At 63.0% G+C, this 41,622-nt stretch carries 40 protein-coding genes (1 of these 40 cut by a window edge); 23 read left to right on the top strand and 17 right to left on the bottom strand.

What is annotated here, in order from left to right; translation table 11 throughout:
* Positions 1–134: 134 nt before the first annotated feature.
* Positions 135–620: an OsmC family protein gene (locus P3T16_RS29915; protein WP_429344996.1), complete on the bottom strand. Its 486-nt coding sequence runs from the start codon at positions 618–620 to the stop codon at positions 135–137.
* A 42-nt stretch (positions 621–662) separates the two neighbouring features.
* Positions 663–1,595, bottom strand: a complete 933-nt coding sequence (locus P3T16_RS29910) for a 2-hydroxyacid dehydrogenase (protein WP_429344995.1) — start codon at positions 1,593–1,595, stop codon at positions 663–665.
* A gap of 217 nt (positions 1,596–1,812) precedes the next feature.
* Between P3T16_RS29910 and P3T16_RS29905 the strand changes: the two genes are divergently transcribed.
* From P3T16_RS29905 to P3T16_RS29885, 5 genes are all read left to right on the top strand, one after another.
* A complete protein-coding gene (locus P3T16_RS29905) occupies positions 1,813–2,136 on the top strand; it encodes an ArsR/SmtB family transcription factor (protein WP_429344994.1) in 324 nt (107 codons plus the stop codon).
* Between the two features lie 37 nt (positions 2,137–2,173).
* Complete coding sequence (locus P3T16_RS29900) at positions 2,174–2,581, top strand: hypothetical protein (RefSeq protein ID WP_429344993.1); 408 nt, start codon at positions 2,174–2,176, stop codon at positions 2,579–2,581.
* Between the two features lie 22 nt (positions 2,582–2,603).
* Positions 2,604–3,041 carry an SRPBCC family protein gene (locus P3T16_RS29895; RefSeq protein ID WP_429344992.1) on the top strand — a complete coding sequence of 146 codons (438 nt, stop codon included), beginning with the start codon at positions 2,604–2,606 and terminating at the stop codon, positions 3,039–3,041.
* A gap of 240 nt (positions 3,042–3,281) precedes the next feature.
* Positions 3,282–4,772, top strand: coding sequence for a diguanylate cyclase domain-containing protein (locus P3T16_RS29890; RefSeq protein ID WP_429344991.1), 1,491 nt, complete (start codon positions 3,282–3,284; stop codon positions 4,770–4,772).
* 86 nt (positions 4,773–4,858) lie between these two features.
* Positions 4,859–5,260: a VOC family protein gene (locus P3T16_RS29885; protein WP_429257307.1), complete on the top strand. Its 402-nt coding sequence runs from the start codon at positions 4,859–4,861 to the stop codon at positions 5,258–5,260.
* A gap of 79 nt (positions 5,261–5,339) precedes the next feature.
* On the opposite strand, the gene P3T16_RS29880 is transcribed toward P3T16_RS29885, so the two are convergent.
* Positions 5,340–6,320: an AraC family transcriptional regulator gene (locus P3T16_RS29880; protein ID WP_429344990.1), complete on the bottom strand. Its 981-nt coding sequence runs from the start codon at positions 6,318–6,320 to the stop codon at positions 5,340–5,342.
* 242 nt (positions 6,321–6,562) lie between these two features.
* On the opposite strand from P3T16_RS29880, the gene P3T16_RS29875 reads away from it, so the two are divergent.
* Positions 6,563–7,615: an NAD(P)-dependent alcohol dehydrogenase gene (locus P3T16_RS29875; protein WP_429257305.1), complete on the top strand. Its 1,053-nt coding sequence runs from the start codon at positions 6,563–6,565 to the stop codon at positions 7,613–7,615.
* A 330-nt stretch (positions 7,616–7,945) separates the two neighbouring features.
* The gene (locus P3T16_RS29870; protein WP_429344989.1) at positions 7,946–8,911 is read left to right on the top strand and encodes a LysR substrate-binding domain-containing protein; all 966 of its coding nucleotides are present in this window, start codon (positions 7,946–7,948) and stop codon (positions 8,909–8,911) included.
* A gap of 124 nt (positions 8,912–9,035) precedes the next feature.
* Here P3T16_RS29870 and zwf read toward each other — a convergent pair whose 3' ends face one another.
* The 5 genes from zwf to P3T16_RS29845 form a co-directional block, all read right to left on the bottom strand.
* The gene (gene zwf, locus P3T16_RS29865; RefSeq protein WP_429257303.1) at positions 9,036–10,511 is read right to left on the bottom strand and encodes a glucose-6-phosphate dehydrogenase; all 1,476 of its coding nucleotides are present in this window, start codon (positions 10,509–10,511) and stop codon (positions 9,036–9,038) included.
* Positions 10,512–10,677: 166 nt separating this feature from the next.
* Entirely contained in the window at positions 10,678–11,601 is a 924-nt protein-coding gene (gene lhpI / locus P3T16_RS29860) for a bifunctional Delta(1)-pyrroline-2-carboxylate/Delta(1)-piperideine-2-carboxylate reductase (protein WP_429344988.1), read from the bottom strand.
* Between the two features lie 37 nt (positions 11,602–11,638).
* Positions 11,639–12,646 (bottom strand): trans-3-hydroxy-L-proline dehydratase, encoded by a 1,008-nt coding sequence (lhpH, locus tag P3T16_RS29855; protein WP_429257301.1) that lies wholly within the window; start codon positions 12,644–12,646, stop codon positions 11,639–11,641.
* 96 nt (positions 12,647–12,742) lie between these two features.
* The gene (locus P3T16_RS29850; RefSeq protein ID WP_429344987.1) at positions 12,743–13,846 is read right to left on the bottom strand and encodes a potassium channel family protein; all 1,104 of its coding nucleotides are present in this window, start codon (positions 13,844–13,846) and stop codon (positions 12,743–12,745) included.
* 144 nt (positions 13,847–13,990) lie between these two features.
* Complete coding sequence (locus tag P3T16_RS29845; RefSeq protein WP_429344986.1) at positions 13,991–14,635, bottom strand: C39 family peptidase; 645 nt, start codon at positions 14,633–14,635, stop codon at positions 13,991–13,993.
* A gap of 165 nt (positions 14,636–14,800) precedes the next feature.
* Here P3T16_RS29845 and P3T16_RS29840 point away from each other — a divergent pair, with 165 nt between their 5' ends.
* Positions 14,801–15,931 carry a porin gene (locus tag P3T16_RS29840; RefSeq protein WP_429344985.1) on the top strand — a complete coding sequence of 377 codons (1,131 nt, stop codon included), beginning with the start codon at positions 14,801–14,803 and terminating at the stop codon, positions 15,929–15,931.
* 100 nt (positions 15,932–16,031) lie between these two features.
* Here P3T16_RS29840 and P3T16_RS29835 read toward each other — a convergent pair whose 3' ends face one another.
* Positions 16,032–17,372 carry an NAD(P)/FAD-dependent oxidoreductase gene (locus tag P3T16_RS29835; RefSeq protein ID WP_429344984.1) on the bottom strand — a complete coding sequence of 447 codons (1,341 nt, stop codon included), beginning with the start codon at positions 17,370–17,372 and terminating at the stop codon, positions 16,032–16,034.
* Positions 17,373–17,838: 466 nt separating this feature from the next.
* Here P3T16_RS29835 and P3T16_RS29830 point away from each other — a divergent pair, with 466 nt between their 5' ends.
* Positions 17,839–18,693 (top strand): helix-turn-helix domain-containing protein, encoded by an 855-nt coding sequence (locus P3T16_RS29830; RefSeq protein WP_429257296.1) that lies wholly within the window; start codon positions 17,839–17,841, stop codon positions 18,691–18,693.
* Between the two features lie 21 nt (positions 18,694–18,714).
* On the opposite strand, the gene P3T16_RS29825 is transcribed toward P3T16_RS29830, so the two are convergent.
* Both P3T16_RS29825 and P3T16_RS29820 read right to left on the bottom strand, forming a co-directional pair.
* Positions 18,715–20,583, bottom strand: coding sequence for an ATP-binding response regulator (locus P3T16_RS29825; protein WP_429344983.1), 1,869 nt, complete (start codon positions 20,581–20,583; stop codon positions 18,715–18,717).
* A complete protein-coding gene (locus tag P3T16_RS29820) occupies positions 20,553–21,026 on the bottom strand; it encodes a molybdopterin-dependent oxidoreductase (protein WP_429345000.1) in 474 nt (157 codons plus the stop codon). Before P3T16_RS29820 ends, P3T16_RS29825 begins: the two co-directional genes overlap by 31 nt.
* A gap of 179 nt (positions 21,027–21,205) precedes the next feature.
* On the opposite strand from P3T16_RS29820, the gene P3T16_RS29815 reads away from it, so the two are divergent.
* Positions 21,206–22,153 (top strand): phosphoribosyltransferase family protein, encoded by a 948-nt coding sequence (locus tag P3T16_RS29815; RefSeq protein ID WP_429344982.1) that lies wholly within the window; start codon positions 21,206–21,208, stop codon positions 22,151–22,153.
* 63 nt (positions 22,154–22,216) lie between these two features.
* Here the strand turns inward: P3T16_RS29815 and P3T16_RS29810 are convergent, their stop codons facing one another.
* Positions 22,217–23,878: an ATP-binding domain-containing protein gene (locus tag P3T16_RS29810; RefSeq protein ID WP_429344981.1), complete on the bottom strand. Its 1,662-nt coding sequence runs from the start codon at positions 23,876–23,878 to the stop codon at positions 22,217–22,219.
* Between the two features lie 141 nt (positions 23,879–24,019).
* Here P3T16_RS29810 and P3T16_RS29805 point away from each other — a divergent pair, with 141 nt between their 5' ends.
* Complete coding sequence (locus P3T16_RS29805) at positions 24,020–24,649, top strand: glutathione S-transferase family protein (RefSeq protein ID WP_429344980.1); 630 nt, start codon at positions 24,020–24,022, stop codon at positions 24,647–24,649.
* Between the two features lie 85 nt (positions 24,650–24,734).
* A complete protein-coding gene (locus tag P3T16_RS29800) occupies positions 24,735–25,292 on the top strand; it encodes a Fur family transcriptional regulator (RefSeq protein ID WP_429257291.1) in 558 nt (185 codons plus the stop codon).
* A 69-nt stretch (positions 25,293–25,361) separates the two neighbouring features.
* Here P3T16_RS29800 and P3T16_RS29795 read toward each other — a convergent pair whose 3' ends face one another.
* Together P3T16_RS29795 and P3T16_RS29790 are read right to left on the bottom strand one after the other, a co-directional pair.
* On the bottom strand, positions 25,362–25,772 hold the full coding sequence (locus P3T16_RS29795) for a response regulator (protein ID WP_429344979.1): 411 nt from the start codon (positions 25,770–25,772) through the stop codon (positions 25,362–25,364).
* A 503-nt stretch (positions 25,773–26,275) separates the two neighbouring features.
* A complete protein-coding gene (locus tag P3T16_RS29790) occupies positions 26,276–27,025 on the bottom strand; it encodes a TetR/AcrR family transcriptional regulator (protein ID WP_429344978.1) in 750 nt (249 codons plus the stop codon).
* A 75-nt stretch (positions 27,026–27,100) separates the two neighbouring features.
* Between P3T16_RS29790 and P3T16_RS29785 the strand changes: the two genes are divergently transcribed.
* The 3 genes from P3T16_RS29785 to P3T16_RS29775 all read left to right on the top strand — a co-directional run bounded on the left by P3T16_RS29785 (position 27,101) and on the right by P3T16_RS29775 (position 31,587).
* Entirely contained in the window at positions 27,101–28,636 is a 1,536-nt protein-coding gene (locus tag P3T16_RS29785) for an MDR family MFS transporter (protein WP_429344977.1), read from the top strand.
* A gap of 365 nt (positions 28,637–29,001) precedes the next feature.
* Entirely contained in the window at positions 29,002–30,357 is a 1,356-nt protein-coding gene (locus tag P3T16_RS29780; protein ID WP_429344976.1) for a hypothetical protein, read from the top strand.
* A 147-nt stretch (positions 30,358–30,504) separates the two neighbouring features.
* Positions 30,505–31,587 carry a TAXI family TRAP transporter solute-binding subunit gene (locus tag P3T16_RS29775; RefSeq protein WP_429257286.1) on the top strand — a complete coding sequence of 361 codons (1,083 nt, stop codon included), beginning with the start codon at positions 30,505–30,507 and terminating at the stop codon, positions 31,585–31,587.
* Positions 31,588–31,667: 80 nt separating this feature from the next.
* On the opposite strand, the gene P3T16_RS29770 is transcribed toward P3T16_RS29775, so the two are convergent.
* Positions 31,668–33,089 carry a PLP-dependent aminotransferase family protein gene (locus P3T16_RS29770; protein WP_429257285.1) on the bottom strand — a complete coding sequence of 474 codons (1,422 nt, stop codon included), beginning with the start codon at positions 33,087–33,089 and terminating at the stop codon, positions 31,668–31,670.
* A 112-nt stretch (positions 33,090–33,201) separates the two neighbouring features.
* Here P3T16_RS29770 and P3T16_RS29765 point away from each other — a divergent pair, with 112 nt between their 5' ends.
* The 3 genes from P3T16_RS29765 (at position 33,202) to P3T16_RS29755 (ending at position 35,424) form a co-directional block, all read left to right on the top strand.
* The gene (locus P3T16_RS29765; RefSeq protein WP_429344975.1) at positions 33,202–34,092 is read left to right on the top strand and encodes a DMT family transporter; all 891 of its coding nucleotides are present in this window, start codon (positions 33,202–33,204) and stop codon (positions 34,090–34,092) included.
* A gap of 133 nt (positions 34,093–34,225) precedes the next feature.
* Positions 34,226–34,552, top strand: a complete 327-nt coding sequence (locus tag P3T16_RS29760; RefSeq protein ID WP_429344974.1) for a hypothetical protein — start codon at positions 34,226–34,228, stop codon at positions 34,550–34,552.
* Between the two features lie 284 nt (positions 34,553–34,836).
* Positions 34,837–35,424 (top strand): N-acetyltransferase family protein, encoded by a 588-nt coding sequence (locus tag P3T16_RS29755; RefSeq protein WP_429344973.1) that lies wholly within the window; start codon positions 34,837–34,839, stop codon positions 35,422–35,424.
* A 122-nt stretch (positions 35,425–35,546) separates the two neighbouring features.
* Here the strand turns inward: P3T16_RS29755 and P3T16_RS29750 are convergent, their stop codons facing one another.
* Positions 35,547–36,104: a putative glycolipid-binding domain-containing protein gene (locus tag P3T16_RS29750; RefSeq protein ID WP_429344972.1), complete on the bottom strand. Its 558-nt coding sequence runs from the start codon at positions 36,102–36,104 to the stop codon at positions 35,547–35,549.
* 253 nt (positions 36,105–36,357) lie between these two features.
* On the opposite strand from P3T16_RS29750, the gene P3T16_RS29745 reads away from it, so the two are divergent.
* The 5 genes from P3T16_RS29745 (at position 36,358) to P3T16_RS29725 (ending at position 41,222) form a co-directional block, all read left to right on the top strand.
* Positions 36,358–37,251: an urea transporter gene (locus P3T16_RS29745; RefSeq protein ID WP_429344999.1), complete on the top strand. Its 894-nt coding sequence runs from the start codon at positions 36,358–36,360 to the stop codon at positions 37,249–37,251.
* A 266-nt stretch (positions 37,252–37,517) separates the two neighbouring features.
* Positions 37,518–38,930 carry a cytochrome ubiquinol oxidase subunit I gene (locus P3T16_RS29740; protein WP_429344971.1) on the top strand — a complete coding sequence of 471 codons (1,413 nt, stop codon included), beginning with the start codon at positions 37,518–37,520 and terminating at the stop codon, positions 38,928–38,930.
* Positions 38,931–38,958: 28 nt separating this feature from the next.
* Entirely contained in the window at positions 38,959–39,960 is a 1,002-nt protein-coding gene (gene cydB, locus P3T16_RS29735) for a cytochrome d ubiquinol oxidase subunit II (protein ID WP_429257279.1), read from the top strand.
* Between the two features lie 46 nt (positions 39,961–40,006).
* Entirely contained in the window at positions 40,007–40,183 is a 177-nt protein-coding gene (locus tag P3T16_RS29730) for a hypothetical protein (protein ID WP_429344970.1), read from the top strand.
* A 301-nt stretch (positions 40,184–40,484) separates the two neighbouring features.
* Positions 40,485–41,222: a response regulator gene (locus tag P3T16_RS29725; protein WP_429344969.1), complete on the top strand. Its 738-nt coding sequence runs from the start codon at positions 40,485–40,487 to the stop codon at positions 41,220–41,222.
* A gap of 34 nt (positions 41,223–41,256) precedes the next feature.
* Here P3T16_RS29725 and P3T16_RS29720 read toward each other — a convergent pair whose 3' ends face one another.
* Positions 41,257–41,622: the 3' portion of an ATP-binding response regulator gene (locus P3T16_RS29720; protein ID WP_429344968.1), read on the bottom strand. It continues 1,479 nt past the right edge of the window; only the last 366 of its 1,845 coding nucleotides appear in the window; its start codon lies off the right edge, out of view — the gene reads right to left on this strand; its stop codon occupies positions 41,257–41,259.

Here is a 41,622-nt window from a genome sequence, read left to right as displayed (position 1 = left end):
CAGTTCGCTCTCGTCGGCGCGTGGTCATTCGACCGGCGATTCAGCTTTGGTAAGAGACATTGAGACGGCCGAGCGTCGAGCGGCAGAGAAGGGTCCGAAAGTGAGCGTTCGATATCCACCGAAGCGAGCGCTAGTCAATTCACGCCCGCGCGATACGTCCAGCTCCCCTCCACCTCAATCATCGTCTTTACCGAATTCGCCAGAAAGCAGGCGTCATGTGCGGCGTGGTGCAGATGATGCAACGCGTCGTCGGTGGGCATCTTCTCGCCCGTGAACGTAACGAGCGGCTTTAGCACCACACGCGTGACAACTTCCTTGCCTTCGTCATTCTTCGCCATCGTGCCTTCCGCTTCATCGCGATACGCGGCAACCGCATAACCTTCCTGCGCCGCGATCGACAGAAACCACAGCATGTGACAGCTCGACAGCGCAGCGACGTAAGCCTCTTCCGGATCGACCGCTGCCGGATCAGAAAACGGCACACGCACAACATGCGGCGAACTCGACGCAGGCACGACGGCACCGCCATCGAACGTCCAGCGATGCGCGCGACTATAGCGATTGTCGGTAAATTTGCTGCCGTTACCGTTCCATTCGACGACTGCGGTATGTGACGCCATGAGCGTAATTCCCAAGGTCAGAAAATCGTAGTGCCAGCACTATCAGATCGGCGTCAGCACAGCCTCACCCGCGAAATGACACGTGGCGTTTTCGATGAAATTTTTAACCGCCGCCGCCACCGCTTCCGGTGAAGTCCCGCCGACATGGGGTGTCAACACGACGTTGGTCAACGCTAGCAACGCCTGCGGCGGATGCGGCTCGCCCTCGTAAACATCGAGCCCGGCGCCTGCAATAGCGCCGTCCTTCAACGCAGCGGCCAGCGCCGCCGTATCGACCACGCTACCGCGCGAGACATTCACCAGAAAGCCCGACGACCCCAGCGCATCGAGCACGGTTTTATCGACCAGATGATGCGTCGACGCGCCACCCGGCGTCGCAACGACAAGATAGTCGCTCCATTGCGCGAGCGACCGTACGTTATCGAAGTAACGGCTCGTCGTGCCGTCACGCGGCTTGCGGTTGTGATAGCCGACCTCAAGATCGAAGCCGGCCGCGCGCCGCGCTACCTTCTGTCCGATGTTGCCAAGGCCGATGATGCCAAGCCGCTTGCCGGAGACCGTCGGGCGCATCGGCAATGCGTCGCGCCATACGCCGCTGCGTGTCGCGAGATCGCGCTGCGGCACGTCGCGCACCGTCGCAAGCAGCAACGCAAACGCGTGATCAGCGACGCAATCGTCATTGGTGCCCGCGCCGTTCACAAGCGCGATACCGCGTGCCCGCGCATGATCGATGGCGATGTTTTCGTAACCCGCGCCCAACGCGCTAACGAACTCGAGTTGCGGCAAGGCGTCGATTTCATCAGCGGTCAAACCCGTCGTCCCGTTAGTCAGCACGGCATGGATCGTGTGGCCGTGACTAGCCATAGCCTCGGCGCGTTTCGTGGAAGTGGGCGCGTAGATGAGATCGAACGATGCGGAGATATCCGCGTGACTGTCCTCGTTGAGAGGAATCAGGACCAGCAAGGAAGGCTTCATGACCCGGCGGAGATTCTGGTTGAACGACGCTGGTTGAGAAGGCTGCGGCAGGCGAAGTATACCTGCCTGCCCTCCGTTTCGCCCGCACTTCCGCGAGCGTGCCCGACGAAGGTTGAGGTCACAAACATACGCCGCGCGGGCGCATCAACACGCATTGACAACCCATAACCCACCAGCTATGATTCGAATCAATAGCTCTCAGGTTATGGATTTAGTCATGCAAACCGGCTTCGACAACCTGTTCACCGCGCTCTCTGATCCAACCCGGCGTGGCATCTTCGAAGGCCTGGCGCGCGATGGCGAGCAGACGGTGCGCGCGCTCACCGAACGCGCCGGCATCTCGCAACCGGCGGTCTCGAAGCATCTGGTCGTGCTGAAACAGGCCGGCCTCGTTTGCTACCGGCGCAGCGGCCGCGAGACGCACTACAGCGCGGAACTCAAAGGCCTTGCGCCGCTCATCGACTGGATGGCGCTTTACGGTTCCCTCTGGAACCAGCACTTCGACAAGCTCGAATCCCTGTTGAACCGGATGGACCAGTAGACATCCTCGACACTCTGACAAGAAGGAGCTTCGCCCCATGCTGAGCGTGAATAGCTACGACAAAAAATACGTCGACGACTGCCGTGCGAAGGTGAACCAGCTTCTGTCGACCTTCCACGACGTGCTGTCGGCAAAGCCGCCGGCCTCCATCAAGGCGTTCGAGCCGCATCTCTTCAACCACATGGTGCTGGCGCTGAACGACTACTTCTGTCACCGCGCACGCGCCATGGAAGGCAAGGATGGCAATCCGCTCAACGAGGTCCGCATTCTGGCGAACTCGGTTGCGAGCGCCGACGGCACGTTCCAGCTCGACAGGACAATCCGCTATGACCCGGCGAAATCCGTACTGGGTTACGCGGTCGGCGATGCGGTCGGTCTGAGCGCAGACGATTTCTCCCGCCTTTCCAGCGCGTTCTTCGATGAAATCGAACGCAAATTTCCTTGAGTGATCTCACATCGAACCAGCCATGAACACCTCCACTACTGCCACGCGCTCGCTGGTCGTCGAGCGCCAGATACCCCACCCGCCGGAAAAGGTCTGGCGCGCCCTGACGCAAAGCCACCTCATCGAAGACTGGTTGATGCAGAACGATTTTCAACCGGTTGTCGGCCATACCTTCACGCTTCGCGCCACGGCCATGGCGCACTGGAACGGCGTCACCGATTGCGAAGTGCTGGCTGTCGAACCTGAAAGGCTTCTTTCCTATAGCTGGAATTCGTCCGGCGAAGAGGCCGGACGATTGACCACCGTCGTCACCTTCACGCTGAGCGCAACGAACGACGGCACGCATCTGCGGATGGAGCAGTCCGGCTTCTCGCCAGACCATGAGCAAAACTATCAGGGCGCCCGTTACGGCTGGCAAAAATTCCTCGGCGAACTGGAGCGGGTGGTTACCGGGCTCTGAAACGTTGAATGACTGCCGTGGCGCGTGGTCGCCCGGCAGTACCTGCCCGTCGCGCATATCTGGCGCCTCGCACTGCGTGGACCGATCACGCAATGACCTCAGCCAAACCCCGTCAAGCATGGCCTGCACGGACTTTCGCCGGGCCTGCGGCCGCGCCGCAAACTGAAACCCCACTCCCCCTGCTTTCTGGCGACTCCGAACTCGTCTTAAAATAGTCGCACTATCGACTACGGATGCGTCATGCCGGATAACCTCAGTATGCAAGGTGGATTGCGCGACCGTCCGCTCGTCAGCGACGACACCGAAATGTTCGAACTGGCGCCGGTCTCGCTGTGGCTCGAGGATTTCAGCGGCGTGCAGGCGCTGCTCGAAGAATGGAAGGCAGGAGGCGTCACTAACCTGCGCGCGTTTTTCGCGGAAGATATCTCGCGCGTGGCGCAGTGCTCGTCGCGCATCCGGGTCATCAAGGTGAACCGGCGGACATTGACGCAATTCGAGGCTGCGGACCTGAGCGTGCTGACCGACAACCTCGGCAGCGTGTTTCGCGACGACATGCTGAAAACGCACATCGAAGAATTGTGCCAGCTGTGGGACGGCCAGACGCACTTCGTCAGCAAGACGGTCAATTACACGCTCGGCGGCCGGCGGCTCGATGTGCTCGTGAAAGGCAACGTCTTGCCGGGTCATGAGGCGCGCCTCGACCGCGTGCTCGTTGCCGTCGAAGACATTACCGAACTCGAAGGCGCGCGGCACCGTATCGTTGAAGGCGAACTGTATGCGCGCGGGCTGTTCGAACATTCGCCGGTGTCGCTGTGGGTCGAGGATTTCAGCGCGGTCAAACGTCTGCTCGATGGGGCACGCGCAGCGGGTATTGTCGATTTCCGCGTGTTCACCGATGTGCATCCTGAGTTCGTCGAGCGCTGCATGCAGGAAATTCACGTGATCGACGTGAACCAGCACACGCTCGACATGTTTTCGGCGCCCGACAAGAAAACGCTGCTCGCGCGCCTGCAGGATGTGTTCCGCGACGACATGCGCCCGCATTTTCGCGAGCAGCTGATCGACCTGTGGGACAACAAGCTGTTCCAGCAGCGCGAAGTGCTCAACTATTCGCTGGAAGGCAACGAACTGCACGTGCATCTGCAGTTCTCCGTGCTGCCTGGCCACGAACGCAACTGGGACCTCGTGCTCGTCGCGCTGACGGATATCACCGCGCGCAAGAAGGCGGAGGCGTACCTCGAATTCCTCGGCAAGCACGACGTGCTGACGAAGCTGCGCAACCGGTCGTTCTATGTAGATGAACTGAACCGTCTCGAACGCAAGGGTCCGTTCCCCGTGACGGTCATCATGGCAGACCTTAACGGCCTGAAGCGCGTCAACGACCAGCTCGGCCACGCAGCCGGCGATGCGTTGCTGCGCCGCGCGGGCGAAGTACTCGCGAAAGCGCTCGAAACGCCGTTTCACGCAGCACGTATCGGCGGCGACGAATTCGCGATCCTGTTACCGGGCACCGATGAACGCGGCGGCACGGCGATGATCGAAACGATCCGGCAACTCGTCGAGCTGAATAACCAGTTCTATCCGGGCTCGACGCTGAGTTTCTCGATGGGCGCGGCGACGTGCCAGCAGAGCGAGCGACTCGAAGCCGCAGTGCAGCGCGCCGATCTGTTGATGTACGAAGAGAAACGCGCGCACTATGCAATCCAGGTGAGCAATATGGGTAATGCCTGAGCGGTGAGCCAGTTGTCGAATCATGCTGGTACCGGTGTTACCTGCTTGCAATTGACCCGCGCCGCGACCACAGGAAGTCAATCCATATGCTGTCCCACGTGTTTATCGGCATCACTCAATTTGACCGCGCGTTCAGCTTCTATTCCGCGCTCATGGGTGAACTCGACCTGCACCTGAAGTTTCGCGACGATGCAAGGCCTTGGGCCGGCTGGGTGTCCGCCGACGCACCACGTCCGCTCTTTCTGATCGGCGCGCCGTACGATGGTCAGCCTGCGACGTGCGGCAACGGCGCGATGATCGCCCTGCTTGCGAAAGATCGCGCGACGGTTGATCGCGCGCACGCCGTCGCGCTTGCGCATGGCGGTGTCTGCGAAGGACCGCCCGGTTTGCGGCCTGAGTATCACGCACACTACTACGGCGCCTACTTTCGCGATTCCGAAGGCAACAAGCTGTGCGTCTGCTGTCATGATGCGCCCGCGCTGACGTAGGCGTTTATCCGGGCAAAACGGGGTAAAACGCGCGCTCAAGGCGTCGCGTTACAGGTGCAGCTGCGTAACGTGATGCGCCCTACGCCGCCGTCACATGGCGCATAGCCGGCGGCGGCACACGCGGCGGTGGAACATCGAAGGTCGTGCGCACGCGTCGCACTTCTTCAATCGGACTGCAGCCAAACAGCCGCTTGAACTCACGGCTGAACTGCGACGCGCTTTCATACCCGACGCGTGCCGCCGCCGCGCCCGCGTTCAGATTGTCCTGCACCATCAGCAGACGCGCGTGATGCAGGCGTGTCGCCTTCACGTACTGCATCGGCGACGTCGACGTAACCTGCTTGAACTGAGCATGAAACACCGCGAGGCTCATGCCGGCTTCGCGCGCGAGCATGTCGACGTCGAGATCGCCCTGGTAATCCGCGTGGATCAGCCGGAGCGCTTTCGCGATGCGGCCAAAATGATGCTGATGTGTCAACGCTGCGCGCAGCGCGTCGCCCTGCTCGCTTTTCAGCACGCGATAGAAAATCTCCCGCACGATCGACGGCCCGAGAATGCGCGCGTCGAGCGGCGACACAAGCGCTTCCAGCAGACGCAGCACCGCGTCGCTCAACGGCTGGTCAAGCGCAGTCGAATAAATCCCTTTCGGTTCGATCTGCCGCGTGCCGCGCGTATCGTTCAACGCCATCAGCAGCTCGGCGATCGTCGTCAGATCCACGCGAATCTTGATCGCCAGCAACGGCTCTTCTTCGCTGGCCTCTGTCTCGCTCTCGAACGGCAGCGGCACCGACAGCACGAGGAACTGCTGCGCGTCGTAGACGAATACATCGTCGCCGAGGTAGCCGCGCTTACGCCCCTGGCACACGATAACGACGCACGGTTCGTACATCACCGGCATACGCGGAATCGGCCGGTTCGAACGCATGAAGCTCACGCCTTCGAGGCATGAGTGCGTGTAGCCCTCCGCGGGCGCGAGCGTGCCGAGCAGCCCGACCATGTGCTTCTGCGCGGGGCTGATAAATCCGCCGCAGGTGGCGGTTGCCGGTTGGGTCATGTCCATGACGGTGCCTGTTGGGGTCAGTCTGGCGGGTTCGATGCCCGTCAGGAGGATAAGGCTTGAAATCTAGCACCATTCCACGGGCAATGCGCGCGTCCAGGAGAATCGGGCAAACCTTCAAGATAATCAGGTCTATCCCCGAGTGACGGCGAGTCCTACGATGGGAACCCTGCCGGCACGTCCGGCACCGCATCCGCGTTCCCCACGACACTCGCTGTCGCACACTCATTTTTGCTGGAGGTCCCGTGAACAAGACTCATGCCTACGCCGCACTCGACGCCACATCGAAGCTCGCCCCGTTCGAACTTCAGCGGCGCGCCCTGCGCGACCATGACGTCCAGATGGACGTGCTGTTTTGCGGGGTGTGCCACTCCGACCTGCATACGGCGCGCAATGAATGGAAGAACACCGTCTACCCAGCCGTTCCCGGCCACGAGATCGTCGGCCGCGTGACGGCGGTGGGTCCGCAGGTGTCGAACTACAAGGTCGGCGATCTGGTTGGCGTCGGCTGCCTCGTCGATTCGTGTCGCACGTGCCCGAGTTGCAAGGAAGGCCTCGAACAGTATTGCGAAGTCGGCTTTGTCGGCACGTATAACGGTCAGGATCGTGAGACCGGCGAGTACACCTACGGCGGCTATTCGACGGCGATCGTCGTCGATGAAGCCTTCGTGCTGAGCGTACCGAAGAACCTTGATCCTGCCGGCGTCGCGCCGTTGCTTTGTGCAGGCATTACCACGTATTCACCGCTGCGCCAGTGGGGCGCGGGCCCCGGCAAGAAGGTCGGCATCGTGGGCCTGGGCGGCCTCGGCCACATGGGCGTGAAGATCGCGCATGCGATGGGCGCACACGTCGTGCTGTTCACGACATCGACGTCGAAAGTGGAAGACGCGAAGCGTCTCGGCGCAGATGAAGTGGTGATCTCGAAGAACCCGGAAGAAATGGCAGCGCATGCGAACAGCTTCGATTTCATCCTCAACACGGTGGCCGCGCAGCACGACCTGAACCCGTTCATCAACCTGCTTAAACGCGACGGCACGATGACGCTGGTCGGCGCACCGGAGCACGATCATCCGTCGCCGCAGGTGTTCAACCTGATCTTCAAGCGCCGGCGTCTTGCGGGCTCGCTGATCGGCGGCATCGCGGAAACGCAGGAGATGCTCGACTTCTGCGGTGAGCACGGCATCACGTCCGACATCGAGATGATTCCGATGCAGAAGATCAACGACGCGTATGAACGTATGCTGAAGAGCGATGTGAAATATCGCTTTGTGATCGATATGGATTCGCTGCGGCAGTAACGCGCGACAGCTTTGTTGTTCAGAGGCCGCGCGGGGATGTTCCGCGCGGCCTGCTTCCTTTGCCGATCGTTTTTTGCCGTGCTGTCGTTCGTTATTGCTCGCTGCTTCGCTCTTCTGATCGACGCGATGAATGTATATCGCGGCGACGTCTTGAACACCTCAACACTGTTTCTCCTGAATCCAGGAGAAACAGGCAAATCGTTCAGAGCCTCAGCCATTCCCTGAATGGATGCTGGACCTTACGATATAAACACTGCCCGACCATCCGCATTGCGTCACACGGCTGGCCTTTGGCACGTCTCTAGTCCGTCCTTGACCAGGAGATTGTCCGTGATCGATCGTATTCAGGCGATGCGTACTTTTATCCGCATCGTAGATACCAACAGCTTTACCCGCGCGGCCCAGTCGCTTGACATCCCGCGCGCCACTGTCACCACGATTGTCCAGAACCTTGAAGCGCTGCTCGGCGTACAACTGCTCGTGCGCACGACGCGGCGTCTCAGCCTCACCGTCGAAGGCGCGGCCTATTACGAACGTTGTGCGCAGATCCTTGCCGACATCGACGAAATGGAAGCGAGCCTGCATCAGGCAACCGACAGACTCAGCGGCCGTCTGCGCGTCGAGATGCCAGGCGCGGTAGCAACCGCGCTCGTGCTGCCCGCGCTCGATGATTTTCATACGCGCTATCCGAATGTCGATCTTACGATCGGTGTGAGCAATCGCGCGGTGGATCTCGTCGGCGAGGCCGTGGATTGCAGCATCCAGCTCGGCGAATTGCCGGATTCGGGTCTGGCCGCGCGTCGGCTCGGCACGATCGAACACGTCACGTGCGCGAGCCCTGCGTATCTCGAACGCTACGGCATGCCGGTGAGCCTCGACGAATTCGACAACCACGTCGCGGTCAATTGCATGTCGGCGCATAGCGGCCGCGCGGTGGATTTCGATTTCGAGGTCGGCGGCAAGGCACTCAACGTGAAGGTCAACGGCTTCGTGAAGGTGACCGACGAGCAGGCGTATCTGACCTGCGGCCTGCGTGGACTCGGCATGATCCAGCCCGCACGGATCGCCGCGCAGCCGTATCTCGACTCCGGCCAGTTGCGCGAAGTCCTGCCGCAATGGAAGCCGACGCCGATGTCCGTTTCAGTGGCGTATGTGAAGAACCGTCAGGTGTCGCCGCGCGTGCGTGCGTTCGTCGACTGGCTCGCGGAGCTTTTCGAGCGCACGGAGCACGTGAGCCAGGATATGTCGCGCGTCCGGCAGCTGTTGCGCGGTCTGCACCCGGACGAGGTTAGATGAAGGACGCGAGGTGGCCGCGAACGGCGGCTCACCTGGGGCGCCAATAATGTTGCATGAGCGGGGGGAGACAAAGAACCAGCCACTGGACCGTCGCACACGCAAACAGTCCAGCGTTTGCCTCACGTTACGACTCTTCCGACCACGCGTTATTTTCACGCGCCATCAACGCCGACGATGAAGCCGGCCCGAACGTCCCTGCCGTGTAGTTACGCGGCTTGTCGCCCGAGCGTTTCCAGCCTTCGATAATCGGCTCGACCCATGCCCACGCGGCTTCGAGTTCATCGCGTCGCATGAAGTGCGTGAGGCGTCCGCGGATCACGTCGATCAGGAGACGCTCATACGCTTCCGCGCGACGTTCGGTGAAGGCCTGCTCCAGATCGAGATTCAGGTTCACCGGCAGCATTTTCAGACCGCTACCCGGTTCTTTCGCAAGCATCTGCAACTGGATCGACTCGGCCGGCTGCAGCTGGATCACGAGCCGGTTGCCGTAATTGCGCGGCCCGGCCGGAATGATCGAGAACGGCAGATCGGCGAACTCGATGACGATCTCCGACACCTTCTTCTGCATCCGCTTGCCGGTGCGCAGGTAAAACGGCACATTCGCCCAGCGCCAGTTGTTGATATGCGCACGCAATGCGACGAAGGTTTCCGCGCGGCTGTCGGCCGGCACGTTGTCTTCCTGCAGATAGCCCTTCACCGGTTCCCCACCCACAGCGCCCGCGGTGTACTGGCCACGCACCGTATCGCGTGCGATGTCTTCGTCGGTCATGCGACGCAGCGAGCGCAGCACCTTCAACTTTTCGTCACGCACCGCATCCGGGTCGAGCGATACCGGCGGCTCCATGGCCACAATGCACAGTAGCTGCAGCAAGTGGTTCTGCACCATGTCGCGCAGTGCGCCGGTTTCGTCGTAGAAGCCCGCGCGGCTGCCCACGCCGACGTTCTCGGCCACGGTGATCTGCACGCTCTTGATGTAGGGCGCCTGCCACAGCGGCCCGAAAATCGCGTTGCCGAAGCGCAGCACCATCAGGTTCTGGACGGTTTCCTTGCCGAGATAATGGTCGATACGATAGATCTGCGTTTCCGCGAAATGCTGCCCGACCGAGTTGTTGATCGCCTGCGCCGAAGCCAGATCGTGACCCAGCGGCTTTTCGAGCACGACGCGCGAATGTTCGTCGACAAGGCCGACGGCTGCGAGGTTGTCGCAGATCGTCGTGAACAGATTCGGTGCGGTCGCGAGATAGAACACGCGACGCACGCCCGGACGCGAGGCTTCCGCGAGACGCGCGTAGTCGGCGGCCGAATCGACGTCGATGCGCACGTATTCGAACAGCGCCAGGAATTTGTCCCACGACGCCGCGTCGAGCGCCTTATGTTCGACGAACGGCTTCGAATGTTCTTCCATGAACGCGAGGTATTCGTCACGCGTCCAGTTCTTGCGGCCGATCGCCAGGATGCGCGTACCGGCAGGCAGGTTGCAGTGCTGATGCGCCATGTACAGCGCTGGCAACAGCTTGCGGGCCGACAGATCGCCGCCGCCCCCGAAGATGATCATGTCGAGCGGCAAGTCGGGCAAGGCCTGGGTAGTCTGGGTCGTCATAGCGCAGTTGCACCAGTAAGAATGTCTGTCAGAGCCGGAAAAAGCGCAGCGTACCGGGCGTTTTTTCGCGAACGCCTATGGTGCAACGTTTTGAGATTGTTTGCACGCGCGGCGCGCGGCCCGTGGTTGGGGATCCACGGTTCGCACGGGCGTGCTGAATATTTTGTCAGCCGGCGCTTAACGCGGCGTGCGCCACGCGGCAGGCAGCCAGATCCCACGCCGCGCAGCCCACTGTCTTGAACACGATGGGCGTTCTGCTCGCCATCGGTGAAACCGTCGCGCGCAGTACGGAAGCGATGGCCGTCACCGCGCCCCACTCCACGCCAGCCTGGATGAAATCGCCGGCTTCGTGTTTCGCGCCCGCGAGATCGTCGACGAACAGCGTGCTGCCGAGCACCGTGCGCGCGCCGATTTCGACCGCATCCGGCGTAAAGGCGCCGACGCCGATGACGAGCCGATCCGCGCGCGGCGCCTCGTCGTAGACGGCCTGCCTGCTGGTGGTCAGCGTGATCACGACATCGACGGAATCCGGCACCTCGCCGTCCGCCAGTGGCTGCACCCGCGGCGCCGCGGCGCGATGCGCGTCGCAGAAGGCCTGCGTACGCGCGGGCGAGCTGCCGCGCACGCGGATGAGCGCGTCCGGGAACAGTTCGGTGATCGCTTCCAGATGATTCGCCGACTGCGTGCCCGCGCCGATCAGCAGAATGTCGCGCGGCGCTGCCGGCAAAAACGTCTGGATGCCGAGCATCGTCATCGCGGCCGTACGGCGGCCGGTGACCGTCGGGCCGTCGAGGATAAAGCGCGTCTCGCCCGTGTCCGCGTCGCTCGCCATGACCTGCCCGTGGATGGTCGGCAGCCCGCGGTCGCGGTTGGCCGGACACACGCTCACGAGTTTGTGAATCGCGAGGTCGGGTGCGGTGGCGGGCATCGACAGCATCACGCCGCCCGCGTTCAGCGGCACAACAAGCCGCTCAGGGCTGACGATACGGCCCTGCGCGTAATCGGATGCAGCCGTCTTCAGCGCATCGACGAGCGATGCGTAAGGCGTAAGCCGCGCGGTTTCAGCGGCGTCGAGAATGCGGGTCGTCATGCGGGATTGTTCCTTTGCATCGATGCGTGCGGCGCGCTCAGCGCACCAGGAAACCGTAGGTCAGCGGGTCGCGTTCGTCGATGATCCAGTTCGCGAAGCCGCAGATGTACGCCTCGCCAGCAATCTCCGGAATCACGGCATCAAAGCGGTCGAGTTTCGTTTCTGCGAGCACACGTCCGCGAAAAATCGTGCCGATCACCGATTCGTTGACGAGCGTCTCATCCTTGCCCAGCTGGCCGCGCAGATAGAGTTGCGCGACGCGTCCGCCCGTGCCGGAGCCGGTCGGCGAGCGATCCACTTCGCGATCTGCGAATACGCAGCAGTTCGCCTGCGTCGAACTCGCGTGACGCGGTTCGTTATCGATGATCGTGCCGTAGATGTGGTTGATTTCGGGGATATGCGGATGCTCGACCTTGAATGCATCGTTCGCCGCGCGCTTCACTTCCGCGCCGAACTGGATCAGTCGCTCGACTTCCGCTTCACGCACGGCCAGCCCGAACGGCTTGCCCGACGTGTAGAAATAAAACGCACCGCCGAACGCGATATCGCCGGTGACTTCGCCGAATGACGGCGTGGTGACGGTCACGTCGCGCTGCCAGATGAACGACGGCACGTTGACAAAGCGCACGCCGCCCGCGTGATCGCCGTCCCATTCGACGAATGCCTCGATGAAGCCGCATGGCGCGTCGATGCCGACGCGCGTTTCCGGCTCCGTGCGTTCGATCCAGCCGAGCGAGACGGCTGCTGTCGCGAGTGCGATCACGCCGTGACCGCAGTGATCGCTGTAGCCCTCGTTGTGAACGAAGATGATGCCGAAGTCAGCGCCTTCGCTGACCGGCTCGGTCAGATAGCCGCCGTACATGTCCGCGTGGCCGCGCGGCTCGAACATCAGCGCGCGACGTAGCGGTTCGCCATGTTCCTTGAGCCACGTACGGCGCTCGACGATGGTCTTGCCGGGAATTTTGGGCAGTCCGCTTGTGACGATCCGGAACGGTTCGCCGCCGGTATGGACTTCAACGGTGCTGATCACGCGATTCAACTTCATGATGCGACGGCACTCCTCTTTGCGATCAACGCCTGTCCAGCTGTCATCCTGTTCGCCTCCATGCTGTTATATCGATGCGCTATAGAACCTGTTGCTTCAACCCTTCGAATCGCCCGGCGGGCGGTTCGACTGGATCACGAACAGCAGATCGCCGGCCTCGATCGGACACGGCGGATCTTCGTAAAAAGAGCGCACACGCCCATCGCGCGCGAGACCGATCACCAGCGCGCCGGGTACGGCGTTGCTCGGGCAGCCGACCTCGTGCGGTGCTGCGACCCGCTCCACCAGATTCACCCGGCCCCGCGACGACAGCAGATCGTTGACGAACGGCACGATGTAAGTGCTCTCCACCGCGTCGGCCATCAGCAGACCGCCGATCTTCGTCGACGAAATGATGACGTCAGCGCCGGCCTGACGCAATTGCCGCTGGAAAGTCTGCTCCTGGATGCGCACGACGATCTTCGTTTCCGGCGCCACGCTGCGCACGGTTAGCGTCAGCAGGATCGCGGTCGCGTCTTCCTGCACCGCGATGATGACGGCTTTCGCGAGACGCGTCTGCACCTGCTGCAGCAGATCTTCGCGCGACGGATCGCCGAGCAGCCCGGCCACACCGAGCGCGGTCGCAGCTTCGAGCGCGGATTGCTGTGGATCGATCACGACGATCGAATCCGGATCGACGCCGCTTTCGAGCAGTTCGCGCACCGCCACCGATCCGCTCAACCCGAAGCCGCACACGACGATGTGATCGCGCAACTGTCTTTGCAGGCGTTTCATGCGGTATTCCTCGATGACGCGTTGAATGACGAACTGGTACGCGGTGCCCAGAAAGACAAACCAGATGATGATACGGATCGGCACGACGAAGAAGGCATCGATGAGCCGCGCGCGGGCAGTGACGGGCACGATGTCGCCGTAGCCGACCGTCGCGACGGTGACCATCGTGAAGTACATCAGATCGACGATGCTGAGCGCTTCCTTCGTGGCTTCCCTGGTGGCATCGCGCAGCCCGTCGCGATCGAGATACAGCGCGGCGAACGCAAGCAGGCACAGGCCGGTGACGAGGTAGAGCCGCTGCAGGAGCATCCGTTGTGGCGATGCGGCCGGACGCGTGAACAGCGTGCGGGCACGCGGCGCCTGCCACGGGAGGCGGGCGCGGCGCGACAAACGGAAACGGGACGGCTTGCGTCGCTCTTCAGACACCCGGCGCTCCAGAACAGGGGACACCGGATTCTACGACGACTGCTGGCTCAAACGGCGAACCCGGGGCCGGATCGGCATCGCGCGCCGCAGGACATCGCCCACAACGGCCGCCGCACCAGCCTGCGCTAACCAGCGCGTGCGTCCTCAGGCCTGACCGGGGCGTGTGAGCGTCAACCCGCGCCCGGCATAGAACCGCTTCATGGTATCGAACGGCAGATACGCATCCGCCTGATAGGGCGCCACGCCCGACGGGTTGTGGAACCACACGCCACGGTCATCGCGCCCGTGCAGCAAAATCAGATGACCGCCGCGCGTTTCGTTCGGTCGATCCGGATAGCGGATTTCCGGACTCACCGACACAATCGCCAGCGTATCGGCATCGAGCCGCGACGCGATCTCTTCGATCCCGGCTTCCGGCAGCACCTCTGCCCGCAGCCCGAACGCCTCTGCCATCCACTGCGCAAACGCCCGGTAAATCAATCCGTCAACGCCGCCATCGTTGCGCATTCGATACACCCCGCGGCGCAATGCCTCGTCCAGCAACGCCGCGCGCGACGCGTGTTCAATTCCCCAGAAGTCCAGCGCGGATTCGAGGCACGTGAGCCCGCAGAGCCGCTTCGCCCAGAAGCGGTAACGCGCCGGTTCGGTAAAGCCAGTGCGGCTCCACGCGGGGTCGTCGCAGGGATCGGCGTTGTCCTCGACAATCGCGCGCACCCATTCCGGACTGCCCCATTGCGTGTAATACGGCACATCGAAATGGCGTAGTACCGGCATTGATTCCTGCTTCATTCGTCTGATTCCCGTTATTCAATAGCGGATTACCCGATATTAATCCGCTGCCGTTATTGCTCTAAGATCCCGGCCCGGATCACGGGCACGGGCGCGCGGCCACAAGCGGCGCTGCCCACCCGCCATCCACAGGCTAAAAGTAAATAAATAACCGCAGGGAACCGCATGAAAATCATTAAAACCGCTGGCGCGCTGGGTGGCGCAGTCATTGCTCTCGCTTCACAACAGGCTTTCGCACAAAGCTCCGTCACGCTGTATGGCGTCGCGGACGTGAGCGTCCGGTATCTGACGAACACCAATGCGAATAACGATAACCGCCTGTACATGACGAACGGCGCTGTCACGAACAGCCGCTGGGGCGTGAAAGGCACCGAAGACCTCGGTGGCGGCCTGAAGGCGATCTTCCGCCTCGAAAGTGGTATCAACCTGCAGGACGGCTCGTTCGCGGACAGCGGTCGTATGTTCAATCGCGCGGCGTATGTCGGCCTCGACAGCAAATACGGCACGGTCACGCTGGGTCGCCAGAAGACGCCGCTCTTCGACATCCTCGCCGATGTCTACGATCCGCTGACGGTCGGTAACTATTTCGAAAACGCGTGGCTGCCTGTAGCGCTCGGCGCGGGCCTCTACGCAGACAACGCGATCAAGTACGCGGGCACGTTCGGGGGTCTGAGCGTCGAAGCCATGTATTCGTTCGGCACGAACTACGAGTCGACGGGCCCTGGCGGCTTCTCCGGTCAGATTCCGGGCCATCTCGGCGCGGGCAACATGTACGGCCTGACGGTTTCGTATGTGATGGGGCCGCTCAGCGTGGCCGCCGGCGCCCAGCAGAACAGCGATAACTCGAACCACAAGCAGACCGTCTTCAACGCGAACATGGTCTACGCGTTCAGCACGACGAAGGTGTATGTCGGCTACCTGCATTCGAAGGACGACACGGGCTTCGTCGACAGCGTCCTCGCACAGCAGCCGCTGGTGCCTGGCGTCGATATCGTGAAGGGCTCCGGCCGCAAGGATGACGGCCCGTTCGCCGGCGTGACATGGCAGGCAACCCCGGCGCTCGCGCTGACGGGCGCGGCCTACTACGACCACATGAAGGACGCGGCCATCGGCGGCGGCCAGGTCGGCAGCGGCAACCGCTACACGTTCGTCGCACTGGCCGAATATGCGCTGTCGAAGCGCACGGAAGTCTACGGTACGGTCGACTTCAACAAGGTCTCAGGTGCGGCCGACGTCGAATTGCCGGGTCGCAGCAACCAGACCGGCGTTGCGATCGGTCTGCGCAACATCTTCTGATGGGCGCCGCGGCGCGCGCGTGCAGTTGCGGCGTGCGCGTTGCGGCAACGCAGTCCGGCTTTGTTCCGGTCGGACTGCGCGCAGGACTGCGCGTAGCTTCTCACAGCATGCTGCGCGGCCGTTTCATCGTACCGTCGATAAACCGTTGCAAGCGGAATTCGGCGAGATCAAGCGACGGCTGTCCTTCATCGATCCACTCCGCCAGCAATTTGCCGACAATCGGCCCCATCGCGAAGCCGTGGCCGCAAAAGCCCGTCGCGATCATCAGGCCGCCGACGTCCGAAGGTGCGTCGATGACGGGAATCCCGTCGGGTAGCACGTCGATCAAACCCGCCCACGCCTCGGTGATCTGGGCGTCTTTCAACACAGGAAACAGCGCCTTGAGTTTTCGCAGCGCGCGCGGCGCATGACTGCGTTCGGGCTGCGGCTGCGGATCGCGTGGATACAGCACGCGTTCGCTGTCCGGCACGCCGCCAGGCAGACGCTCGCGCAGATCGCGGAACATCGCGCCGTTCAGATGGAAACTGAATTTCTCGCGCTGCTTCCACAGCTCCGGCAAAAACCACTTCAGCGCCCGCAGATGACCGAGCGTCATGTCGACGTCGACCTGCATGTCGTCGGCGAGATTGATCATGCCGTTTGCGCGCTGACGGATGCCAAGACCGTGCCCCCAGAACGTTGACGCCGTCACCTGCGGCAGCGCGTTGGTGCGCATGCAGGTGCCGCGCACCGCCTGCTGCGGCAGTTCGAGGCCGAGCGTTTTCAGGAGCAGCCAGCTGCTCGCGCCCGCCGCGCAGATAAAGCGCGACGTGCGGATCGTGCCGCGCTCGGTCACGACGCCCGTGATCGCGCCGGCCGCACGCTCGACCGCCACGACGCCACAGCCTTCGAAAAAGCGCGCGCCGCCTTCGATCGCCCGCGCGGCGAACGCAGCCGCGACGCGGCGCGGTTCGGCCTGGCCGTCGGTCGGCGTGTAGAGACCGCCGAGCGCGGCGCCCTGCATACCGCTCACATGTTCGTCGATCTGCGCGCGGTTCAGCACGCGCGTGTCGAGCCCGTACTGTCGCGCGACGTCTGTCCATTGCTGGAACGACGTCCAGTCGCTCTCCTCGCTCGCAACGTACATGCAGCCGCCCTGCCGCCATTCCAGGTCGAAATCGAGTTCATGCTCGAGCGCTTCCCACAGACGGATGCCGGCCATCATCAACGGCACTTCGGCGGCTTCGCGTCCCTGCTGGCGCACGAAGCCCCATGCGCGCGACGACTGCTGGCCGGCGATCCGCGACTTGTCGAGCACAACCGCCTTCAGGCCACGTCGGGCGAGATAGTACGCCGCCGCGCAGCCCATGATGCCCGCGCCAGCGATCACCACGTCGGCCTCGGCAGGGAACGATTCATCGGCGCGGGTCAGGCCGGAATGCAGCGGATAGGTTGTCGTCATCGTGTGGATCAGGAGGAAAAGGCGTGCGGCGGCATCTTCGCAGGCACACCGTCCGACCGCAACACCCCGAACGCAGATCGGCGCGTTCAGACCGCTTCCGGCAACGCCAATGCCGCGCCCATGCCGCGCCGCGGCCATGCGAGCCCACAAAATCACCGGCAGTCACATTACGTTTATGCGATTTAAATACTTTCATCGGTAAAATAGCGCGCTTGCGTGCCGCTGCCGGGCGCGGCGGAAGCGCGCAAATGGCCGGAACGGACCGTTCTGCGCGGTGTCCGAGGAGAGCGGATACTCACAAGTCGTCGGGCTGGCTGGCCGACGCGCGGTCAGGCAGGTTCAGATGTTGAAATGTGCTCGTCCCGCGTGGCCGGTCGGCCCGCACCGTATTCGTGCCGGACAGTCCGTGCCCGATAACGTCCACCCTCCAGTTCCGACAACTCACATCGACGGACACGCACGCAGCATGGCCAACGAAGCAACCTCACCCGACTCCATCGCGGTCGCCGAGCGCGTCCGCGAACTGATGAGCCGGCACGGCATCGGTAAACGCCAGCAGACCACCGAGCTCTGCCGCATCCTCGATCTGAGTTTTTCGCAGGGGCACCGCAAGCTGCGCGGCAACAGCCCGTGGACGCTCTCGCAGATCAAGAAGGTCGCCGAAGCCTTCGGCGAGCCGGCAGCGCAACTGTTCGGCGCGCAGTCGCTCGATCCGGGCATGGTGGGCGCAATTGCGCAGGAAGCGGTGTTTTCCATCGGCGCGATCGAGCTTGCGTGTACCGCATGGGTCGGCGCGGCGCTCGAACCCGGCAGCCGGCCGGAGTTCATCGCGTTCTCGAAGCTCGGACAGTGGCGCGTCGTGCGTCACGACGGTGCGCTCTATCAGAACGCGTTCGAAGTCCACAAGATCGAGATCTATCCGCGTCGCGCGGAAACGGACAAGCCGCTGATCGCGGTCGTCGACGACGATCAGGCTTCCGCCGACAACCTGCGCGATTACCTGGAGCGCAGCGGCTTTGGCGCGGCCGCGTTCTATGGCCTCACCGCGTTCGCGGATGCGTTGCAGACGCAGGTGTTCGACGGCGTGGTGATCGACTGGCTGTTCGGCAGCCAGACGTCCGCTTCGGCGATCCGCACGGTGCGCGCGTCGGAAAACCCGGATGCGCCGATCTTCGTGCTGACGGGCGAACTGCTGACGGGCAAGGCGAGCGAATCGGAAATCAGCGACGTGATCCGCAATTTCGATGTCGCCTGCTACGAAAAACCGGCGCGCATGGCGATTCTCGTCGCCGATCTGTCGAAACGGTTGAACCGCCTGTAGCCAGAATCCGGCCGCCGCGCGTCACACCGTGTGACGCGCCGCCAGTGCGCGCTGCACCGCGGCGCGCAGTTCTTCATAGTGGACCGGCTTCGGCAGACAGTCGAAGAACGGCCTGGCCGGGCCGCACGCATCGGGGCCCGGCAGGTCGGCGCTGACCGCGATCACTGGCGCGTGGCCCGAAGGCACGTCCCGCGCGGCGAACGCCTCGACGAACGCATAACCATCCTTACCCGGCATCGACAGATCGAGCAGGATCACGTCGCAGCGGTGCGTATCGAGCCACGCGAGCGCGGCATCGACGGTCGCGGTCGACGCCGCGTCGCACTGCATGTGCGCGACCATCTCGCTTAGCGAGTCGCGCACCAGCGGGTTGTCGTCGACGATCAGCACCTGGGCGCGCGCGCCATCGGCTGGCGCGCGCGCAGCCACATCGGGTACTGCGGCGCCCGCCACCGGCACGACCGGGATCGCCACCCGGAACGTCGTGCCCTCGCCCACACGACTCTCGACGTGAATGCTTCCGCCAAACAGATCAACCAGCCCCTGCACGATCGAGAGGCCCATGCCCGCGCCTTCGAAGCGTCGAGCGCGTGACGCATCGAGCTGCGTGAATTCCTTGAAGATCAGCGGAATCTGTTCCTGCGGCACGCCGGCCCCGGTGTCGCTGACGAAGATCGACAGCAGCGTCGGGTCCTGCACGAGTTGCAGGCGCACGCTGCCCTTCTCGGTATAGCGGATCGCGTTGGTGACGAGGTTGTTCACGATCTGCCGGATGCGGTGCGGATCGGATTCGACGAGACCGATATAAGCGCCCGCGTCGCTCTCGAACGCGAGGCCTTTTGCACTCGCTGCGGGCGCGTTCTGGTCGGCAATCGAATTCAGCAATTCGCGCGGATCGAACTGCTCGTGTCGCAATTCAAGCCTGCCTGCACCGAGCCGCGCGTAATCGGTCAGATCCTTCATCTGCGCTTCGAGCTGTCGCGCGGCGGTTTCGAGGCGGCGGATCACCTTGCGGTCGGCTTCCGAATGAAAATTGAAGCCGAGCAGCTCGATCGACGACACGATGGCATGCAACGGCGTGCGCAGTTCGTGGCTGATCATGCCGAGGAACGTGTCCTTCGCGAGACTCGATTCACGTGCGGCGCGGCTCGCCTGATGTTCCGCGGCAAGCGCGGCATGCTGCTGGCGGATCAGGCGCGTTCTGCGATAGCCGTTCAGCACGAGCAGCACCGTCGCCGCCGACGACAGCAATAGCAGCACCATCCCCGCGGCAAACAGCAGACGCCGCTTCGCAACGAAATCGTGGTTCATCGCCTCGCGGTCATGGACATCCGCGTCACGACGGCTGAGCGCGAGATCGTTGACCTCGGGCCAGTGCGCGCGCAACGCGGCGACCACCCGGTCGACGCGCCCAGGATCGTGCTCCAGCGCCTCGATATCCGGGTCGAGCAGATCGAGCAGCGCGGCGATTTTCTGGATTTCATCTTCCTGGCGCGCAGCCAGCGCAGGGCGCGATGCGAGCATGCGCGTCGAGCCTGCCATCACATTCAGCTTCGACTGAAGCACCTGATAGCTCAACTGGACTGCCGCGTAATCACGGTCCGCGCCCGTCTGATAGAGCAGCAACTGGGTCTGGAAGCGCGTGTACGCGATCTGCAACTGCGCCGCATCCCAGTAGAAACCGTCATACGCGCCGGTCGTCTGGAGCGTGACGCGTGGATTGAGCAGGTTCGCGTAGAGAAAGTAGCCGACGGCCGCTATTGGCGGCGCAAGCGCGGTCAGCCAGATCACGACGAACAGGAACCTCCGCCACGACCGCCGGGGCGCGGGCACCTCGGAAGGCGTCGGCGGCGGCTGTTTCATTTGACGACGATCGCCTTGATCTGCCATGCGAATTTCGCGTCGCCAACGCCGCCTTCGAGTTCGGCGGGAAACGCGTCGCGCGGATAAATGAGGAACAGCGGACCGAAATCGCTGACCTTCAGACGTTTGCCATTCATGCTGTACGCGACAATCACACCGTATAGCGCCGCATCCGCCACGGGCACCGTGCAGATGTAGTCATCCAGCGTGTGGATTTCGAGCGTCGTGCCGCGTGCGCCCACCTTCGCCAGAATGTCCGACAGCGATGGCCCCGTGAAGGTGGATTTCGGCGTCCACGTCGTCGATGTCGTGATCGAATGCGCGGGCAGCGCCAGCAGTTGCGCTTCCGAAAAGTGAAAGACGGTGTGCGCGGCGTCGTTGGTCTGTGTGATCGCGCCCTTCACGTCGAGCGTCAACGGTGTGGCCGATGCGGAGCGGGCAACGACAGCCAGTGCAAGGAACGCCCACATCAGGGCTTTCGGGTAACGCATGTTTCGACGGTCCTTTTTTATAAATTCGCGGTCCCTTTGGCCACGCAACGGGTTTCCGGAACACCGGCATAATATCGCCAAACGCCGCCGGCAAAGAAATGCCCGCACCGCTACCGCACAAGGCCGACGCGCATCGCGCGCGGCCGGCCAGTCGACTCATGAACAAACCGGTTCTTCCCGTTACGTACGAACAGCTCGATCACTGGATCGAATCGCTGCAACCCGCATTGCTCGACGAGGGCTTTGGCGCCGTCGCCGGCATTCTGCGCGGGGGCGCGCCGCTGGCGTTGATGGTGTCGCATGCGGTCGGCGTGCCGGTCGCGTTCCTGCGCTACGAACGCGCAACGCGCGAGGTCACGTGGGACTCCTCGCTACCCATGCCCGTGCCGGGCTCGAAGATCCTGCTGTGCGAAGACATCGCGGGGCGCGGCTTCACGCTCGTCGACTGCATCGCGTTTCTCGAACGGCATGGGCTCGTCGTGCGCACGCTGACCGGCGCGTTCGACGAACTGAGCCGTACGAAGCCCGATTTCTCGCTTGATGCGCGCGGCTATTTCGCGCTTTTCCCGTGGGAGCGCCAGGCGCATACCGCTCGCTATCGCGACGACTGGACCGCGAGCGAAGCGGGCCGCCGCGCCCCGATGGCCGACGATCACGACTACGCGACGTATGCGATCGACCTCGACGGCATCCTGTTACCCGACGTGCCGTCCGCGCGCTACGACGCCGACCTCGAAGCCGCGCTGAACGAACGCGACCTGCTGCTGCCCTTCGAGACGTTGCCGGGTATCGACCTGCAACATACGCGCGCGATTGTCACCGGCCGGCCAGAAATGGACCGCGCACGCACGCAGGCGTGGCTCGACCGGCATGGTTTCGGTCATCTCGAACTCGTAATGCGTGCAGCCGGGCTTCACGATCACACCCCCGCAGGCGCAGCGGCGCACAAGGCGGCGGCCGTGTTGCGCTGTGGCGTCACGCACTTCATCGAAAGCGATCCGGTGCAGGCCATCCTGATCTCACAGCAGGCGCCGCTGCTGCGGGTGATCTGGTGGGATGCGATCGCGCACAGCGGGACACTCGTGGGTGCGTCGGCGTGGCGTTGAGGTTTTCATACCGACGCGGCCTGCGCGCGTTTGCGCAGGTCCGCATCCGCTGCATCGCACGTGTCAGTCTGCTTCCGGCGCACGCAGATGTCGCGCCGCGCGCTGCGTAGCGACAACAATCAGTTTCATCGTCGCGCGCGTCGCGCCGACAAACAGCTTGCGCGCAATGCGCTCGTCGAACTGATCGAAATCGACTTCGGTGAGGATCACGCACGGCGCGGATTGCCCCTTGAAGCGATAGATCGACTCCAGCAGCACGTCGCCCTCGCGATACTCCGGGTTGCCGAACAGATCGTATTTGCCGGTAAAACTGCGCAGACGGTGCGGGCCGAGATGATCGAGCGCCGTCATTGCCGAACCTTCCCGTCCTCGAAACGACAGCACCGCAATGTCCTGCTTGCGAAAGCCAAGCCCGAGCGCGTGCGTGATGGCGCGCTTCGTTGCATCGATGCTGCCTTCCGTGGGGTTGGCCTCGTCGTAGGTCGAAAACGAAGTGTCCGAGCCGTCGAACGGACTGCCTGAAGTGAGCCCTGCCGCTAGCGGCGCCGACGCACCGACGAGATCGCGCACGTAATCGAGAATGTCGCGCGGGCTGCGATAGTTCGTGGTCTCCTTGAGCGTCGTCCAGCCGGGCAGCTCGACGGGCGCACGCATATACAGATTCTGCAGCGGATCCTCGAGCCACCACCACGCCGCGCCCGGCCGCAATAGCCGTTCGATGGCCGCGACCCATGGCTGCTGGAAATCCTGCCCTTCATCGACGATCACCACATCGAACTGCCAGCGCTCATCGATCGGAGATTGCGCGAACGTGGTCTCGAGTTGTTCGAATACGTTCGACGCGTCGAAATCCGGTGCACGTCCGGCATCGCGTGCGATCCAGTCGCATAGCTGGTGATAGTTCGCGACCTTCGCCTCGGGCGGCGCAACGCGCGCGATGTGATCCGCGAGCGGCCGGTTGAAGCACACGTACAGCGTGCGCCGGCCTTCCGCGACCGCGTCCTTCATGACCTGCACCGCGAGCTGCGTCTTGCCCGACCCGGCCGTGCCGATCACGCGCAGACGGAACGGCGCGAATTCGAGCCGCCGCGCCCACGTCGCGAGGCCGCCCGCAAGACGCGTGACGAGTGTGCCCGCCTGGCCGACGAGCGCACTCGCGTCCGGCGTCAGCGCGAGTTCGTCTGCGAGAAAGTGGTGGATCTTCGCCGCGCAAGGCAGACGGGGTTCGTCAGCCGGCAACGCGTCGCGGATGATCGCGGCGAGCCGGTCCTTGCGCGTCGCATCGACGATGCGCGCCGGGTTCACGCCGGCAATCGCTGCGTCTTTCACGACGTGGTCGGGACAGTACAGCAGTTCCTCGATGAAATACGTGTTCGCGCCGAACGCCGCCGTGAAGCGGCGATGCATGCCTTCGACCGTTCGCGCAAGTGCAATTGCCACGTTGCGTTCGGTCTGCATGTGGACCTTGACGAGTCCTTTTGGCGTCTCGCGCAGGAAGCCGGTTTTCTGCTCGATGATCATCACGCGCCCTGACGGGCTGACGATCACGAAATCCGCTTCGCCGAACACGGAAAAGCCCTGGTTCAGACGGGTCCAGTGCACACCGTGATAGACGGTGTAGTCGTCGGACAACGCGTGCTCGAGCAGCGCCAGCGTTTCGCGTTCACGGGAAGCGGCGCCGGTGGCGGCGAGATTTTTCCAGTCGTCGGGGACTATGCGGGCCATGCGATGCCTCGTCACTTTGAAGTGGATATATTGTACGCAGCGATGTTCCCACGATCGGTAAAAACAGCCTTCCTCGTGTATCGTTAACAGTTTGACGCTGCGGTTATACGCAGCGCTTTGCCTTCCAGGAGAAACTGCCGAATGATTACGATCTGGGGACGGGCCAACTCGGTCAATGTCCAGAAAGTTTTGTGGTGCTGCGATGAGCTGTCGCTGCCGTACGAACGTATCGACGCCGGCATGCAGTTCGGCCGCAACGGCGAGCCCGACTATCTGACAATGAATCCGACGGGCAAGGTCCCGACGCTCGTCGATGGCGACTACGTGCTGTGGGAGTCGAATTCCATACTGCGCTATCTGGTGCTGCAGTATGGACCGCCGTCGAGCCTGCTGTACCCCGCCGATCCAAAAATCCGCGCGGGCATCGACCGCTGGCTGGACTGGTCGCTGAGTACGCTGCAGCCCGCAGAGCGGCCCGTGTTCTGGTCGATCGTCCGCACACCGGCCGCCGACCGCGATCAGGCTGCGCTAGAGAACAACGTGCAAGCCGTCAGCGCGCTCTGGAAGCAGCTCGACTCGCATCTGGCCGGCCGCTTCTTCTTCGAAACCGACCACTTCACGCACGCCGACATCGTGCTCGGCGCTTACGCGAAGCGCTGGTTCGGTCTCGAAGGCATCGAGCGTCCGTCGATGCCGAATCTGGAGCGCTGGTATTCGCGGCTGGAAAACCGTCCGGGCTTCAGGAAGTTCATCGATCTGCCGCTGACCTGAACGGCTGACATGGGCGACGAGGCGGCCGGGCGCGAGCTGGCAGCGCAGTTCGATCGAAGTTCGCGATGCCCCGTATAATCGACGCATGAAGAACGCCTCCTCCACGACTGCGCACGATCACGACCACGGGCCCGCAGCCGCCGCCTCGCCTGAGGCGGCGCTCGCGCTGGCGGAAGAATATTGCCGCGAACGCGGCGAGAAACTGACGCCGATCCGCCGCAAGGTGCTGGAACTGCTGCTCGCATCGGGTCGGGCGACGAAGGCGTATTCGCTGCTCGACGACATGCGTCAGATCCATCCCGGCTCGGCGCCGCCCACGGTGTACCGCGCGCTGGATTTTCTGCTGTCGGCCGGACTGGTGCACCGGATCGAGTCGATCAACGCGTTCACGGTTTGCCACGATCTGACGCAATGCCAGCACGGCATCCTGGTGGTGTGCCAGCAATGCGGCAACGTCACAGAACTGCATCAACCGAAGTTGCGCCAGGCGCTCGTCGCACAGATCGAAGATGCGGGTTACAGCCTCGCCAGCGATGAAATCGAACTGAAAGGCCTCTGCGCCGCGTGTCAGGCGGCGAACGCCGCTAAAGACGCCAAACCCGACACCAGGCCCGCGAAAAACGCGGAAATCGCCAGCGATTGACGCCACGCGTCATGCAGCGAAGCAGGCTCGCGCCTGCCCCACGGGTTACCGCATTACTTCACACGAAAATCAACCTGCCGCACGCGCCTCGATCGCGTCACGCAGCAGCGTGACCAGCGCATCCGGCCGGGCCGGTTTCGTCATGAAGTGCTGAAAGCCCTCGCCGATACTTCGCAGGCGGTAGGTGTCGTCGGTGTGACCGGTGAGCGCAACCGCCACCGTAGGCGAATGGTCACCGCGAATCTCGTGGTCGCGCAGGCGCTGGATCAGGTAGAAACCGTCCATCGTGGGCAAATCGATATCGCAGACGATCGCATCCGGTAGCAACCGGACCGCCGCCTCGACACCTTCTTCCGCGTCCGCGACCGCGACGACGCGTGCCCCTTCCGATTCAAGCAGGCTCGCCAGTGATTCCCGGCTCTGCGGGTCATCCTCGACGAGCACGATCGTTGCTTGATCGAGTCTCAACTCTCCGTTCATTTTGCTTTGTTGCTATATAGACAGGTTAGGCGGTCACGCGCAACTGTTGCATGGATGAACCGGCGCGCTACGTTCAGGTAGGACCCGATTTCGCGCGACGGGTTGCAACCATTTTTGCGTTGAGCGGCGTGCGCGCGCATCGCGTTGTCGACCACTCTCGACACTACCGCATTACGTGAAGCGTAGCGGACGATAGCGCGGGATCAAGGCGAGGACATGAAAACGCGCATGAAAAAATGCGCACTGTACGTCATTTTTACAGGGTTTCATGTCGTCGCGAGTCCCTCTCGCGGATTGCCGCCGTAGTTGTCCGGCGGCACAGAAACGCACGGCCGGTCTCTTTCAGCGCGCCCACATACGCGGATTCTGCTCCCGCCCGGGTTGTAACGCGGGCCCATGCAACCGGCCACCAGAAACGCGTCCGGCGCCACGCGAAGTCGACGTTCTGAATTCAACCGTTTTCAGCACGATGCGTGCCGCATCAGCTTCGATTCCGGTTTCGCTCAGCGCGTCGTGATATTCGGTCCGACGCCGTGCGTGAGTAACGCGATCGCGTGGCGGGCAATGTCGTCGGCGGTGATCTGTCGACGGATCGGGTCGTTACGCCATTCCTTCGATGTCGCGAGCGGCAGGATGGTCAGGCCGAGCAGCGACAGGAAAACGAGCGACGGCTCCAGATTCGCGTTGAGCCGCCCTGCTTTCTGCCACTTCGCGATGCAGTCGATTGACGCTTTCTGGTGCGCGTCGCCGAACCGCGCGTGCATGCGCTGCTTCAGCAGTCCGCCCTCGCTGATCACTTCGCGCACCCAAAGCGGCGGGAACCATGGATATTCGATCGCGACATCGACAAGACGCCGCGCCAGCTGGGTAATCGCTGCGACGGGATCATCAGGATTTGCCTCGAACGCGCCGCCCAGCGCCGCGCGCAGCGGCATGAAACGCTCGTCGATGAGTACGTCCAGTAACTGGTCGCGCGTCTTGAAGTAGTAGTGAACCATCGCCGGCGTGACGCCGGCCTCGCGCGCGATGGCGCCAAGCGTCGTATCGACGATGCCCTGCCGCGCGAACAGCGCCAGCGCCACATCGAGCAGCCTCGTACGCTGTTCCGGCCCTCGCGCGCTGCCCGTCGGTCGCCCGGGACGCCGCGGGGCAACGCCGCCCGTCACCGCCCCGGCGCCGGCGTCGGCGACATCTGCGTTGCCAGCGACATGCTCACTTTGCGCCGCGCCGCCTCCGATTTTTCTCTGTGCCATATCCGTTTGACGATACGTCTGATATCGCATATATTAATCTTCACATTAATTAATATCAAGCGACATCACCGGCACATGGATCAGTCCACTTCACTGAGCGTCGATGAAACCCACGTCGATGCGCCTTCGTCCGCGAATACCGCATCGCACCCGCCGCTACACATCCTGTTTCCCGCCCTGCTGCTCGTCATGCTACTGGCCGCGCTCGACCAGACAATCGTCTCGACCGCCCTGCCGACGATCGTCGGTGAACTGGGCGGCCTCGAGAACCTGTCGTGGGTCGTCACGGCCTATCTGCTCGCTTCGACGATCGTCGTGCCGCTATACGGCAAATTCGGCGACCTGTTCGGCCGGAAGATCGTCTTGCAGACAGCGATCGTGCTGTTCCTCGTCGGCTCCGCGCTCTGTGGCGCCGCGCAGGACATGACGCAGCTGATCCTGCTGCGAGCGCTACAGGGTCTCGGCGGCGGCGGCCTGCTCGTGGTCACGATGGCAGCGATCGGCGACGTCATTCCACCGGCCGACCGTGGCCGCTATCAGGGCATGTTCGGTGGCGTGTTCGGCCTTGCGACCGTCATTGGTCCGCTGCTCGGCGGCTTCCTCGTCGAGCATCTGTCGTGGCGCTGGATTTTCTATATCAATCTGCCGCTCGGCATTGGCGCGCTGCTCGTCATCGCCGCCGTTTTCAAGCCGCATACGAAGCACATCAAGCATGCGATCGATTACATGGGCGCCGGCTTTCTCGCTACCGCGCTGACCTGCATCATCCTCTTCACGAGTCAGGGCGGCACGATCCTGCCGTGGAGTTCGCCGCAACTGTGGTTCACGCTCGCGGTCGGCCTCGTGTGCGTCGGTGGGTTCATTTATGAAGAACGCCTCGCAGTGGAACCGATCATGCCGCTGGAGCTTTTCAGGAACCGCACGTTCCTGCTGAGCTGTTTGATCGGCTTCATTGTTGGCGTTTCGATGTTCGGTTCGGTCACGTTCCTGCCTGTGTATCTGCAGGTCGTGAAAAACTCGACGCCGTCAGAAGCCGGTATGCAGATGCTGCCGATGATGGGTGGCCTGCTCGTGATGTCTGTCATCACAGGTCGCGCGATCAGCAAGATCGGTAAATACCGGATGTTTCCGATCGCGGGCACGTTCCTCGTCGCCGTCGCGATGATCCTGCTTGCGCGTCTGGAAATTTCGACACCCATCTACGTGATGTATATCTACATGGGCCTGCTCGGCTTCGGGCTCGGCATGGTGATGCAGGTGCTGGTTCTCGCCGCGCAGAACGCGGTCGAATTCCGGCACATGGGCGTTGCGACATCGGGTGCAACGCTGTTCCGTTCGATCGGTGGCTCGGTGGGAGTCGCTGCGTTCGGTGCGGTGTTTTCGAGCCAGCTTCGCTCGCGCCTGAGCGATCTCATTCCGGCAGGCACGGAATTGCCGCAGTCGCTCGGACCGGCGACGATCCACCAGCTACCGGCTGCGCTGCGCGACGACTATCTGCAGGCATTCGCGGGCGCGCTGCATACCGTGTATTTTGTCGCGGCATGCGTGGTCGTTCTTGCGTTCGTGCTGGCGTTGCTGTTCAAGGATGTTCCGCTGCGCAAACATCATTGACTGCGGCAGGCATTCCCCGCCTCGAAACGGCCGGACGTACTACGCGTCCGGCCGTACGGACAGTCAACATTCATCTGACCAGGCCGCCTGGCATCCAGTGTGCTGTGATGTGGTGCATACAAAAATCGTCTGTATTAATCGTCCTCCTGACGTATCCGTGTCCGATGTGTGCGGTAGGTGACAACGGCGATTGACGTTGGCGCTGAAACGACACATATTGCACTCAGGCGACCCCCGAATCTTCTTCGGTTCGTCCGTCGACCAGTGCATATGTACCGTGAATCACGCAGATGCTGCAGGTCGCCCTGATGGTGATCTGAAGCGTGCCGTTCAGAGGCACAGCGTATAACTGGTGGGTTGAACGCATGTCCACCCAGACTCGTCCCGGCCAGACATTCCCGACGCCATGCAAACGTTGCGGCGGCGCGCTGTATCCGCCTGACGAAACGTGTCCATGGTGCGGCGCCAGTCACGCAGTCGCTTACGGCGTGCGCCTGAAGGCCGACGCGCTCGCTCATCCGCATCCGCCGCGCGCGCCGGATGTTCCATCCGGTTTGCCAGGGGACGTTCCGCAGCCGGCCGGTCACACGCAGCCGCTGATGCTACCCGATACGCCGGTTCCTCCGCTCAGCATGCCGGAGCCCATATGGCGCAGCGTGGGCCGCTGGATTTTCAGCAAGGGGCTCGTGCTGAGCTTCTTTCTGTTTGCGCTCGGCTACGCGGGTTACACGCTCTTCAGCGAACACAGGGCCGACTCTGCAATCGACGAACCGGCCACCACCAGCACGAGCGGCAGTATCCAGCCTTATCAGGGTGCGTCGTCGGCGCGTCCGTCGGAAAGCGTCGCATCGATCGCGCCTGTTGCGCCGGCTCGAACGCCGGCTGCTCCGGCTGCCCCCGTTGCGAAGGTGACACCCGCGGCGCCTGCCCCGTCGACGCGGCAGGCAGTGGCTGCGTCGCCGTCCATACCGCCCATCCCGACCTTGCCGCCGTTGCCCTCCGCGGCGCCCGCGGCTGCCGTCGCGGCGACACCGGTCGTGCCGCCTCTGCCCGCTCGCGCCCTGACGCGACATCGCGACGTCCCCGAAAGTCTACAGGCGGCGCGCGCGAGTCTTGAGGCGAGCGATCTGGCAGGCGCGCAGGCGTCGCTCTCAGAAGCGCTGGCGACGCAGCCCGATAACGCCGAAGCACGGTTGATGCAGCAGGATCTGCTGCAACGCATGTTGAAGCGCGACGCTTTTGTGCGCGCGGCGAACTCTTGCGTACAGGACCGTCTATGGAGTTGCGTGCGGCACAACGCATCAGATGCGCTCGCTGTCGATGCAACCAATCCCGGCGTCAAGGCGCTGCTGGAACGTTCAATCCGTGAGGCAGGCTGGAATTCCCCCGCGTTGCCGACGGCGCGCGGCGGTGCGGCTGCGACCGCACCGGCCGTGGCCGCAGCCGCACCGCCCGCGCGCGTGGCGCGTCCGCCCGTGGCGCGTCGACCCATGGTCTCCGCGCCGGTGAACACACCGCCGCGCACGACAGCCATGGCTACGCCCACGCCGACGCCCAATGCCACAGCCGCAGCCACACCCGCGCCGGCTCCAGTTTCCCCGACCACATCGACGCAGACGACGACAACAGACACCAGCAGCATCGACGCACAGGAACGCGCGATCCGCGAATCGGGCTGGAGTCATCCGGCGAAGGCATCCACTGCGTCGTCGGTGCGTTGAAGCGATGACGCCGTGACGTCATGAACCAGCACATCAGACAACATGCACAGGCGAGGCCCCCCCGCCCATAACATTCAAGACCGGATTCGACGCTTCGCGTGCCATTGCGCGAGTGTCAGTTACAACCAGACAGAAAAGGTGGAGACCATGTTCAAGATCATTCTGGCGGGATGTGTCGGACTGGCGCTGGCGTCGTCGGCGGCGCTGGCGGACAACGCGCACTACAAGATCGTCACGGGACCGGAGCGCGGTACGTACATCCAGATTGGCGCGGACCTCGCGAAATGGGTCGCGCCATCCGCCGGTATCGACCTCGAAGTGGTGCCGTCCAAGGGCTCGGCGGAGAACGTGCAGCGCATGCGCTTCGAGCCTGGCGTGAAGCTCGCGCTCGTGCAGTCGGACGTATATCAGGCTTACGTCGACATGGCGAACGGCGGCAATACAGATGCGGGCACAACCATTCGCCCGTTGCGTCTGATCATGCCGCTCTATGACGAGGAAATCTATTTCGTCGTGCGTGCCGACTCTCCGCTCAAGACGATCAACGAGATCAAGAACCAGAACATGAGCATCGGGCTGATTGGCAGCGGCACCGCGCAGTCGGCGACCACGCTATACCGTCTCATGTTCGGCACGTCCGTTCCCGATCAGTACGCGCAACATCTATCGAACGAGGATGCGCTCGCCGCGCTGATCGTGAAGAAGATCGACGTTGCCATAGTCGTCGCGGGACAGCCGGCCAAGCTCTTCACCGACATGAATCCCGAACTGCTGGAGCAGATCCGCGTGCTCAAGGTCGATCCGGCCGCGCCAGAAACCGTGCGCGCAAAACAGACCTATTTCCCGGCGACGATCCGCGCGTCGAGCTATCCGAACTGGCTGAAGGAAGACGTGCAGACGCTGACGGTAAAAGCCTTCCTCGTGACTTACGACTACAACCTGCGCGACACCGTCGGCAATCTCAACCGGTTCGCCGATTCGCTCTGCGCGAACTTCGACAACCTTCAGGAACACGGTCATCCGAAGTGGAAACAGGTGAAGATGGAACTGCCGAACCTCGGCAAAGGATGGAAATACTATCCGCCGGTGGAGAAACGGCTGCGCGTGTGCCTCGCGCACAGGACCGCAGTCGCAGCGACTAACGCCCCCGCGACGGATGAACCCGCAAAGTCGCCAAAGCGCCCATGCACTGACCAGGAACGGTTGCTGTTGCTGTGTGGAAAGCAGTAACGCGAGGGCGGCATTTCATGGCGGCCGGGACACCGGTTGACGCCGCCTGACGATGGTTGTGCGTGCAACATCCCGCGATATCACGTATCGCGGGCCGCGCGTTCCATCGCGCGCTGCAGCGCTTCGTATACCTTTGGCCGCGTGCATTGCGATGCGTTGAAACGCAGGAATCCCGGCGCCGATTGCGACGCGCTGAACACGTTGCCCGGCGCGAACACGACGTTCTCCGCGAGCGCATGCCGCGCGACCCGCGCGGCATCGAGTGCACCAGGCAACTGCGCCCAGATGAACATGCCACCGCGTGGCCGCGTCCAGATGAGAAGACCTGTCTGCGTCAGACGGCGCGCAGTGTCGCCCATCGCGTCGGCGAGCCGTGTGCGCATGCTATCGAGATGGCGCCGGTACGTGCCGTCCACCAGCAGACGATGCACGACACCCGCTGCCAGTTCGCCGTTACCGAACGACGTCGCGAGCTTCAGATCGATCAGCGGCTCGATCCAGTCGGCACGCGCCGCGATGTAACCGCAGCGCACAGCGGCCGACAGCGTCTTCGAATAGCTGCCGATCGATACCACGCGCGCAAAGCCATCGAACGCGGCGAGCCGCGGCGCAGGTTCATCCTCGAAGTCAGCGAAGATATCGTCTTCGACAATCAGCAGATCGTGCTCGCCCGCGAGCTTGAGCAGACGATGCGCGATTGCAGGCGCCAGCGTCGCCCCGGTCGGATTGTGAATCGCCGAATTCGTCACATAGAGCCGCGGACGATGCCCGATCAACGCCTGCTCGAACTGCGCAAGGTCAGGTCCTGACGGCGTGTACGGAACACTCACGATGCGCACGCGATGCGCACGCAGAAGCGCCTGAAAGTTGAAATAGCAGGGATCGTCGATCAACACCGTATCGCCCGGTTCGAGCAGAAAACGGCAGACGAGATCGAGCGCGTGCGTGCCGCCATCGGTGAGCACGATCTGCTCGGGTGGCGCATCGAGACCATGCTGCGACAGCCGCCACGCCAGATGCTGGCGCAGCGCGGGCAAGCCGCGTGGTGATGCGTATTCGACGAGCGGCGCATGCGAATCGCGCGCAATGGCCCGCAACGCACGACGCACGCCCTCTTCCGGCATCCACGCGGCCGGCATCCAGCCGCAACCGGGCCTCAACGCTTTCGCGTCGCTTTCGAGGGATTGTCGCGTGAGCCACAACGGATCCACATCGCGATCGAGCCGCTGGCCGATATCAGCGAGTGCAAATGGCGGCGCGTGACCGGAAACGAAGAAACCCGAGCCGCGCCGCGACACGATCGCGCCTTCCGCGACAAGCCGGTCGTACGCATCGACCACGGTCGATTTCGACACGCCCAGCGTCTCGGTCATCGTGCGGATCGACGGCACGCGCGCGCCCGGCATCAACGCGCGGCTGGCGATGCGCTCGCGCAATGTGTTCATCACCAGCGCGACGCGCGTGCCGGCAGTTGCTGAGCTGACCCTGTCATCTTCCGCCATCCGTACTGCTCCTTGATCGGTACAGTTTGCTCGAATTGTACTGATCCGTAGCTTACGCTTTATCTCGCGAGAGAGGATGCTCGACGTTTTGACCTGGCATCGAACATTACTCATGAAAAAGACAGGCAACGGCTGGCTCAGCGGACTGGTTGGCGTACTTATCTTCAGCGGCTCGCTGCCCGCGACGCGCATCGCGATCGAGGGGCTGGATCCGATCTTCCTGACCGTCGCGCGCGCGACGATCGCCGGCACGCTGGCGCTTGCGTTGCTGGTGCTGTTTCGCGAGACGCGCCCGACCCGCCGTGATCTGTTGCCGCTCGTCGTGGTTGCGCTGGGCGTCGTGATCGGCTTCCCGCTGTTGACCGCGCTTGCGCTGCAGCACATCACGGCCGCGCATGCTGTGGTGTTTATTGGTTTGCTGCCGCTTTCGACGGCGATCTTTGGCGTGCTGCGCGGCGGTGAGCGGCCGCGGCCGGCATTCTGGCTGTTTTCCGCGATTGGCAGCGCGTCGGTGGTCGCCTTTGCACTGCGCAACGGTGATCACGCTTCGCCGCTCGGCGATGCGTTGATGGTGGCCGCGATTATCGTGTGCGGGCTCGGCTACGCGGAAGGCGCGCGGCTGTCACGTCACCTCGGCGGCTGGCAGGTGATTTCGTGGGCGCTGGTGCTGTCGTTGCCGCTGATGATGCCGCTGACCTGGTGGGCATGGCCCGCGTCGTTCGCAGGCGTGAGCCACGCAGCGCTCTGGGGACTCGCATACGTATCGCTCTTCAGCATGCTGATCGGCTTCGTGTTCTGGTATCGCGGGCTGGCGCTCGGCGGCATCGCTGGCGTGGGGCAGTTGCAGCTGCTGCAACCGTTCTTCGGGCTCATGCTCGCCGCGCTGCTGCTGCACGAGCAGGTGCCTCCTGCGATGATTGTCGTGACGGTCGTGGTGGTGGCGTGTGTCGGCGGCGCGCGGCGATTTGCGAAAAGCGCGCCTGCACCGCGAACGGCGGGTTAAGAAAGCGCGGGCGGCTCCTGGTTTTCCTCACCTTTGTCGCGTGCGCGCCACCCATCAGCGCCGCGCGACTGGCTGACGCAGCATCGGGAGGCCCTTGCGGTATGCTGTCGCCCTCGCTTTGAACGGAGGGCTCATGAAGCTTTCGAAATCCCTGACATTCGCCGCTTTCGCGCTCGCTGCGCTATCCGTTGCCGCTCAGGCACAAACGTCGCAGACGTATCGCTTCGGCGAAGGCCAGACAACCGTGCAGCCGGGCAACGCACATCCCGCGTCGCCGTCTGGTTCCACGCCGAAGCAAACACAAACACAAACACAAACGCAGCCGCAGGCACAAACGCAGCCGGCACCCGCGCCACACAACGCGAGCGCCACCGAAGCCCCGAAGACTAAGCACAAGCCGAAGCATCATCGGCACTACGCGCATCGGGCGTCGAATCAGGACATGTACTCACATAGCTGAACCCTGAACCGCCTCCTGGTCGCGCCAGCCGCTAGTAACGCGGAGGCGGCGGCCAGATTTCATGCATGCTCCCTGTCAGCTTCACGGATTACGTCACGTACGAAGGTATATACCACGTGGATGACATGCGCAAACGTCATGGGTCTGCCGGGCACATGCTCTGCCTTACGTTTTTCATGCATGAAAAAGACGGCGGGTGTCGCGCAGATTTTTGAGCGGCTTCAAATTCGCGCGCACTACGGGCATAGTTGAAGCTCGCACCGTAGCGCCATGACAGGACACGCATGAACGAAGCATCCCACACCCGACCCAACGCTTTATCCGACACCGCCGCGCCGCTCGTACGCGATGCAACCGAAGCCGATCTGCCGGCCATTCAGGCCATCTACGCGCACCACGTGCTGACGGGCGTCGCATCGTTCGAAGAAACGCCGCCCTCGGTCGACGACCTGCGCGCCCGACGTGAATCGGTGCTCGGCCACGGCCTGCCGTATATGGTCGCGGAGATCGACGGCGTCGTTGCAGGCTACTGTTACGCGACGCCCTACCGGCCGCGCGTGGCGTACCGGCACACGATTGAAGACTCCATCTACGTCAGCGATGCATTTCGCGGGCGTGGCATCGGCCGCATCCTGTTGCAGGCGCTGATTACGCGGTGTGAATTGGGCCCGTGGCGGCAGATGATCGCCGTGATCGCCGATGGTGGCAGCGGCGGGTCGATCTCGCTACACGGCAGTCTCGGCTTCGAACTGACCGGTACGTTGAAGGCTGTCGGTTTCAAGCACGGGCGCTGGCTCGACACAACACTGATGCAGCGAGCGCTCGGCGCAGGTGCCGATACGCCGCCGCAGGACGTCGGCCGCAAGGCTTAAACGCCGTGTTATGAAAGCCTTCGCGAGGAAATCGACGCGGGGCACTGCGTTGTGCTGCGTGATCCCGCATCGATTGCGGCGCATCGATCGCTTCGCTGCACAACACGAACGTGGCGAGGGTTTCAGGGACCGGGTGTCGGGAGGCGTCTGAACAGTGTCGGATAGTCGATGACCAGACCGTCTTCGTCGATTTTCATGTTGGCTGCAAAATTGCGGAAAATGCCTTCGTAACGATACTCGCGGTCGAGGTCGATACAGGAATACGCCTGCTCAACGCGTGTGACGGCGAGATCCGGCGTCGAGATATACGCCACCGAAATGGGCTGGCGCGCACCCGGCGCGAGTTGAAGTCGACGGATCGGCAGCGTATTGGTGAACGGCGTAGCGGCGATATCAATGTCGATACAACCTTCGATCGCATCCAGCGTGTGGCCTTCGCCGTCGCGCCAGTGGCCTGCGCCGTCACCATGCAGTTCGAGCGCGCCGCCACCGGCGATCTTCAGATACGCGTGGGTGACACGCCATTGCAGATCGCAGGTTACGCTGTAGCAGAGGCCGTACGAACGTCCATAGCGCTGTCCAACGACGGCGCTCTCTACGAAGAACCCGTCACCGCGTGCATCGAGCGCGAGGTGTTCGATGCCGTCTCCTTCTTCCGATGCCCAGCGTACTTCACGCATGTCGATGCCTCCTGGCTGACAAGTTGGCGGAAGCAGTTGCAGGCCACGTACGCATGCTGGCGCCTGCACACCGCGCACCGTCATCCTCGCACAATCCTGTGTCTTGCCGCTTGCGTCCCCCTCGGCGCAAGGCCACGCAAATAGCCACTATCAACACCTGAACATCCCGGATGCGACGCTTGTGACCTATGCTCGCGGTTTCATTCTGCTGACCGCGCCGGGCGCTTCGCGCGTGATCTCCCGGTTATCCGACATGTACGCTGCAACCACCCAGGCCGAATCCACTGCGCTACGCACGCTGCTGCGAAGCCTGGGGCAGATCGTGCTGCAGGGCAATGCCGTGACGGGCGCATGCGTGCTCGCTGCGCTGCTGGTCTGCGACCTTCGGCTCGCTTGCGCGGCGCTCATCGGCACAGTTGCCGCGAATGTCAGCGCCGTGCTGGCAGGCTATGACGAGCACGATACGCGCGCTGGCCTGCACGGCTTCAATGGCGCGCTGGCCGCGCTGGCGGCATTCACGTTCATCGCCGACGATGCGACCGCCGCCGCAGCCGCTATTCTTGCTGCAACCGCAACCGCGTGGATGCTCCGTCCGTGGCGGCGCTTGCTGCGCAGGTTTCGTCTGGGTCTTTATTCGAGCCCGTGTCTGATCGTGACATGGGCATGGCTTCCGCTGGTCCGGCTTGCTGCGCATCCAGATGCGCAGAATGGCGTGGGTGCGGCCTCGTATCTCGAAGCGATTCATGGCGTGCTCGCCGGCGTTGCACAAACGACGTTCGCTTCCGGCACGGTGTCGGGCTTGCTCATCATTGCGGGCATCGCAACATCTTCCCGGCGACATGCCTTCTGGGCGTTATCGGGCGCCGCGCTTGCCAGTGGCGGCCATCTGTTGATGGGTGCGACTCCTTCTTCACTCGATGCCGGTTTGCCCGGCTTTAACGGCGCACTCACGGCGCTTGCGGTTGCGGACTGCGGCGCTGGCGTGACGGTTGCAGCCGTCGCGCTATCGGTGCTGCTGCAGCAGGCTTTCGGCTACTGCGGATGGACTTTCATGACCGCGCCGTTCGTCATCTCGGCCTGGTGTGCACATGGGTTCGAGTGCCTGAAGATCGGTCACCGGATGCGCTCTCGCCTCACTGAGAAATAGCGCGTTCGCTAGCGCCCAGCGCGGTCGATTGCCGCACTTCCCCCTGCGACACCACGCCGCGGTGCACCATGAGCGCCGCGAAAACCTCGATACCGATCAACGGCTTATCCCGATAAAGCCAGCTCGCGTGACGACAGGCACGCCATCGCATCTCATCCCGCGCCGCAGCAAATCCTCGCGCATTCCCCTACTCTTGAGCCCATCTGCACATTGCAGTGCGTTTCGACAGCGGTCGATGCGCGTAGTCTGATTTCCGCAATCTGACCATGAACACCGCAATCTCGGCACTCGACCTCGCCCGGCTTCAGTTCGCATTCACGATCTCCTTTCACATCATTTTTCCGGCGCTCAGCATCGGGCTCGCCAGCTTCATCGCCGTGCTCGAATGGCGATGGCTCAAAACCCGCAAGGTGTACTACAAAGATCTTTGCCTCTTCTGGTCGAAAATCTTTGCAGTGGCCTTCGGCATGGGTGTCGTCTCAGGCGTCGTGATGAGCTACGAGTTCGGCACCAACTGGTCCGGCTTCTCCAGTTTCGCCGGCCCCGTCACCGGCCCGCTCCTCATGTATGAGGTGATGACGGCGTTCTTCCTCGAAGCGGGCTTCCTCGGTATCATGCTGTTCGGCTGGCAGCGCGTCAGCCCGCGCGCACACTTCGGCGCAACGCTGATGGTCGCGCTCGGTACGCTGATCTCGACGTTCTGGATTCTCGCGTCCAATAGCTGGATGCAGACGCCTCAAGGCTTTGATGTCGTGAACGGCCAGGTCGTGCCGCTCGACTGGTTCAAGATCATTTTTAACCCGTCGTTCCCGTACCGGCTCGCGCATATGGCGATCGCGGCGTTCATCGTCGGCGCACTCGTCGTCGCGGCGGTGGGTGCATGGCATCTGCTCAAGGGGCGCCGCGATCCGGCCGTCAAAAAGATGTTCTCGATGGCACTCTGGATGCTGCTGATCCTCGCGCCCGTCCAGGCATTTGTCGGCGACCAGCACGGTATCAACACGCGTGAATATCAGCCCGCCAAGATCGCCGCGATCGAGGGCCTGTGGGACACCGAAAAAGGCGGCACGGCGCTCAACCTGTTCGGCCTCCCTGACATGCAGGCCGAAACGACCCGCTACGCCGTATCGATTCCCCACCTCGGCAGCCTGATCCTCACGCATAGCTGGGACGGCGAGATTCGTGGCCTCAAGAGCTTTGCACCGGAGGACCGGCCGAATTCGACGGTCGTGTTCTGGAGTTTCCGTGTGATGGTCGGCCTCGGCGTGTTGATGATCATGATGTCGCTGATGGCGTGGGCGTTGCGACGCGGTGACCGGCTATACCAATCGAAGTGGTTTCTGCGGTTCGTCGTTGCGATGGGTCCGACGGGTTTCATCACGCTGCTCGCCGGCTGGATCACGACCGAAGTCGGTCGGCAGCCGTGGGTGGTCTATGGCGTGATGCGCACCGTGCACGCTGTATCGCCGCTGACAGCGCAACAGGTCGGCATTTCGCTGATGGCGTTTGTGGTCGTCTACTTCCTGGTGTTCGGCACCGGCGTCTATTACATGCTGAAGCTGATGCGCTCCGGTCCGTCGCTGCCGGGCCACACGCATGATGGCTTGCCCGCCAGCACACCCGATCACACCGCGCGTCGACCGCTTTCGGCTGCCGACCAGTTGATCGACGCCGCGTAAAACCCCTGTATTTCAAGGTCAAAATAAAATGGACGTCACCGTAGTGTGGGCCGCGATCATCGCACTGGGCCTCTTCATGTATGTCGTGCTGGACGGCTTTGATCTCGGCATTGGTATTGTGTTTCCGTTCTTTCCCGAAGAGAAGGAACGCGATCTGATGATGAACACCGTCGCGCCCGTATGGGACGGCAATGAGACCTGGCTCGTGCTCGGCGGCGCAGGCCTTTTTGCCGTGTTTCCCGTCGTCTATTCGACGGTGCTCTCCGCGCTCTATCTGCCGCTCGTGTTCATGCTTGCGTGCCTGATCTTTCGCGGTGTGTCGTTCGAAATCCGCTCGAAAGCCAGGCGCACCAAACATCTCTGGGATCTCGCGTTCATCGGCGGCTCGGCCGGCGCGGCGTTCTTTCAGGGCATCGTACTGGGCGCGTTTCTGCAAGGTATTCCAGTGGTCGACGGCAGCTTCGCAGGCAACGCGTTTGGCTGGCTCACACCGTTTAGTCTGCTCACCGGCCTTGGACTCGTCGTCACGTATGCGCTGCTCGGCTGCTGCTGGCTCGTCGCGAAGACCGAAGGCGATCTTCAGCGGCGCCTTCATCGCGTCGTCTGGCCGCTGACACTGGTGCTGCTCGCGTTCATCGCGGTAGTGAGCCTGTGGACGCCACTGCAGGATCCGGCTATAGCCGATCGCTGGTTTCACGACGGTCTCTTCTATCGCCTGCTGCCTGTGCCGTTCCTCGTTGCGGTCTGCGCGTTCTTCATGCGACGCGCGGTGCGCGACCGTCATCACAACACGCCGTTTGTGCTCGCACTCGGACTTGTACTGCTCGGCTACATCGGGCTCCTGGTCAGCCTCTGGCCGTACGCGATCCCGTCGAGCATGACGCTGTGGGAAGCCGCCGCGCCCCGTTCAAGCCAGGTGTTTACGCTGGTGGGCGCCGCCGTGATCCTGCCCGTCATCATCGCGTACACGACGATGGGTTACTGGGTGTTCCGCGGCAAGGTTCGCCACGGCGACGCGCACTACCATTGAAGACACTGAAGAAAGCGCGGCCAGCATCATGGAATTCCCTAACCCTATGCGCCTCATTCCTCTGACCCGTTCCCGCTCACGCGTCCGCGCCGCTGCAAGCTACCGTCTGCCAGGCTGGCTCTGGTTTGTCGCGCTGTGGAGCGGCGGCGTCGCAGCGGCCGTATCGCTCGGTTTCGTGTTCAGGATCTTCATGAACGCGACGCTCTTTGCCGTCACGCGTTAGCCCCGGACGGCACGCGGTCAACATCGTTTTGACCCGTGCTGCATATTCTGCAATGCTGGGCGTTGAACGGTTCAAAATCGCTTTAATCCGCTCGTCTACCTGGTAGGCCGTGCAAGGATGTCTGCACGGCCTGTCGCGTAAGTTGCATGGACAGCCAGGCAACCGGACGACAAAGGGAGAAGACGGTTGCGCATCGGCTCGCCGCATTGGGCAGAATAAACACACTGCGGCGCCAGCCAGACTCGACCGTCAGACAACAAGAGTGGTAAAACAAACGGCAGGGCCCACACGCGGAGACATCATGAAGTTTCTTGTGGCCGACGACCATGAACTGATCCGCCAGGGCGTCAAAGGCCTGCTGCGCGGACTCGATCCCGATGCCCAGTTTGACGAAGCCGATACGTGGGAAACGCTCGCGGCCGCCGCGCGGCCCGACGCCAACCACGACCTCGCGATTGTCGATCTGCACATGCCAGGTATGGAGGGCGCGGGGTCGCTCGAAATCCTGCTGAAGGCGAATCCAGCGTTGCCGGTAGTCGTGCTTTCCGCCGAAGAATCGCCCGACGAAATGCGCGCGGTGCTCGCGGCCGGCGCACTCGGCTTCGTGCCGAAACGCCAGCCCGCGAGCGTGATGCTGAAGGCGATCGAACTGGTGCTGTCCGGCGGTGCTTACGTGCCGATGGAAGCGTTAAGTCTGCTCGGCACGCGCGACGCAGCAGGCGCAGCGGCAGGCAGCACCACAACAACCGCCGAAGCCGCCGTCGGTGCGGCGACGTCTGTACTCGAGACCGTACCGCCCGCGCACCAACTGCAACCGCATCAGCGGCATCTGCTTGAAAATCTGTCGCCACGTCAGCAGGACATCATGCGGCTCGTCCATCGCGGCTGGACCAACAAGATGATCGCGCGCGAACTGGGCGTCGCCGAAGGTACGGTCAAGGTACATCTGTCGGTGATTTTCCGGGCACTAGGCGTGCACAACCGCTCGACCGCGATCGCGGTCATCAACGGCTGGCTCGAAGCGGGCAAGACGCTTTGACGGCGCGAAGTAACGCACAACGCACGCAACGCGCTCAACGCTGCCCGTCGATCGCGACTGGAGGCGATGCGCCGTCCGGCTCGCCGCCCGCTGCGGTTGATTCCACGGAGCTTGCCGTCTGCTTCTGCTGCTGCCAGAGGCTTTCGAGCGTACGACGCAGACGCGCCGGCGTCACCGGCTTGTGCAACACCGGTATGCCCATCGCCGAGAGCGCCTCCAGTTCGGGCGAAGCCATGTCGCCGGTAATCAGCAACGTGACGACTTCGCCGTGTCCCGCGTGCCGCAGCACATCCCGCACGGCATACAGCGCCTCGGCGCCTGTGCGATGGTTCGCCAGCTGGTAGTCACACAGCACGGCGTCCGGCGCGAAACCTTCGTCGACGGCCTGCAGCGCCTGGAT

This window comes from Paraburkholderia sp. GAS42 (genome assembly GCF_050436565.1).
Lineage (GTDB): Bacteria > Pseudomonadota > Gammaproteobacteria > Burkholderiales > Burkholderiaceae > Paraburkholderia.
This window is presented reverse-complemented; position numbering and strand designations above follow the sequence as displayed.

Bases quoted from the DNA above. Each gene is read 5' to 3' on its own strand.
- P3T16_RS29915 (WP_429344996.1), bottom strand. From the start codon at position 620: ATGGCGTCACATACCGCAGTCGTCGAATGGAACGGTAACGGCAGCAAA.
- P3T16_RS29910 (WP_429344995.1), bottom strand. From the start codon at position 1,595: ATGAAGCCTTCCTTGCTGGTCCTGATTCCTCTCAACGAGGACAGTCAC.
- P3T16_RS29905 (WP_429344994.1), top strand. From the start codon at position 1,813: ATGCAAACCGGCTTCGACAACCTGTTCACCGCGCTCTCTGATCCAACC.
- P3T16_RS29900 (WP_429344993.1), top strand. From the start codon at position 2,174: ATGCTGAGCGTGAATAGCTACGACAAAAAATACGTCGACGACTGCCGT.
- P3T16_RS29895 (WP_429344992.1), top strand. From the start codon at position 2,604: ATGAACACCTCCACTACTGCCACGCGCTCGCTGGTCGTCGAGCGCCAG.
- P3T16_RS29890 (WP_429344991.1), top strand. From the start codon at position 3,282: ATGCCGGATAACCTCAGTATGCAAGGTGGATTGCGCGACCGTCCGCTC.
- P3T16_RS29885 (WP_429257307.1), top strand. From the start codon at position 4,859: ATGCTGTCCCACGTGTTTATCGGCATCACTCAATTTGACCGCGCGTTC.
- P3T16_RS29880 (WP_429344990.1), bottom strand. From the start codon at position 6,320: ATGGACATGACCCAACCGGCAACCGCCACCTGCGGCGGATTTATCAGC.
- zwf (WP_429257303.1), bottom strand. From the start codon at position 10,511: ATGACGACCCAGACTACCCAGGCCTTGCCCGACTTGCCGCTCGACATG.
- lhpI (WP_429344988.1), bottom strand. From the start codon at position 11,601: ATGACGACCCGCATTCTCGACGCCGCTGAAACCGCGCGGCTTACGCCT.
- lhpH (WP_429257301.1), bottom strand. From the start codon at position 12,646: ATGAAGTTGAATCGCGTGATCAGCACCGTTGAAGTCCATACCGGCGGC.
- P3T16_RS29845 (WP_429344986.1), bottom strand. From the start codon at position 14,635: ATGAAGCAGGAATCAATGCCGGTACTACGCCATTTCGATGTGCCGTAT.
- P3T16_RS29840 (WP_429344985.1), top strand. From the start codon at position 14,801: ATGAAAATCATTAAAACCGCTGGCGCGCTGGGTGGCGCAGTCATTGCT.
- P3T16_RS29835 (WP_429344984.1), bottom strand. From the start codon at position 17,372: ATGACGACAACCTATCCGCTGCATTCCGGCCTGACCCGCGCCGATGAA.
- P3T16_RS29830 (WP_429257296.1), top strand. From the start codon at position 17,839: ATGGCCAACGAAGCAACCTCACCCGACTCCATCGCGGTCGCCGAGCGC.
- P3T16_RS29825 (WP_429344983.1), bottom strand. From the start codon at position 20,583: ATGGCAGATCAAGGCGATCGTCGTCAAATGAAACAGCCGCCGCCGACG.
- P3T16_RS29820 (WP_429345000.1), bottom strand. From the start codon at position 21,026: ATGTGGGCGTTCCTTGCACTGGCTGTCGTTGCCCGCTCCGCATCGGCC.
- P3T16_RS29815 (WP_429344982.1), top strand. From the start codon at position 21,206: ATGAACAAACCGGTTCTTCCCGTTACGTACGAACAGCTCGATCACTGG.
- P3T16_RS29810 (WP_429344981.1), bottom strand. From the start codon at position 23,878: ATGGCCCGCATAGTCCCCGACGACTGGAAAAATCTCGCCGCCACCGGC.
- P3T16_RS29805 (WP_429344980.1), top strand. From the start codon at position 24,020: ATGATTACGATCTGGGGACGGGCCAACTCGGTCAATGTCCAGAAAGTT.
- P3T16_RS29800 (WP_429257291.1), top strand. From the start codon at position 24,735: ATGAAGAACGCCTCCTCCACGACTGCGCACGATCACGACCACGGGCCC.
- P3T16_RS29795 (WP_429344979.1), bottom strand. From the start codon at position 25,772: ATGAACGGAGAGTTGAGACTCGATCAAGCAACGATCGTGCTCGTCGAG.
- P3T16_RS29790 (WP_429344978.1), bottom strand. From the start codon at position 27,025: ATGGCACAGAGAAAAATCGGAGGCGGCGCGGCGCAAAGTGAGCATGTC.
- P3T16_RS29785 (WP_429344977.1), top strand. From the start codon at position 27,101: ATGGATCAGTCCACTTCACTGAGCGTCGATGAAACCCACGTCGATGCG.
- P3T16_RS29780 (WP_429344976.1), top strand. From the start codon at position 29,002: ATGTCCACCCAGACTCGTCCCGGCCAGACATTCCCGACGCCATGCAAA.
- P3T16_RS29775 (WP_429257286.1), top strand. From the start codon at position 30,505: ATGTTCAAGATCATTCTGGCGGGATGTGTCGGACTGGCGCTGGCGTCG.
- P3T16_RS29770 (WP_429257285.1), bottom strand. From the start codon at position 33,089: ATGGCGGAAGATGACAGGGTCAGCTCAGCAACTGCCGGCACGCGCGTC.
- P3T16_RS29765 (WP_429344975.1), top strand. From the start codon at position 33,202: ATGAAAAAGACAGGCAACGGCTGGCTCAGCGGACTGGTTGGCGTACTT.
- P3T16_RS29760 (WP_429344974.1), top strand. From the start codon at position 34,226: ATGAAGCTTTCGAAATCCCTGACATTCGCCGCTTTCGCGCTCGCTGCG.
- P3T16_RS29755 (WP_429344973.1), top strand. From the start codon at position 34,837: ATGAACGAAGCATCCCACACCCGACCCAACGCTTTATCCGACACCGCC.
- P3T16_RS29750 (WP_429344972.1), bottom strand. From the start codon at position 36,104: ATGCGTGAAGTACGCTGGGCATCGGAAGAAGGAGACGGCATCGAACAC.
- P3T16_RS29745 (WP_429344999.1), top strand. From the start codon at position 36,358: ATGTACGCTGCAACCACCCAGGCCGAATCCACTGCGCTACGCACGCTG.
- P3T16_RS29740 (WP_429344971.1), top strand. From the start codon at position 37,518: ATGAACACCGCAATCTCGGCACTCGACCTCGCCCGGCTTCAGTTCGCA.
- cydB (WP_429257279.1), top strand. From the start codon at position 38,959: ATGGACGTCACCGTAGTGTGGGCCGCGATCATCGCACTGGGCCTCTTC.
- P3T16_RS29730 (WP_429344970.1), top strand. From the start codon at position 40,007: ATGCGCCTCATTCCTCTGACCCGTTCCCGCTCACGCGTCCGCGCCGCT.
- P3T16_RS29725 (WP_429344969.1), top strand. From the start codon at position 40,485: ATGAAGTTTCTTGTGGCCGACGACCATGAACTGATCCGCCAGGGCGTC.